Source organism: Ectopseudomonas oleovorans (genome assembly GCF_003052605.1).
Lineage (GTDB): Bacteria > Pseudomonadota > Gammaproteobacteria > Pseudomonadales > Pseudomonadaceae > Aquipseudomonas > Aquipseudomonas oleovorans_A.
In genome coordinates this window covers 1-42,809 of record NZ_QASO01000111.1, presented here as the reverse complement: position 1 = coordinate 42,809, position 42,809 = coordinate 1, and the positions used below count along the sequence as shown (strand labels likewise).

Below are 42,809 nucleotides of genomic sequence, written 5' to 3'. Positions count from 1 at the left end.
GCGTAAAGCAGAAACGCCGTGAACAGCGGTGGTCGAGACCATCAGGAGGTAGGAGTCGGAAACTCCGAGGGCCGGTCTGGGCGCTTAGCTACCGCAGGCGACACATCAACGGAACCAAGCTCGCTGATGCTGTTTGTCAGTAGGCAGGAACCGCCGTATACGGAACCGTACGTACGGTGGTGTGGGAGGACGGCGGGGGTGACCCCGCCTCCTACCCGATTCAGCGCGCAGAAGGTCAAGCTGTAGCGCTTAACTGACTGGCATTAGGCAAGCCCCGGTCTTTTTCATTGTGCCTCTGGCCTGTGCGCGGTGCGCTCCGCTAGCGATAGGCCTGAGCGATGCCCCGGCGCTCTTCCAGGCATTCGGCCGCACCCAGCTCGAACTCCCGGCAGATCAGTGGGCGCACCTCGTAGATGGTGCAGCGCATGCTGTTGCGGTCCAGCGCTGCGCACCAGTTGTCGTCCAGGCGACGCATCACTTCGCTGCCCCACTGGTCGGTATCGATCAAATGCTGCGGCACGTCGTTATCGCCGAACAGCATCACTTCCAGCTGGCAGCAGCAAGCCGCGCAAGTGCTGCAACTGATCTCGGGTTCGGTTGGCAGTTGGGTATGGGGGATGGTCTGGCTCATGGCGCGGCAGTGTACGCCATGCAGTGGATACGCGGGCTTGGGCTGACAGGGTGCAGCGGACAGTGCCGTCAGTTCAGCAGGCCGCAAGCCGCTTTTCGTAGGAGCCCCGCCTCGGGGCGAAGCGTTTTGGGGCCGCGCCGCCTGGTTCGCGGCGGGGCGCCGCTCCTACACATGCGGGCATTTGTGCTTTTCGTAGGAGCCCCGCCCCGGGGCGAAGCTTTTCGAACCCGAGCCGAAGTGGTTTGCGGCGAGGCGCCGCTCCTACGGAGGCTATCGGCTAGGCCGAGCGGCGGCTGCGCAGGCTCTGCTCGTATTGCGCACGATAGAGTTTGGCGAAGCCGTGCAGCACCGGCATCACCATGGCCCAGACCAGCGCCAGAATGGCCAGGGTTGGCCAGGTACCCAGTGGCAGGGTGACGCCGGCGATCTTGGCGCCGCCGTAGTAGGACAGCGGTGCGGCAACCGCGCCGAGCAGGCTGGCTCGCCACCAGGGCTGGGCAGTCCAGGCCAGACAGTGATTGAGCGTGCTGGCCAGTAGCAGCCAGAGCAGGGCCAGCCACAGGGGGATCAGCTGGCGCTCCTCGCCGAAATCGAATACGCCGAGGTTGAGCAGAAAACTGTCCAGCGCACTGCCGGCGAGAAACACGCTGAGCAGCAGCTTGCCTTCGGCCGCCCAACTGCTGACCCACAGCAGGTGCACGCCAATGATCACTGCCACCACCAGCAGCCAGGAGCTGTCGCCAGCAAAGACGCAGACCAGCCAGCCGAGCTGGAACAGGAGGGCATTGGCGATCAGCTTAGGCATCGAAGTTTCCTAACAGAGGCGCAGGGCGAGCGGCCGGTTTGGCCAGCAGCAGTTGCGCGGTGCCAATGGTGCGTTCGAGGAAGCCGCCTTCGCAATAGCAGAGGTAGAACTCCCACAGGCGATAGAAGTAATCGTCGTAGCCCAACTGCTCCAGGCGCTGCCGCGCGTGACGCAGGTTGTCGTGCCACAGACGCAGGGTACGCGCGTAGTGCAGGCCGAAATCTTCCATGTGATGCAGGTTGAAGTCGGTATGCCGGGTGACCACGTCGAGCATCTTCTGCACCGAGGGCAGGGCGCCGCCGGGGAAGATGTAGCGCTGGATGAAGTCCACCGACTTGCAGGCCTGCTCGTAGCGTTGATCACGGATGGTGATGGCCTGTAGCAGCATCAGCCCGTCGGGCTTGAGCAGGCGCGCGCACTGCTCGAAGTAGGTGGGCAGGAAGCGATGGCCGACGGCTTCGATCATCTCGATGGAGACCAGCTTGTCGTACTGGCCATCGAGGTCGCGGTAGTCCTCCAGCAGCAGGGTGACGCGATCCTCCAGGCCCAGCTCGCGAATGCGTCGCTCGGTATGGGCGTGCTGCTCGCGCGACAAGGTGGTGGTGGTCACCCGGCAGCCGTAATGAGTAGCGGCATAGATGGCCATGCTGCCCCAGCCGGTACCGATCTCCAGCAAGTGGTCCGTAGGCTGCAGTGCAAGTTTCTGGCAGATGCGTTCGAGCTTGTTGAGCTGCGCCTGCTCCAGGCTGTCGTCCTCGTTCGCGAACATGGCTGCCGAATACATCATGGTCGGGTCGAGGAATTGTTCGAACAGGTCATTGCCCAGGTCGTAGTGTGCGGCGATATTGCGGCGCGAGCCCTTGCGGGTGTTGCGATTGAGCCAGTGCAGGCCCTGGATAAGCGGCCGGCCGAGGCGCGCCAGGCCACCCTCCATGGCGTCCAGCACGTCGAGGTTGGCGACGAAAATGCGGATCACCGCCGTCAGGTCCGGCGTGCTCCAGTAGCCATGTATGTAGGCTTCGCCCGAGCCGATCGAGCCATTGCCCGCCACCAGACCCCAGACCGCAGGGTCATGCACGGTGATTTCGGCGCGCAGATGAGCCTGGGGGTTACCGAAGTGCAGGCTGTCACCCGCCTCATGAATTACCAGCAGACCGTGGTGCAGGTTCTGCAGCTGGCGCATCACGGCGCGCCGCAACAGACCGGCGCCAATGCCGTTGCCACTGCGTACCAGGCTTCTTGTTGCGGTCAGGCTAGAGCTCTTCATGGGGCATGTCCTTCGCTTGCGGGCGGGCTACACGGAAGCTGCCTTCCGCGGGCTTGTGGTCGAAAATCGGGATGCGCTTGAACAGCAGGCGCATCGCCTGCCAGTAGATGGCGGCCAGGGTTTTGCCGGTCATCCAGGGGAAACTCAGCAGATAGCGGTGCAGGCTGGCGCGGTCGAGAGCTTCGCGGTGCAGGCTGAGGCTGGCATCGAACATCTTGGTATCGGCTTGCCAGTCGGCCATGTGCACGCCAAGGCGTTCGCCGACGGCGCTGAAACTCATGCGGTATTGCAGCTCGCGCGGCAGGAAAGGCGAGACGTGAAAGGCCTTGTCCACGCTGACTTGATGGCGGCCTTCACCCTCTGCCGGCAGCACGTAGTGATAACGCTCACGCCACGGCGTATTGCTGACTTCACAGAGAATCGCCATCAGTCGCTGGTCGGCGTCATGGCAGTAAAAGATGCTCACTGGATTGAACGCCAGGCCCCAGCTGCGCGGCTGCGTCAGCACGCAGATGCGACCTTGCGGGCGTGTGCCCAGTGCCTGCTCCACGCGATCGCGCACCGCCTCATGCAGGGGCACGCCCTGGCGGGTGGACTCGGGCAGGTAGTCGCTCTCGCGAAAGGCGAATGGCGCCCAGCGGCCGGAACCGGCCAGCTTTGACAGGGCGAACAGCTGCGCCTGCTCACTCAGGTCGAGGTACAGCAGACCCATGCGATAGCGAAAGGCATGGGCGCGCGGGGCGAAGCGGCGATGCTGCACCCAGCCGCTGTACAGGGCGCTGTGCATCAGAGCGTCTCTCCGAAGGCACGCGCTACGCGCAGTGCGCTGACCACGCCATCTTCATGAAAACCGTTGGCCCAGTAGGCGCCGCAATAGTAGGTGTGCTGCGCGCCGAGCAGCTCTTCCCAGCGCGCTTGCGCCGCCGTGCCGGCCAGGCTGTACTGCGGGTGGGCGTACTGGAAGCGTGCGAGGATCTTGCTCGGGTCGATGGCGGCGGTCTGGTTGAGGCTGACGCAGAAGGTGGTATCGCTGTCGATGCCCTGCAGGATGTTCATGTCATAGGTCACGGCAGCCATCTGTTCACGCGGCCCGCCCAAACGATAGTTCCAACTGGCCCAGGCCAGCTTGCGCTTGGGCAGCAGGCGCGTATCGGTATGCAGCACCACATCGTTGTTGGCGTAGGGCAGGGCGCCAAGAATGTCCCGCTCCTGCTCGCCGGGCTGCTCGAGCAGGGCCAGGGCCTGGTCGCTATGGCAGGCGAAGATCACCTTGTCGAAGCGCTCGCTGCCGGCCGCGCTGTGCAGGGTGACGCCATCCTGATCACGGACGACGCGGCTGACCGGGCAGTTGAGGCGAATGCGCTCGGCGAAGCTGGCGGTCAGCGGCGCCACGTAGCTGCGCGAGCCGCCTTCGATCACCTGCCAGGTCGGCCGGTCGCTGACCGAGAGCAGGCCGTGGTTCTTGCAGAAGCGCACGAAGAACTGCAGCGGGAAACCAAGCATGTCGGCCAGCGACATCGACCAGATGGCCGAGCCCATCGGCACGATGTAATGCTCGATGAAGCGGCGGCCATAGCCGTTGCTGTCGAGGTACTGGCCGAGCGTGGTGTCGGCGCTGATGCGGTTGTTGGCCAGGTCGTCCAGCGACTGGCGATTGAAACGCAGGATGTCGCGCAGCATGCCCCAGAACGCTGGCGACAGCAGGTTGCTGCGCTGGGCGAACAGGGTGTTGAGGTCGTGGCCGTTGTACTCCACGCCGGTGGCCGGGTCGCTCACCGAGAAGCTCATTTCGGTGGGCTTGAAGCCAACGCCGACCTGCCCCAGCAGGCGGATGAAATTCGGGTAAGTCCAGTCGTTGAAGACGATGAAGCCAGTATCGATGGCGTAGCTGCGCCCCTCCACCTGCACGTCGACGGTGTGGGTGTGGCCGCCGACCCAGTCGCTGGCCTCGAACACCTGAATGTCGTGCTGGCGGTTGAGCAGGTAGGCACAGGTCAGGCCGGCGATGCCGCTGCCGACGATGGCGATTCTCATGCGTTGTCCTCGTTGCGCGCCAAGCGGCGACCTATGGCCAGTTGCAGGCTGCTGGGCAGGCTGCCGAGCAGTTTCAGTATGGCAATGAAGGGAGTGGGGAAGGCGATTTCATGCGGGCGTTTGTCCAGGCGCTCGGCGATGTGCCGGGCGGCGCGTTCGACCGGCCAGCACATGGGCATGGGGAAGTCGTTCTTCTGCGTCAGCGGGGTGTCGACGAAGCCTGGGCTGACCAGGGTGACGTCGATGCCCTCGCTGGCCAGGTCGATGCGTAGTGTCTGCATCAGGTAGCGCATGGCGGCCTTGGAGGCGCCGTAGGCCTCGGCACGCGGCAGCGGCATGAAGGTCACCGAGCTGCCAACGCCGACCAGGTGTGGGCGCTCGCCCTGGCGCAGCAGGGGCAGGGCTGCTTCGATGCAGTAGCTGGCGGAAAACAGGTTGGCGCTGACCACGCGTTCGATCATCGCCGCCTCGAACTGGCGCACGTCGACGTATTCGCAGGTGCCGGCGTTGAGGATCACGCAATCCAGCGCGCCCCACTCTTGAGCGATGCGCTCGCCAATCGCGCGTACCTGCTCGGCGTCGGTCAGATCACCTGGGGCGACCAGAACCTGATCGCCATAGTGAGCAGCGAAGTCCTGCAGTGGGCCACTGCTACGCGCGCTCAGCGCCAGCTGATGGCCGGCCTTGAGCAATTCTTCGGCCAGTGCGGCGCCGATGCCGCTGCTGGCGCCAGTGAGCCAGATACGTTTCATGCCAGCCTCCGTTTCAGCCAGGCGATCACGCTACCGAGCAGCGGCAGGTGTTCGTAGAGCAGTGCGCCGGCATCGAAATAATCACGGTGTTGATAGACGCGCTTGCGCCAGAGCAGGTGCGAGCAGCCTTCGACGGCGATCTCGGCGCCGCCGCGCAGGCGCGGATGGCGATAGCGCATGGTCCAGCGCAGGTAGCCTTCGCCTTCGGCGACCTGATCGAAGCCGTGAAATTCGAAATGCAGCGCTTCCACATTGGCGTACAGCTCGGCGAAATAGCGGCGTACCGCCGTCAGGCCGTGCACCTCATGCAGCGGGTCACGAAACAGCACGTCATCGCTGTACAGCTCGCCGAGCAGATCGAGGTTGTCCTTGTTCAGCGCGGCGAAGCGCTCGGCGAAATCGTGAAGAAATGCACTCATGCCGGAACCTCCCGCGCAGACAGGTTCTTGAACGCCGCTAGCGCGCGTTCGCGCGAGCGCGACAGATCGACGATCGGGCGTGGATAACCGGCGGGCGCGAACAAGCCGCCCAGTGCGGATGGGTCATGAATGTCGCGCTTGTTCAGCCCGGCCAGCTCTGGCACCCACTGGCGAATGAACTGGCCTTCGGGATCGAACTTCTGCGACTGGCTGATTGGGTTGAAAATACGGAAGTACGGCGCTGCATCGGTGCCGGTGGAGGCGCTCCACTGCCAGCCGCCGTTGTTCGCCGCCAGGTCGCCATCGATCAGGTGACGCATGAAGAAGCGCTCGCCCTCGCGCCAGTCGATCAGCAGGTTCTTGGTCAGGAACATGGCGACGATCATGCGCAGGCGGTTGTGCATCCAGCCGGTTTCCAGCAGTTGGCGCATGGCCGCATCGATGATTGGCAGGCCCGTGCGGCCCTCTTGCCAGGCGGCCAGGTCTTCGGGGGCGTGGCGCCATGGCACCGCCTCGGTTTCCAGGCGGAAGGCACGGTGGCGCGATACCCGTGGGTAGCCGACCAGTGTGTGCTTGTAGAACTCACGCCAGAGCAGCTCGTTGATCCAGGTGACGACGCCTGGGTTGCCACTGTCGAACTCGCCCTGATTGGCCGCGAGCGCGGCATGCAGGCATTGGCGCGGCGATACGACGCCGGCGGCCAGGTAGGCTGACAACTGGCTGGTGCCAGGCTTGGCGGGGAAGTCGCGTTCGTCCTTGTAGTAGCTGACCTGCTCCTCGCTAAAGCGCTGCAGGCGCTGCAGGGCCGCCTCCTCTCCGGCGGGCCAGAGCAGGCGCAGGTTGGCGCTGGGTGTGGCGAAACCCTCTACGGTCTCGGGTACCGCCTCACTGCCGATGGCCAGCGGCGTTTGCGCCTTCGGTGGGGCGATCAATGCCGGCAGGGCCGTGTGCAGGCGCTCGTAGCACACCTTGCGGAACTGGCTGTAGACCTGGAAGTAGCCGCCGGAGCGGGTCAGTACGCTGCCAGGTTTGAACAACAGCTGATCGAGATGGCTGTGCCAGGCGATGGCCTGCTGGCCGAGGTAAGCGCAGACCTGCTGATCGCGCAGGCTTTCGTTGACGCCGTACTCATCGTTGACGTGCACGGCACTGATGTCGTGTTCATGACACACCTCGGCGACCTGCAGCGGCGCCTCGCTCCAGTCGTGGCAGTGGCGTACCAGCAGCGGCACATTGAGCGCCGCCAGGGCCTTGCTCAGCTCCGCCAGGTTGCGCAGCCAGAAGTCCACCTTGCTCGCGGCGTCGTCATGGCGCTGCCACTGGCCGGGCGTGACCAGATACAGGGCGATGGTCGCGCCGCTGCTCATGGCGCGGCTCAGGGCGGTGTTGTCCTGGGTGCGCAGGTCGCTGCGAAACCACATCAGTTGCTGCATGGGGTTACCTCTTGGGTGCCGAGCAAGCCCTGTTGCAACAGCCAGGCGTGCGCGGCGAGCGGGTCGCTGGCCGACTCCAGGCTGGTCAGCGAGTCGCGGTGAATGTGAGCGGCGGGGCCGGCGAGCAGCAGCGGCACCCGGCATTGTTCGGCCAGACGGGGTAACTGGCGGCGTACCAGGGCGCCATCCAGCGCTTCTTCGGCATACAACAGCACGGCGCGCGGGGCGATGTGCTCCAGCGCCGTCAGCAGTTCATTGGGCGGCAGCGGCCAATCGAAGACCTCCACCGGACAATCGCTGGCGCTGGCCAGCCAGGCGCACAGCCACAGGCCCGGCTCCATTGGCGCTTCACCGAGGTTGATCAGCAGCAGTGGCGCGCCGCCGACCTGGCGATTGCAGTGATAGGTACGGGTGGCCAGCTTGCTGCGCAGCCAGGAGAGGAAGAACACCTGCTCGGCACGTGCGCCGAACTGGCCCTGCCAGCGCTGGCGCAGTTCACCGAGCAGCGGCCACAGCAGTTGTTCCACCAGGGTGCTGGCCGGGTAGAGCGCCAGTGCCGAGTTGAAGCGATCATCCAGGCGTCGCTCGTTGAACTGAACGATGCAGCCGAGCAGCTCGTTGCGCTGACGTGACCAGTTGTCGCTGTGGGTTGCTTGCGGCACCTGCTCGTGGTCGAGCAGCGCCTTGACCTGGCCGACGGCAACGCCGCGCGCCAGCCAGGCGAGAATGGCGTTGATGCGTGCGAGATTGGCCGGTGAATAGAGACGGTGTCCCTTGGGTGTGCGGTAGGGAACGATCAGGCCGTAGCGGCGTTCCCAGGCGCGCAGGGTCACGGCGTTGATGCCGGTGCTGCGTGCGATCTCGCGGATCGGCAGGTAGCCCTCGTCGAGCGCCTGGCGATAGTCGTGGCCGGTTTCTTCGTCGGCGATGGTTTCGCTGGTCATGGCATCACAGCGCGTTGCGCAGGCTGAGTGGCTCGGGGTGCGGCTGCAAATACGCCTGCCCGGCGATATAGCGATCCGGGTGACGGCGGAAGTGATGCTTGAGCAGCGTCAGCGGCACCACCAGCGGCACGATGCCTTCGCGGTATTGGCCGATCAGTTGCTGCATCTCCTGCTTGTCCTCAGGGCTCAGGGTGCGTTTGAGGTAGCCGCTCAGGTGCTGCAGCACGTTGCTGTGGGTGCCACGGGTGGCGCATTTCTTCAGGGCGCTCATCAGCTCGCTGAAATAGCGTGGCGCCAGTTCGCCGAGATCGTGCTGGCTCAGGTCGCCGAGCATGCGCCCGAGCGTCTTGTAGCGCAGCGGGTCGGTGGCCATCAGCAGGTACTTGTAACGCGAGTGGAAGGCGATCAGGGCGCGACGCGTCAGGCCTTGCTGCAGCAGGCGCTGCCATTCGGCATGGGCGTAGACGCGGGTGATGAAGTTCTCGCGCAGCACCGGGTCGTTGAGGCGACCGTCCTCTTCCACCGGTAGATCCGGATGCCGCGCGCAGAAGGCCGCAGCGAAGATGCCGCGCCCCGGCTCGCTCGGGCGTCCGCCTTCCTGATAGACCTTGACCCGCTCCAGGCCGCAGGAGGGTGATTGCTGCATGAAGATGTAGCCGCTGATGCCCTGCAGGTCAGTGGCCATGCGCTCGCCGTAGGCGGCCAGGGCATCGGTGACGTCTCGCGAGCGGTCGACGGTGCCGACGGCGCGCGGCGCTTGTGGGTCGCCGACCAGGCGAATCGGCTCCCGCGGGATCGACATGCCGATGCCGACCTCGGGACAGACCGGGATGAAATCGAAGTGTTCGGTCAGGCTGCGGCTGCACAGGCGCGACAGCTTGTGGCCGCCGTTGTAGCGGACCTCGGCTCCCAGCAGGCAGGCGCTGATGCCCAGTTTGGCTTTGCTCGCTTGCATAACCTGACCTCATTAGACCTTGTACATAAAGTGATTCGTGTACAACCTGTGTCTATCATAGGTGCGCAGTTATACAAGTCAAATGATTTGTATAGGTTTGGTATTGGTTTCGCGTGCGGGCAAGCGGCGTCAGCGCGAGGGGGCCGCCGCCAGGTATCGCGGGAGGGTCAGCGCCAGCCTTGCAGCCAGCGCTCGCAGTCTTGCAGCTGGCGCCAGTCGAGTTGCTGGCTGCGTTGCGTAAGTACCGCCTGCAGCTCGACGCCGAGAATGTTGTCCTGCTCGTCGCGAATCAGCTCGGTCACCAGGAAATGACGCTCGCGGTTCTGCGGCTGCGCGGCTGTCCATTTCGACAGCAGCAGTTTGCGCGGGTTGAGACGACGCTTGTCGGGCGTGCTCATTGCAGGTGCTCGAGCAGGCGGCGTGCAGCATCCTGGCCGCTGAGCCAGGCACCTTCGACCCGCCCCGACAGGCACCAGTCGCCACAGGCATACAGGCCCAGATCGGCATCGGCCAGTGCCCCCCACTGATGCGCCTGTGCCGGGCGTGCATACAGCCAGCGATGGGCGAGGGTGAAGCTCGGCGGCGGCACGGCGCAACCGATCAGCTCGGCGAAGGCGCCGTGCAGTTGTTCGATCACCGCTTCCTTGGGCAGATCGAGATTCTGCCGGCTCCAGACGCTGCTGGCGTGCAGCACCCAGGTGTCGAGGTGGGTGTCGCGGCCAGGTTTGCTCGGGTTGCGCGCCAGCCAGTCGAGCGGGCTGTCCTGCACGAAGCAGCCCTCGACGCGAGTGTCCAGGGGGCTGTCGAAACCCAGTGCGACCGCCCAGGTCGGGTCCATGATCACGCTCGCTGCGGTGCCAGCCAGTTTCGGCGCGGCTGCCAACAGGGCACTGGCTTGGGGGGCGGGCGTAGCAACGATCACATGGCTGTAAGGGCCGTGGCTGTTGCCTTCGGCATCGAGCAGGCTCCAGTAGCGGTCGCCACGGAACACTTCGGTGATACGGCAACTGAATTTGACCGGCAGGGCGCCGAGCATGGCACGGGTGATGGCACTCATACGCGGGCTGCCGACCCAGCGTAGTTGCTCGTCAGGTGAGGCGCTGAGCTGGCCGTCCTGGGCGTTGTACAGGCTCGGTTGCCACTCGGCGACCCAGCCACGCGCCTGCCATTGCTGCACCACCTCGACGAAGCGGCGGTCGCGTGCGGTGAAGTATTGTGCGCCGAGATCCAGGCTGCCAGCGTCACTGCGCTTGCTCGCCATGCGCCCGCCGCTACCACGGCTCTTGTCGAACAGTTCGATATCCTGGCCGGCGGCGTGCAGGGCCTGGGCGGCGGATAGCCCTGCGATGCCGGTGCCAATGATGGCGATGGGTGCGTTCATGGTTACCTCGTCAGCGCTGAATGCTATACAGGCTAAGGTTTGGACAAAAGCTATACAAGGGTGTTTTCATGTACAGCTGTCGCCGAAGGCGGCGCTCCCTTGCTTTAGGTTTAGGACAAACACGGCAATCAATAAAGGCACGTGTGCGCGTCATGAACCAGACTAAAGGTGAAGTTTCTTCCATTGCCATGCGAGGACGATGCCATGCATATCCTGCTGACCGGCGGCACCGGTCTGATCGGACGAGCGCTCTGCGCGCACTGGAGCGAACAGGGCCACCGCCTGACTGTCTGGAGTCGTGAGCCAAGCAAGGTCGCGCGCCTCTGTGGGGCCGATGTTCGAGGCATTGCCCGGCTTGAAGAGCTGGGTGAAGAACCACTGGACGCGGTGATCAATCTGGCCGGCGCGCCCATTGCTGACCGCCCCTGGAGCAGCAAGCGCAAGGCTCTGTTATGGTCCAGCCGTATCGGGGTGACCGAGCAGTTGCTGGCCTGGCTGCAGGGGCGTACACAGCGTCCAGCGGTGTTGTTGTCGGGCTCGGCGGTGGGGTGGTACGGCAACGGCGGTGAACGTGAGCTGAGTGAAGATACGCCGCCGGTCACTGATGATTTCGCCGCCCAGTTGTGTGGCGCCTGGGAAGAAACAGCACAACGCGCCGAGGAGTTTGGGGTTCGTGTGGTGCTGGTGCGCACCGGCCTGGTGCTGAGCCCTGACGGCGGCATGCTCAAGCGTCTGTTGCTGCCGTTCAAGCTTGGTGTTGGCGGCCGGATTGGTGATGGCCGGCAGTGGATGCCCTGGATTCATATCGCCGATCAAATCGGCCTGATCGATTTTCTCTTGCAGCACGGCGATGCTCGCGGTCCTTATAATGCCTGCGCGCCGCTACCGGTGCGTAATGCCGAGTTCACCAAGGCGTTGGGACAAGCGCTGAGTCGCCCGACCATTTTCCCGGCGCCGGCCTTCGTTCTGCGCGCTGCACTCGGCGAGATGTCCGAGCTGCTGCTGGGCGGTCAGCGCGCCGTGCCGACACGTCTGCTGGAGGCAGGTTTCAGTTTTCGTTTCACCCATCTGGATGTGGCACTAGCCGATCTGCTGGGCCATCAATAGCTAGGATTTCGCATGACCGATCACGCATTGTTGCTGGTTAACCTGGGTTCGCCCGCGTCCACCGAAGTAGCCGATGTTCGCCGTTACCTCAATCAGTTCCTGATGGATCCCTATGTCATCGACTTGCCCTGGCCGCTGCGTCGTTTGCTGGTGTCGCTGATTCTGATCAAGCGTCCTGCGGCATCGGCGCACGCCTACGCCTCGATCTGGTGGGAAGACGGTTCGCCGCTGGTGGTGATCAGTCGCCGTCTGCAGGAAGCGATGAAGGCTCATTGGACCCAGGGGCCGGTGGAGTTGGCCATGCGTTATGGTGAGCCTTCCATCGAGTCGACCCTGCAGCGTCTGGCTGCGCAGGGTATCCGTGACGTGACCCTGGCGCCGCTGTATCCGCAGTTCGCCGACAGCACCACCACCACGGTGATCGAAGAGGTCAAGCGGGTGGTGCGCGAGCGCGGCCTGAACATGCGTCTGTCCACTCTGCCGCCGTTCTACGATCAGCCGGAATACCTCGACGCCCTGGTGGCCAGCGCCAAGCCTTATCTGCAGCAGGAATTCGATCACCTGTTGCTGAGCTTCCACGGCCTGCCGGAACGTCACCTGCACAAGCTCGATCCCAGCGGTCACTGCCTGAAAGGTGACGACTGCTGCCGCAGCGCTTCGCCCGCGGTACTCGCCAACTGTTACCGCGCGCAATGCCTGCGCAGCGCCGAGTTGTTCGCCGAGCGCATGGGCCTGCGCCCGGAGCAGTGGTCGGTGAGCTTTCAGTCGCGTCTTGGGCGTGCCAAATGGATCGAGCCCTATACCGAGAGCCGTCTCGACGAGCTGGCCGCGCAGGGCGTGAAGAAGTTGCTGGTGATGTGTCCGGCCTTCGTCGCCGACTGCATCGAGACCCTGGAGGAAATCGGCGACCGCGGCCGCGAGCAGTTCGTCGAGGCCGGTGGCGAGAGCCTGCAACTGGTGCCCTGCCTGAACGATCATCCCGACTGGGCGGCGGCGTTGAAGGTGCTGTGCGAGCGGGCGCCACTGATGATCTGAGCGCTTGTTCAGGTAAAACAGCGCTGCGGCCAATGCCGGTCAGAGACAGAACTGTAGGAGCCGGCTTGCTGGCGATCCGCTCAAAAAGCATCGCCGGCAAGCCGGCTCCTACAGATTCGCTTAACTGACGGGCAATACGCTCTGAGCGACTATTGAGTTTCGCTACCGAGCCATTCGCCTCGGCGGGTATGAAGCATTCGCCGACCTGATAACACCTTCGAGCAATACTCACCGCCGTTTATATCGTCCTAAGCTGGCGCTTCTTTCAACCGTCGCGCGTCGCGTTCTGCGGTGCCGAGGAGAGCGTCCGTGCATAACAACAATAACGGCTATCCCTCCAGTGCCCGAGCCTGGGCCACTGTTGCCATCCTGATGGTGGCGTATGTCCTGTCCTTCGTCGATCGGCAGATCCTCAATCTGCTGGTCGAGCCCATCCGTCGCGATCTGGCGATCAACGATACGCAGATGAGCCTGCTGATGGGCCTGTCGTTCGCCCTGTTCTACACCGTATGCGGCATTCCGCTGGGGCGGGTGGCCGATACTCGCAGTCGGCGCGGGTTGATCGCCGTCGGCATTCTGTTCTGGAGCGCCGCTACCGCCGCCTGCGGCATGGCCAAGCTGTACTGGCAGTTTCTGCTGTGCCGCATCGGCGTGGGTGTGGGCGAGGCGGCGCTGTCGCCGGCAGCCTATTCGCTGATTGCCGACAGCTTTCCCGCCGAGCGCCGGGCCACGGCCATCAGCGTCTATTCCATGGGCGTCTACCTCGGCTCGGGCCTGGCCTTTCTGGTCGGTGGCCTGGTCATTCAGTTCGCCTCGGCGCAGGGCGACGTTACGTTGCCGGTGCTGGGTGAGGTGCGTCCCTGGCAGCTCATCTTCCTCATTCTCGGCGGTGCCGGCGTGCTCTTCACGTTGTTGATGTTCGCGGTCGAGGAGCCTGCTCGGCGTGGCGTCGGTGCTGGGGTGGCGGTGCCGCTCAGTGAAGTGGGGCGCTACATTCGTGCCAATCGACGTACCGTGCTGCTGCACAACTTCGGCTTCGCCGGTTTGGCCTTCGCCGGTTACGGTAGCGCCGCCTGGATACCGACCTTCTTCATCCGTACCCACGGTTGGGATGCCGGCCAGGTCGGCATTGTCTACGGCAGTATCGTTGCGGTATTCGGTTGCCTGGGGATCGTCTTCGGTGGGCGACTGGCTGACTGGATGGCCAAGCGCGGGCGCAGCGATGCCAACATGCGTGTCGGCCTTTACGCGGCTCTGGGTGCCTTGCCGATGGTGGTGCTGTTCCCGCTGATGGACAGCGCCTTCTGGGCCAGCATGCTGCTGGCGCCTGCGGTGTTCTGCCTGAGCATGCCGTTCGGCGTGGCGCCGGCAGCGATCCAGGAAATCATGCCCAACTCGATGCGCGGCCAGGCGTCGGCCATCTATCTGTTCGTCATCACCCTGATCGGCCTGGGCGTTGGTCCGACCGCTGTGGCACTGGTGACCGATTTCGTCTTCGCCGACGACAACGCGCTGCGCTACTCGCTGCTGATCGTCACCACCCTGGCGGTGTTGATGTCGATCATCCTGCTGGCCAAGAGTCTCAAGCCCTACCGCGAAAGCGTGACGCGCCTGGAGCAATGGGCCGCCAATCCAGCCTGAGTAGGCGCATTTTTCTGCCGTGCCGCGCATTGATCGGCACGGTTTATGCGCCAGGGCACAGGCAGCGTGGAATTTTTGCGCTTTACTGAGGCTCTGAGTGTTGCGCGTGCCATTGGGGCGCGTGCCAGCCAGGGAACCTCTGCATGGGAGCGAGGCCAGCGTCTGCTGCACAGGGCAGGCCAATCAACAACTCGGTATGTTTGCAGCGGTTAGTGCTGCCGGTGCTGGCTGTGCTGTTGCTGCTCAGCGGCTGCAGCGGTCGCCTGGATAACGACTCGATCGTGCATACCCGCAGCCCGCTCAAGCCCGCCGAGGTGCTGCAGACCGACGTCGACCGTATGGCGACCCTGGCCATGCGCAACAACCTCAACAGCCTGTATCGGCTGATGAACAAGTTGTACCAACGTAACCCGCGCGAGTGGCGCAAGAACTCCCTGCCTGATGCCGCCGCTGCCGAGCGCGCCATCCAGTACGCCATCGAACACAATCAGGACTGGCCGACCTTGGGCGGCCGGCGTGATGTTGCGGCGCTGGATTACTCGCTGAGCCCGGCCTTTCAGGGCGACCGCGTGGCGGCCTTCACCTATGCCATCGGCAGCATGTTGGTGACGGCTCACGGCGGCCGTACCGAGTTCTATCTGACCGACAGCTTCAATGCGCAATTCATCCACAACGCTGCACGCAATCTGGAAAAGGCCGGCTGGATGCTGTCGCAGCGCCGTGATGCCACGGGCCGCCCGCTGCTGTTATCCAACGAGTTCTCCGAACAGGGCAACAACCTCAGCTACGCAGTGGAGTTCGGCAAGATGGCGGCGCGTCTCGATCTGCTCACCCATGTGCTGGAAGAGCGCTACCGGCGCATGGGCGCCAACTATGCGCAGAGCCTGTTCTTGCTGAATTTCCTGCCGGTGCAGTGAGCCGGCCGCCGCCCGTTGCGAGCGCCGGCGGAGCGTCACACCTTGCGTACGAACTCGGACTTGAGCTTCATCGCGCCGATGCCATCGATCTTGCAGTCGATGTCGTGATCGCCGTCGACCAGGCGAATGTTCTTCACCTTGGTGCCGACCTTGACCACCAGTGATGAGCCTTTGACCTTGAGGTCCTTGATCACGGTGATGGTGTCGCCGTCCTGTAGCAGGTTGCCAACCGAATCCTTGATCACCCGCGCGTCATCAGCGCCGTCGGCATTCTCGCCGGCTTTCCACTCATGGGCGCACTCGGGGCAGACCAGTTGATCGCTGTCTTCGTAGGTGTATTCGGAGTTGCATTTGGGGCAGGGCGGCAGAGCGGTCAAGAGGTGTCCTCGGTGCAGGTGAGAAACCGCAGATTATATAGGGTTTTGTCCGCAGGCGCCGCTCTAGGGCGCGGAGCGGCCTGGCGGACTTGTGTTTTAAATATTGGACTTATTTCCCGGCGGTAGTTTGCCCGGATTGCCCTTAGAGCGCCTTTTAATGGGTGTTCACTTGTTGTGCGATAAATGGCTTACCAGAAAATCTTGAGCAGATTTGTTTGACATATTTTACGGCTCGGGCAGACTGGTTGCAGATTCCGTTGCCGAACCGGGTAGCGGGCAGCGCCGCTGTAGCCCCCTCTCTGGATGGAGTTGACCCGGTTCGAGCCGCCGTCGGAAGGCGGCACTCAGGCTCAGGATGAGTCTCGGTGCACGGGGTTAGCCAAACAGGCCGGAGGTGCTACAGCAGAGTGTTCTGCTTGGCATCGGCTTGCACAGCAACGATAGGCCCGGCCTGTCCCAAGGTGACGTATGTCCGACAACAAGATCCGCAGTACTCCCAGCAAGAACAATCTCCGCAAGCCCGTCGTGTTGATGTCCATGGGCGCTCAAGAGCGCAAGGGCCACGACTATCAGGTAATGACGCACAAATACATCCAGCCTCTGGTCGAGTTCTCCGGTTGCGTGCCGGTGCTGGTTCCCACCTGCTGCGGCATCGAGGATCTCGAGCAGTATCTGGACATGGCCGATGGTGTTTACCTGACCGGTGCCGGCAGCAACATCGACCCGGCGCTCTATGGACAGGAGAACGAAACGCCGAACAAGGGCCAGGACCGCGACCGCGACCTATTCGATCTGCCGCTGGTTCGTGCCGCCATCGCTCGCGGTCTGCCGATCTTCGGCATCTGCCGTGGCATGCAGGAAATCAACGTGGCGCTGGGCGGCGACATCTACCAGAAGGTCTACGCCGAGCCTGGCTTCAACGACCATCGCGAAAACCCCGATGATCCGGTCGAGGTGCAGTACGCCGCCAGCCATAGCGTGCGTCCGGTGGCTGGCAGCTGGTTCGCCGAGCTGATGGGCAAGGACGAGATTCAGGTCAACTCCCTGCACGGCCAGGCCATTCGCAACCTGGGCAAGGGACTGGAAGTGCTGGCTACCGCCGAGGATGGCCTGATCGAGGCGATCCACGCGCCGAGCCTGTCGCCTTTCCTGTTCGCGGTGCAGTGGCACCCGGAATGGCAGGCGGCGAAGAACCCGGATTCGGTAAAGATCTTCCAGGCCTTCGGTGAGGCCTGTCACCGCCGAGTGGCTTCGCGCAACAGCCGCCAGGCGGCCTGATCGCCCTGTAACCGCCGGCTCCTGCTTCAGTAGGGGCTTGGCGGTTGCGGCCAGTTCAGGATACCGCTGTCGCTGAAGCGGCGGGTGCCGAACAGGCCGTCGGCGAGCTTGCCACGCAGCATGTAGGGCACCTCCTGACCAGGTTGATAACCGGCCACGCCCCAGGCCTGACGCATCACCGAAAACGCTGAAATACTCACCGGCACGCTCAATACCGTCTCGCCGAAACGCGGCACGCTGCCGCTCTGGTCGCTGACACCACTGGCCAGCGGCTGGCCGTTCACGTCCAGATCCAGTGCCATGCCGTTGAAAGTCACCGCGCTGTCATTGGGGTTCTGCACCCGTAGCTTGACCGCGAAACGCACCTCCAGGCCCTGACCGGGCAGGGGTTCCAGGCCGACCAGGTCGACCCGTAGCGGATCACGATTGCCCAGGCTGGCGCAGGCGCTCAGGCCTGCTGCAAGCAGGGCAGCGAGGCAAAGACGAAGCAGAGGGTGCATGGTGATCTTCCCTGGACGTTATGGGTTCAGGATAGAAGACCACTGCACGCGCCATTAGCTCCCGGCACGTTGCCGGCTGCCTAGTACCAGCGCGATACCGCCGAGCACGGCCATGGCGCTAAGTATCAGACGCAGCGACAGCGCTTCGTTCAGCAACAGGCTGCCACCGAGCGCGGCAAGAATCGGCACGCTCAACTGCACCGTGGCGGCCTGACTGGCGCGCAGGCCGGGCAGGGCGCTGTACCAGATGGCGTAACCGACACCCGAGGTCAGGGCGCCGGACAACACCGCGTAGAACAGGCCAGGCCCATCCCAGTTCAGTTGCGACAGCAGCACCAGCGCCAGCAGCACGGCCAGCGGTGCCGCACGCAGGAAGTTGCCGGCGGTCACGGCCAGCGGATCACCCTCGCCGCGCCCGAGCAGCGAGTACGCGCCCCAGGCAACTCCGGCCAGCAGCATCAGCAAGGCCGCCAGCAGCGGGGGCGCACTGGCGCCGGGTAGCAGCAGCGCCAGCAGGCCGGCCGTGGCCAGCGCCGTACCGAGACTGGCGCCCAGCCCCAGACGCTCGCCACGCAGCAATCCCCACAGCAGCATGCTCAACTGCACGGCGCCGAACAGCAGCAGGGCGCCGACGCCGGTATCCAGTTGCAGGTAAGCAAAGGAGAAGGCCGCCGCATAGGTGAACAGCGCCAGCGCGCCAGGCCAATTGCCGGCGATGGGTTGCCCGGTCTGCCTCAGCTTGAGCAGCAGCCACAGCGTCAGGGCGCCGGAGAGCAGGCGGATAGCCGTGAAACTGGCCGCGTCGATTTCCGTTTCACGCAGCGCCAGGCGGCACAGTAGCGAGTTGCCGGCGAAGGCCAGCATGGCGAGGCAGGTAAGCAGCAGGATACGCGGTGGCATCGTCCATCCTTGGGTGAAGGTCTGGTGATGCTGGGCAGCTAATCACGTCAGGCTGCCCGATGGCATTGGCAGAAGGTCGCAAGTTGCTGCGACCTTGGCCAGTAAGCGCGCAGGCGCGTCTCAGAAGTGTGCCTTGACCAACAGGCTGGCGGTGTTCTGGTCGGTCGAACCGACGAAGTTGTCGCTGACGAAACCGCCGTCCTTGATGCCGTACTTGTTCTTCCAGTAGTCGTACTCGATACCCACGTACAGCTGCTTCTCGCCCCACTTCAGCGCCTTGCCCAGGTCGTACTTGATCTGTGGGTTGAAGTGCAGGTTGGCGTGGTAGTCGCCACGGCGATTGCTGTCGTTGTCCACCACCCAGTCCATGAAACCGTCGATGAGAATGTCCGATTCGCCTACCGGGATGGTGTAGCTCCACACCGGGGTGATCTGCCAGACGTTGCTGCCGGCGCGGCTGCCGTCGGTGGTGCGCAGGTAGGTATTGAGCTGGAAGTAATCGAAGCCGGGGATGTCCAGGTCGACCGCCGGGCCGATCAGGTAGGACTCGACGTCGTCTTCACCGAACTCGTAGGTGGTGGAGATCAGCACGTCCTTGATCGGGCCGAAGGACAGGTCGGCACCGGTGATCTTGCCCAGCGAGAAGCGCGGGCTGAACTCGCCATAGAAGGTGTGGCCGTCACCGGCGCCGTTGGTGGCATCGGTGTTGTACTTGATCACGTCGACGAACAGGAACAGGTCACCGAAGCTCCAGCCGCTGGCGTGCTCGAAGGTGATGGTCTGCTGGATTTCCGGGTCGATCTTGAAATCCTGGCCGTAGAGGTAGGTCAGGCTGTTGTTCTGCCACTGCATCAGGTCACCGGCAATGGCCTGGCCGCCTGCCAGCAAACCGCCGGCCAGTGCCAGCGAAGAGAGAGTGCGATTCATGGAAGCTCCTGGTGGTTAAGACGTGTCGTTATGTTTTTTTGCCTGCCATTCATGGCGGTCGCCCTTGCGGAGCCGACGTCAAAAATCGCTCCCGGCGTTTTTAAACCTGTCCGTTTGGTCAGGCTGGTGCTGCTAGAGCAAAAACGGCGCCAATTCTCTTGATTGTGCATATCCCTTGCAAATCAAAAGGATGCGCGGAATTTTCAGGTTCGCTCCAGTGCCTTCGATGCACCTTTTTCTGACCAAAAGGACAAAAACAGCCATAACTTGGTGCGCAACCGTCTGGCGGCGGCAGCTGCCAATTTCTCAGCAGCTGGGCGTGGCGGCATCATCAACCTTGGTTCGCTGGTGGCGCTGGCGCCGGAAATGTTCAACGCCGTCTACAGCGCGACCAAGGCCTATGTGCTGAGCCTGACCCTGGCTGGCGAACTGCGTGGTTCGGGCGTGCAGCTGCAGGCGGTGCTGCCGGGCGTGACCCGCACCGAGATCTGGGAGCGCAGCGGCACCGACGCCTCGGCGCTGCCGCCGTCGATGATCATGGAAGTGGGCGAGATGGTCGATGCGGCGCTGGCCGGTTTCGATCAGGGCGAACTGGTGACCATACCCTCGCTGCCGGATGCAGCCGACTGGGATGCTTTCGTCGCTGCCCGCGCCGCACTGGGGCCGAACCTGTCGCATAGCCAGGCGGCGGTGCGCTACAAGTGAGTCCGAAGCAGTCTCGTTATTGGCTATGTGCACGTGAGTGACGTTGTAGGAGCGGCTTCAGCCGCGAATTTCGCGGATAAATCCGCTCCTACGGGTGCACAGTTAACTCAGGCATAGCCTTGTCGTTACGCGTCCTGCGCCTGCTCGATCAGCAGGCGACAGGTCGTTTTCAGCAGGCGGTCGGACAGCTCCGGGTCCTTGACGCTACGCGACAGCAGCAGGGCGCCGACCATGCTCGAGAGCAGCAGTACGCTCTGCTCGGCGGCATCGTCACCGCCGAGGTTGTCCTCGATCATGGCCAGACGGTCGCGCACCAGGGCGTCGGTGGTTTCGCTGGCCTCGCCACGTTGGCCCAGCTCGGCGGACATGGTCGGCAGCGGGCAGCCACTGCCGGGGTTGGCGCGATGCGCGCTGGACAGGTAGCTGGCGATAAAGCGTGGCAGCGGTGCCTCGGCATCCTTGGCCAGCGCCTCGGTGCTGCGGGAAAGTTCCTCCACCGCATGGCGCAGGGCGTTTTCCACCAGATCGTCCTTGGACTTGAAGTGGGCATAGAAACCGCCATGGGTCAGGCCGAGCGCTTTCATCAGTGGCTGGAGGCCGGTGGCGCCGACGCCATCGCGGCGAAAGCGCAGGGCCGCCTCCTCGATGATGCGTTGGTGGGTCTTGGCCTTGTGGTCTTCCGAATAGCGCATGGGCTTTCTCGTCTATCAGATGCTGGCTGTCATCTTACACCTGCATCGCCGTTCTGGCGCGGCGCGCTCATGTCGAGAATAAGACAAGTGGTGGAGGCGACGGCGTAGAGGCGCTCGTCGACATCGTACAGTCGGCCTTCGGCCAGCGCGGTGGAACGGCCGACATGGATGATGCGGCCTTCGGCGCGTACCGGACCGGCTTCACTGCGCAGCGCGCGGATGTAGCTTACCCGCAGGTCCGCGGTGGTGTAGCCCAGGTCCGTCTTGAGCAGGGTATGCACGGCGCAACCCATGCAGGAGTCACGGAGTGTGGCGATGTAGCCGCCATGCAAGCTGCCCAGCGGGTTGTAGTGGCGCTGATCTGGCGTGCCCTGGAAGACGAACAGGCCGCTGGCCCATTGCACCGGGGTGAAGTCGAGCACTGCGTTGATCGGCAGGGAGGGCAGGTTGCCGCGGCCGATGCCGTCGAAGAAATCCATCGGCGACATGGTGGCCACCTCCGCCAGGCTGAGGATGCCCGGAGCGGCGAGTTGGTTGCGAATGGCCTGCTCCTCGGCAATCCAGGTGGCGAGGCGGGCATCTCTGGATAAGGCGGTCATGCAGGCTCCAGATAAATATGATGCTCGGTATTCAATGTTTCATATTGTGGTCGAAATATAAGTAGCCGTCAGTCGCTGTTCGTCGGCGCTTTTGGCCTTGGCCAGTTGCGGCTCGGGCGCCGTCCGGTGCTGCTTGCCGGGTTGAGCCTCTATCTGCTGGTGACCCTGGGCATGCTGCTGGCGCCGAACATCGACGTGCTGATCGGCATGCGTATGCTGCTCACCGCCAACAGTCGGGCGAAGATCAACCACGAGACCGAAGGTTTCGTGAAGATCCTCGCCGACGCCAATACCGACCAGATTCTCGGCGTGCACATGATCGGCCCAAGTGTAGGTCAACTGATCGGCGAGTATTGCGTGGTGGCCATGGAGTTCTCCGCCTCGGTCGAGGACATCGCGCTGACCTGCCATCCGCACCTGACCCGCTCGGAGGCAGGGCGTCAGACGGCGATGGGGGTGCATGGCTGGACCATGCAGGCCTGAGAACTAGTAGGGCGCGCGGGGTCGTGCTGGTCGAGCGTCAGGCGGTTACTTAAATTGAACGATCGCATCTGAAAAAACCGTTATGCCCGCCTTCGCGGGAGTGACGATAAATAGCCGTTTCAGCGCGCAGCCCAATGCAATCCGGGAAATGAGCGAGAGCCCCGGATTTCATCTCATTGGGCTACGTCATAGGATGTGGTCGAGATTTACCGGCTCGCCCGGTTGGGCGTTGAGTTTGCTGCGGATGTCGGCGAATACCTTGTCGTATTCGTCGTGGCCGCGCATCACCGGGCTGGCGTTGGGGGGCAGGCCATGGCGGGCGGCGATGCGGGTGGCGACGCTGGCGAAGTTGAAGGCGACGTCGCGATGCAGTTCGAATTCCTCCTCGAAGTGCTTGCCGTCCACCTCGCCGACCAGGCGCATGTGCAGCATCGGCCCCTGCTGCGGATCCTTGCGGACTTCGTAGTAGAAGTCCACCGAGAAGGGCGGCAGCAGGCGCATGTGCTCGGGGCGGTCGTTATTATCGCGGTGCAGGTGACCGGCGGTGAACATGATCGTGCCCTCTCAGCGATAGACGATGCCCTTGCAGTCCAGGCTGATGCGCGTGCCTGAACGACCCTGGACGATGGCTTCGATATTTTCCAGCGAACCGATCACTGCGCTGCGGCCGGTATTGCGGGCGAACTCGCAGGCGGCCTGCACTTTCGGACCCATGGAGCCGGCGGCGAAGCCGAGCGTTTCGATGGCGTCGGGATGAGCTTCGGCGATGGGTTTCTGCGTGGGTTTGCCCCAGTCGACATAGGCAGCGTCGACATCGGTGGCGATCACCAGCAGGTCGGCATTGAGCTGTTCGGCCAGCAGCGCCGAGCACAGGTCCTTGTCGATCACCGCTTCGACGCCGCGCAGTTGGTTGCCGTCGTACATGGTCGGGATGCCACCGCCACCGGCGCAGATCACCACGCTGCCCTTTTCCAGCAGCCATTTGATCGGGCGAATTTCGAAGATGCGCTGCGGGCGCGGGCTGGCCACCACGCGGCGGAACTTGTCGCCGTCCGGGGCGATACTCCAGCCTTTTTCGGCGGCCAGGCGTTCGGCCTCCTCTTTGCTGTAGAGCGGGCCGATGGGTTTGCTCGGTTTCTTGAATGCCGGGTCGGCGCTGTCCACTTCCACCTGGGTGAGCAGGGTGGCGAAGGGTACTTCGAACGGCAGCAGGTTGCCCAGCTCCTGTTCGATCATGTAACCGATCATGCCTTCGGTCTCTGCGCCGAGTACGTCCAGTGGGTAAGGGTTAGCCGCATCATAGGCGTTACCCTGCAGGGCCAGCAGGCCGACTTGCGGGCCGTTGCCGTGAGCGATCACCAGCTCTTTACCGGGTGCCACCTTGGCGATCTGCTGGCAGGCGATACGTACGTTCTCTCGTTGATTTTCCGCAGTCATGGCTTCGCCGCGACGAAGCAGGGCGTTGCCGCCCAAGGCGATGACGAGTCGCATGGTGTTCTCCTTGTTCGAGGCGCCTGGGCGCCTGACTTCGCGTAGGAGCTGGCTTGCCGGCGACGCTGTTGCCAGTGGATCGCCGGCAAGCCGGCTCCTACAGGGCAATACTCAGATGTCTGCCAGGGTCGCCACCAGAATTGCCTTGATGGTGTGCATGCGGTTTTCCGCCTGCTCGAAGGCGATATTCCACGGCGACTCGAACACGTCTTCGGTGACCTCGATGCCGTTCTTCAGGTGCGGATACTGCTCGGCGATCTGCTTGCCGACCTTGGTCTCGCTGTTGTGGAAGGCCGGCAGGCAGTGCATGAACTTCACCCGTGGGTTGCCGGCGGCCTTCATGATCTCGGCATTGACCTGATAGGGCAGTAGCTCCTGGATGCGTTCGCCCCAGGCTTCCACCGGCTCGCCCATGGACACCCAGACGTCGGTATGGACGAAGTCGACGCCCTTGACCGCCTCCTTCGGGTCTTCGGTGAGCAGGATGCGTGCGCCGCTTTCCTCGGCGAATTTTCGGCAGGCGGCGACGTGTTTCTCGCTGGGCCACAGCGCTTTGGGCGCGGCGATGCGCACGTCCATGCCGAGCTTGGCGCCGATCAGTAGCAGCGAGTTGCCCATGTTGTTGCGCGCGTCACCCAGGTAGGCGTAGGCAATGTCGTGCAGCGGCTTGTCACTGTGTTCACGCATGGTCAGCACGTCGGCGAGCATCTGCGTCGGGTGGTATTCGTCGGTCAGGCCGTTGAACACCGGCACGCCAGCGTACTGGGCCAGCTCTTCGACGATTTCCTGCTTGAAGCCGCGGTACTCGATGGCGTCGTACATGCGCCCGAGCACGCGGGCGGTGTCCTTCATCGACTCCTTGTGGCCGATCTGCGAGGAGTTGGGGTCGATGTAGGTGACGTTGGCGCCCTGGTCGTAGGCCGCTACCTCGAAGGCGCAACGAGTACGGGTCGAGGTCTTCTCGAAGATCAGCGCGATGTTCTTGCGGGTCAGGTGTTGTTGCTCGGTGCCGGTGTACTTGGCGCGTTTGAGGTCGCGCGACAGATCGAGCAGGTAGCGCAGCTCACGGGTGCTGTGGTGCATCAGGCTGAGCAGGTGGCGGTTGTGCATATTGAATGCCATGGTTCGTTCTCCGTTGAGAATGCTGTGCGAGGGACGCCCCTCACCCCCGGCCCCTCTCCCGGGGGAGAGGGGGGCTTGGTGATCAGTAGTCGATGGGGTCGCGGATGATCGGGCAGGTCATGCAGTGGCCGCCGCCACGGCCGCGCCCCAGTTCGCTGGCGCTGATGGTGATGACCTCGACGCCGGCCTTGCGCAGCAGGGTGTTGGTGTAGGTGTTACGGTCGTAACCGATCACCACACCCGGCTCCAGGCAGACCACGTTGTTGCCGTCGTCCCACTGCTCGCGCTCGGCCTCGTAGGCGTCGCCACCGGTTTCCACCACGCGTAGCTTCTTCAGCTTGAGGGATTCGGCGACCACCTCGACGAAGGGTTTGTCCTCGCGGCGTACGTCGATGCCGCCTGGGCGGCTCTCGTCCGGGCGCAGGGTGAAGGGCACGATGGAGTTGGCCACTTCCGGGAAGATGGTCACCAGGTCGCGGTCGCAGAAGCTGAATACGGTGTCCAGGTGCATGGCTGCACGGGAGCGGCCTAGGCCGGCAACGATGACCTTGTCTGCCGCGCCCTTGGCGAACAGCGCACGGGCCACCTGGCCGATGGCCTGGTGCGAGCTGCGTTCGCCCATGCCGATCAGCACGGTGCCGTTGCCAATGGGCATCACGTCGCCGCCTTCCAGGGTGGCCGAGCCATGGTCCTGATCCGGGTCGCCGTACCAGATGTCGAAGCGTTCCTCGGCGAAGTCCGGGTGGAATTTGTAGATCGCGGTGGTGAGCAGGGTTTCCTGGCGGCGTGCTGGCCAGTACATGGGATTGAGGGTGACGCCACCGTAGATCCAGCAGGTGGTGTCGCGGGTGAACTGGGTGTTGGGAAGCGGCGGGAAGATGAAGCTGGCTTCGCCGAGGTAGGCGTTGAACATCTTCGCCGCCTCGGAGTCCTTGTGCCTGGCCAGGTCGGCGCCGGACACGCCGCCGATGAGGAACTCGGCGATGCGCCGTGGCTCCAGGGATTCGACGAAATCACGCACCTCTGTCAGCAGGCCAAGGCCGACGCTGTTGGCGGTGATTTTGCGGTCGAGAATCCACTTCAGGGCTTGCCGGTCGCGCACGGTCTCTTCGAGCAGGTTGTGCATCTCCACCACTTCGACGCCGCGTTCACGCATCTTGGTCATGAAGTCGAAGTGGTCGCGTTTGGCCTGGGATACCCAGATCACATCGTCGAACAGCAGTTCATCGCAGTTGGCTGGGGTCAGGCGCAGGTGGGCCAGGCCTGGCGAACAGACCATCACCTTGTGCAGTTTGCCGGCTTCGGAATGAACGCCGAGGGGCTTCTTGGACATGTCGAACTCCTTCTCTTACAGACTCAGGAAACCGTCATACAGCCCGTAGGCGGCGATGGCGGCACCGATCAGCACGGCGACGAAAATCAGTTTTTCGAGGCCGGTGAAAATGGGTTGACCCAGCTCGCGCTTGGCCTTGGCGAAGAGAATCGCGCCAGGGGCGTAGAGCAGCGCGGAGAGCAGCAGGTACTGCACGCCAGCGGCATACACCAGCCAGACCGCGTACAGGGTGGAGATGGCCGCGATCAGCAAGTCCTTGTTGCGCTCGCCGCCGGCGTTCTCGTAGGTCTCGCCACGTACCGCCAGCAATACCGCGTAGGCGCTGGACCAGAAGTAGGGCACGAGGATCATCGAGGTGGCCAGGTACAGCAGGCTGAGGTAGGTGGAAGCGTTGAACAGGGTGATGATCAGGAACAGCTGGATCAGCCCGTTGGACAGCCACAGCGCATTGGCCGGGACGTGGTTGGCGTTCTCCTTGCGCAGGAACTCGGGCATGGTGTGGTCGCGGGCGCTGGCGAAGAGAATCTCCGCGCACAGCAGCGTCCACGACAGCAAGGCGCCTGCCAGCGAGACGATCAGGCCGATGGAGATCAGTTGCGCGCCCCAGGGGCCGACCACCTGCTCCAGCACGCCGGCCATGGACGGGTTTTTCAGCCCGGCCAGTTCGGCCTGGGTCATGATGCCCTGGGACAGGACGTTGACCAGCACCAGCAGCAGAAGCACGCCGACGAAACCGATCACCGTGGCCTTGCCGACATCGCTGCGCTTCTCGGCACGGGCGGAGAAGATGCTCGCGCCTTCGATGCCGATGAACACCCAGACGGTGACCAGCATCATGTTGCGCACCTGATCCATCACGCTGCCCAGTTCGCTGTTGCCACGGCCCCAGAAGTCCGCGGTGAACACGTCCATCTTGAAGGCGATGGCGGCGATGCAGATGAACAGCGCCAGCGGCAGCATCTTGGCGATGGTGGTCACGGTGTTGATAAAGGCCGCTTCCTTGATCCCGCGTAGCACCAGAAAGTGCAGCAGCCAGAGCAGCACCGAGGCGCCGATCACCGCCGGCAGGGTGTTGCCTTCGCCGAACACCGGGAAGAAGTAACCCAAAGTGGAAAACAGCAGCACCATGTAGCTGACGTTGCCGATCCAGGCGCTGATCCAGTAGCCCCAGGCTGAGGAAAAACCCATGTAGTCGCCGAAACCGGCCTTGGCGTAGGCGTACACCCCGCCGTCGAGTTCGGGCTTGCGGTTAGCCAGGGACTGGAACACGAAGGCCAGGGTCAGCATGCCGACCCCGGTGATCAGCCAGCCGATCAGGGTGGCGCCGGCGCTGGCGCTGGCGGCGATGTTCTGGGGTAGCGAGAAGATACCGCCGCCGACCATGGAGCCGACGACCAGCGCGATCAGCGCGCCAAGGCGGAGTTTTTGCGTCGAATCAGACATCTTAATTACCTCCGTGTCACGAGTGGACATAGGCATTGAGCGCGTTTGGCCGGATAGCCGTGGTGACCTGGATCAATGGGCGGCTATCCGTTGCGCCAACGCACATCCTTGCTGGCTAACTGGGGCTGAGCACCCGATGAACGACAGGACATCTGTTTGGACTGGCGTTGGTGTCACTGCACACCCTACGAAAAGCCGTCCGTCCGACAGTTGATCTGTGGCGTAACACCAGGGCAGCGCCAAGTCGTTGAAACGCTAGTCAGGTTTTCTGACAACGCAATGATGGCGAAATGAAGCTTTTTCGTTTGTGCGGGTGGCGGAGGATGAGCGGGGCTGATGGCCCCGCCCGAAGCGCCTGCCGGGTAGGCTGGCGCAGACCCTAAGGTCAGGAGGAGAGAACATGGCGCCGGGCGGGTAGCCCCTGCAGGCAGTTGCGCCGTGTGGGTACAGCATGCCGCGGAAAGCTTTCAGTCAGCTTTCCACGCCGTTATCGGCTGCGATCAGCCGATGGTCATCAGGCTGGCGTTACCGCCAGCCGCCGCAGTGTTAACGCTCAGGGCGTGTTCCACCAGCAGACGTTCCAGGGCGATGTCGGTCTCGCCCTTGTTCAGGCCGTGTACACCGACGATGGCGCCCTTGCGCTGCGCCGCCTGCTCGCTGACTGCGCGCAACTGGTCGGAGTCGCCGTGGTGCAGGATGGCATCCAGCTCCACGTCGACGCTGTTCCAGTCGGCCACCAGCTGGATGTGCTTCTGCACCTCCTTCGGCAGTTCGGCATGCAGTGCGCGCTGGCTGTCCAGCCAGATCGCCTTGCTGCCCACGGCGAGGGTGGCGGCCAACTGGGCCAGCAGGTCGCTGCGCTCGTCGGCCAGGTTCAGCACCTGCTCGCGCGGCAGCAGGGTGTAGCTGTTGCGCTCGCCGGTCGGGCCGGTCAGCGTGTGGCTGCTGTAGCTCTGCGACAGCGCACGGTAGCGCTCGAACAGCGCGGCGATAGCCGGCTCCTGCTTGGCTGCCCATTCGGCGAAGGCGCTGCGCACTTTGTCCAGTTCGGCCGGAACCGGCAGGGCCTGCACCTCGGCCTGTTGCAGGTACTGGGCGACGGCTTCCTGCGGGCGAGTCGAGAGCAGACGATAGAGGTAGAGCGGGCCACCAGCTTTCGGGCCGGTACCGGACAGGCCTTCACCGCCGAACGGCTGCACGCCGACCACGGCGCCGACCATGTTGCGGTTCACATACAGGTTGCCGACCTTGGCCGTGCCGACCACCTGGGCGATGGTCTCGTCGATGCGCGTGTGCACGCCGAGGGTCAGGCCGTAGCCGCTGTCGTTGATCTGCTGCAGCAGCTTGCCCAGGTCCGCGCGCTGGTAGCGCACCACGTGCAGCACCGGGCCGAAGATCTCGCGCTTGAGCTCGTCGAAGCTGTCCAGCTCGATCAGGGTCGGCACGACGAAGGTGCCGCGCTTGATGTCGTCAGCGTTGACGCGCGCCAGTTGGGTGACCTTGCGGCCTTTCTCGCGCAGCTTGGCGATGTGCGTGTCGATACCGGCCTTGGCTTCGGCGTCGATCACCGGGCCGATGTCGGTGTTCAGGCGTTCCGGGTTGCCGAGGGTGTACTCGGCCATGGCGCCCTTGAGCATGGTCAGCACGCGGTCGGCCACGTCGTCCTGCACGCACAGTACGCGCAGGGCCGAGCAACGCTGGCCGGCGCTGTCGAAGGCGGAGGCGATCACGTCCATCACCACCTGCTCGGTCAGCGCCGAGGAGTCGACGATCATGGCGTTGAGGCCACCCGTTTCGGCGATCAGCGGAATGGTGCGGCCCTGGGCATCCAGGCGCCCGGCTATGTTGCGCGCAAGGATGCCGGCCACCTCGGTGGAACCGGTGAACATCACCCCGCGCACGCGCTCGTCACCGACCAGCCGCGCACCGACGGTTTCGCCACGGCCCGGCAGCAACTGTACGGCACCAGCCGGTACACCGGCCTCGAGCAGGATGCGCACGGCCTGGGCGGCGATCAGCGGCGTCTGTTCGGCCGGCTTGGCCAGCACGGTGTTGCCGGCGGCCAGGGCGGCGGCCACCTGACCGGTGAAGATCGCCAGGGGGAAGTTCCACGGGCTGATGCACACCACAGGACCCAGCGGGCGGTAGCTGTCGTTGCTGAAGCTGCGTGCCTGAGCGGCGTAGTAACGGAGGAAATCCACCGCCTCGCGCACCTCACTGATGGCGTTGGCGAAGGTCTTGCCGGATTCGCGCACCAGCAGGCCCATCAGCTGCTGCATCTCGCCTTCCATCTGGTCGGCGGCGCGCTCCAGCACGGCGGCGCGCTCGGCCGGCAGGGTGGGCTGCCAGATCTGCCCGCTGGACAGGGCGCAGAGTAGCGCGCTCTTGATGTCGGCCTCGCTGGCCTCGTGCACATGGCCGACCAGGTCGCGGTGGTCGGCCGGGTTGCGCACCGGCTCGGCCGGGCCCGGGGTGGGCGTGTCGCAGCCGAGGATCGGGCCGGCGACATAGACGTTATTGGTCGACGACAGCAGCGCCGAGGACAGCGAGCCCAGGCGGTGTTCGTTGGCCAGGTCGATGCCTTCGGAGTTCAGTCGGGCCTCGCCGTAGAGGTCGCGCGGCAGCGGAATGCGCGGGTGCGGCAGGCCGAGGGTGCCTTCCTGGGCGGCCATCTGCTCGACCTGCTGTACCGGGTCGAGCACCAGGTCTGTCAGCGAGATGCTGTGGTCGGCGATGCGGTTGACGAAGCTGGTGTTGGCGCCGTTTTCCAGCAGGCGGCGTACCAAGTAGGCCAGCAGGGTTTCATGGCTGCCCACCGGTGCGTAGATGCGGCACGGGCGGTTCAGCTTGCCGTCGGCGATCTTGCCCACCACCTGCTCGTACAACGGCTCGCCCATGCCGTGCAGGCACTGGAACTCGTACTGGCCCGGGTAGTAGTTCTGCCCGGCCAACTGGTAGATGGCCGACAGCGAGTGGGCGTTGTGGGTGGCGAACTGCGGGTAGATCGCTTCCGGTGCTGCCAGCAGCTTGCGTGCGCAGGCCAGGTAGGACACGTCGGTGTACGGCTTGCGGGTGTACACCGGGTAGCCTTCCAGGCCGCCCACCTGGGCCAGCTTGATCTCGCTGTCCCAGTAGGCGCCCTTGACCAGGCGGATCATCAGGCGATGGCGGCTGCGCTTGGCCAGGTCGATGACGTAGTCGATCACGTACGGGCAGCGCTTCTGGTAGGCCTGGATGACGAAACCGATGCCGTTCCAGCCGGCCAGCGATGGCTCGAAGCACAGGCGCTCGAGCAGGTCCAGCGACAGCTCCAGGCGGTCGGCTTCCTCGGCGTCGATGTTGAGGCCGATGTCGTACTGCTTGGCCAACTGAGTCAGGCCCAGCAGAGTCGGGTACAGCTCGTCCATCACCCGGTCGTACTGGGCGCGGCTGTAGCGGGGGTGCAGGGCGGACAGCTTGATCGAGATGCCCGGGCCTTCGTAGATGCCGCGACCGTGCGAGGCCTTGCCGATAGCGTGGATGGCCTGCTCGTAGGAGGCCAGGTAACGCTTGGCGTCTTCCGCGGTCAGCGCGGCTTCACCGAGCATGTCGTAGGAGTAGCGGAAGCCCTTGGCTTCCAGGGTGGCGGCGTTGGCCAGGGCTTCGGCGATGGTTTCGCCGGTGACGAACTGCTCGCCCATCAGGCGCATGGCCATGTCCACGCCCTTGCGGATGACCGGTTCGCCGCTCTTGCCGATGATGCGGTTGAGCGCCGAGGTCATGCCGGCTTCGGTGTGGGTCGACACCAGTTTGCCGGTGATCAGCAGACCCCAGCTCGCCGCGTTGACGAACATCGATGGGCTCTGGCCGAGGTGCTGGCTCCAGTTGCCGTTGGCGATCTTGTCGCGAATCAGCGCGTCGCGAGTGGCCTTGTCCGGGATGCGCAGCAGGGCTTCGGCCAGGCACATCAGGGCCACGCCTTCCTGCGACGACAGCGAGAACTCCTGCAGCAGGCCCTGCACCAGGCCCTGACGGCCACTGGCGTTCTTCTGGTTGCGCAGCTTTTCGGCGATGCCGAGAGCCAGTTTCTGCGAGGCCTCGGCCTGCTCCTTGTTCAGGCGCGCCTGCTCCAGCAGCATCGGCACCATTTCGTTTTCCGGGCGGCGATAGGCGCTGGTGATGGCGGCGCGCAATACCGACTGCGGGAGGATGCTCTCGGCGAAATCGAGGAACACCTGCAGACCCTGCTCGGTCAGCGACTCCAGCGCTTCTTCACCGGCGGCAGCGGCCAGGCCGGCATGCTCGGCGGGCGTCAGGCCACTCTCGACTTGCTCCAGGTAATTGAAGATCGCCTGCTTGATCATCCAGTGCGGCGTACGGTCGATCTGCGCAGCGGCCTTTTTCAGGCGTTCGCGGGTGGCATCGTCGAGTTTTACGCCAAGAGTGGTGGTAGCCATGGAGAATCCTGCTTGTCAGTTATGCACGTTAGAAATTGCCTGGAGCAATTTCGTCGCCTGCGACGGCCTTAAGGGTTGCCGCCTGTTGAGGGGGGGCAGCAAAAGCTGCAGGAGATTAAACCTGCTCAGGTGCTTGGTGCAACCAGGTGCAACCAATTGTTTCGATCGTCCGACGGACGTTCGGTTTGCTTTCACTGCTGCGCTGTAACGCTTGTCTTTCAAGGGGTGCGGGCCATGAAGCGCATTCGGTGGCCTGGCCTGGAGCAAGATGAAACACCTCGATCAGGTCAGCTTGCCGATGCGCTGCATCATCGTGGTGCAACCTCGGTTATACCCATGGGCGCGAGTGCATCAATGCGCTCATCCGCATCGCTGACGCTATCGCGACTGGGTAACACCTGCTGAGCATAGACTGCCTGGCGTGGGCGATATGGCTCCCGTGAGCCGAAAGGGTGCAGGGCGCGGATGGTGGCAATGAGCACTGTGGAGTCGGAGCGTGGAGGCAGGAAGCGTGCGCGTCGGGAGACGCGAGGGATGACGCTAAAGCGCGCCCAGAATCAACTGCGCCGCCACCGTGAACATCATCGCCGCCACGCCCAGATCGATCAGGCGCCAGGTCAATGGCTTTGCCAACCAGGGCGCCAGCCAGGCCGCGCCGAGCGCCAGAGTGCTGAACCAGAGAAAGGAGGCGCTGGCCGCGCCTGCGGCATAGGCGCCGGGTTCAGGTTGCTGGGCACCGAGCGAGCCGATCAGTAGCACGGTATCCAGATAGACGTGCGGGTTGAGCAGGGTGACCGCCAGCGCTGCGAGCATCACTGTGCGCAATGAGCGCGGTTCGCTACCGGCCGCCTGCAGCGATTGCGGGTGCGCGGCGCGCAGTAGCGCCTGGCTGCCATACCAGATCAGGAAGGCGGCGCCACCCCAGCGGGCGATGGCCAGCAAGGTCGGGCTCTGTGCCAGCAGGGTGGCCAGGCCGAACACGCCAGCGGCCACCAGCAGGGCATCGCAGACGATGCACAGGGCTGCCACTGGCAAATGATGTTCGCGGCGCAGGCTCTGTGCCAGGACGAAGGCGTTCTGCGCACCGATGGCCATGATCAGACCGATGGCCACCAGCAGGCCGTTGCTGTAACTCTGCCACATCCGTCGTATTCCTTGGGTTTGGCGCCGTTGGCGCTGAGTGCTGGCGAGTCTGCTCCGGCTGGATGTATAAGAGAAACCAATATTGCTGATCGCTCATTAGGAAAATCGATTGTTCGACTACAAACTTCTCGCCGCATTGGCAGCCGTGGTGGAGCAGGCCGGCTTCGAGCGCGCGGCGCAGGTGCTGGGGCTGTCGCAGTCGGCGGTGTCGCAGCGCATCAAGTTGCTCGAGGCGCGGGTTGGCCAGCCGGTGCTGGTGCGCACTACGCCGCCGGCACCTACCGAGATCGGCCGGCGTCTGCTCAACCATGTGCAACAGGTGCGTTTGCTCGAGCGTGATCTGCAGGGCCAGGTGCCGGGGCTGGATGAGCAGACCCTGCCCGAGCGTCTGCGCATCGCCATCAACGCTGACAGCCTGGCGACCTGGTGGGCGGCGGCAACCGCTGACTTCTGCGCCACCCGGCAGGTCTTGATGGAGCTGGTGGTGGAGGATCAGGAGGTCGGCCTCAAGCGCATGCGCGCGGGCGAGGTGGCCGCTTGCGTGTGTGCCGCCGAGCGCACTGTGGCAGGGGCGCGCAGCCTGGCGCTGGGGTCGATGCGTTATCGCGCGCTGGCCAGCCCGGCTTTTATCGCCCGGCATTTTCCCGCCGGAGTCACGCCAGCGGCGCTGGCACGTGCGCCGGCCATCGTCTACGGCCCGGATGATCAGTTGCAGCATCGCTACCTGGCTGCTCTCGGCATCACCGGGGCTTTTGCCTATCACCTGTGCCCATCGTCGGAAGGCTTCGTGCGTCTGACCGAAGGTGGTCTCGGCTGGGGCCTGGTGCCTGAGTTGCAGGTACGCGGGGAGCTGGCCAGCGGCAGGCTGGTGGATCTGCTTCCCGAGCGCTACATCGATGTGCCGCTGTACTGGCATCACTGGCGCAATGGCGGTGAGTTGCTGGCCGGGCTGACCGAGCATCTGCGTCGCGCCGCTGGCAGTGCGTTGGTGCAGGCCGGGCGTGATTCGTGAGGCAGCGTCCGCCCGGGTGGCCAAGGCTTGCCGGGTCGCTGTTCTGGCCAGCGCCGACAACGCAGGGCCGGGGTGGCGCTGCTAAAGTGCGGCCATTACAAGAATCGAATGCAGGGGATGGTGGATGAAGATTCTGGTCACCGGCGCGAGCGGTTTCATTGGCGGACGTTTTGCCCGCTTCGCCCTCGAACAGGGCCTGGCGGTGCGGGTCAACGGGCGACGTGCCGAGGGTGTGCAGCACCTGGTCAGGCGCGGTGCCGAATTTGTCCAGGGCGATCTCGGCGATGCCGAACTGACCCAGGCGCTATGCCGGGATGTCGAGGCGGTGGTGCACTGCGCGGGCGCGGTGGGCGTGTGGGGCGACTATGCGCATTTTCATCAGGCCAACGTCACGGTCACCGAGAATGTCGTCGATGCCTGCCTCAAGCAGAAGGTGCGGCGCCTGGTGCATCTGTCCTCACCGTCGATCTATTTCGATGGCAAGTCCCATGTCGATATTCGCGAGGAGCAGGTGCCCAAGCGCTTCTCCGATCACTACGGCAAGACCAAGTACCTGGCCGAGCAGCAGGTGTTCGCCGCGCAGGAGTTCGGCCTGGAGGTGATCGCCGTGCGTCCGCGCTTCGTCACCGGCGCGGGTGATACCAGCATCTTCCCGCGCTTGATCGGCATGCAGCGCAAGGGTCGCCTGGCGATCATCGGCAATGGTCTGAACAAGGTCGACTTCACCAACGTGCACAATCTCAACGACGCCTTGCTCAGCTCGCTGCAGGTGGGCGGGGCGGCGCTCGGCCAGGTGTACAACATCAGTAATGGCGCGCCGGTGCCGCTGTGGGACGTGGTCAATTACGTGCTGCGCCGCCTTGAGTTGCCGCCGGTGACGCGGCATGTGCCGTTCCCGCTGGCCTACGCCGCGGCGACGCTCAACGAAGGCGTGTGTCGGGTGCTGCCGGGGCGGCCCGAACCGAGTCTGTTTCGCCTTGGTGTGGCGGTGATGGCCAGGGATTTCTCCCTGAACATCGACCGTGCCCGCGAGTACCTTGGCTACGAACCCCGGGCCAGTCTGTGGGATGCACTGGATGAGTTCTGCACCTGGTGGCAGGCGCAGATGGGACCTCAGGCGTAGATGCGTTGGCCGCGATAGATGCGTACCGAGCCGGTTGGCGCGCCGACTGGTATCTCGACGGCGGCCAGTGGGGTGGTCGATGCGCGCTGCGGTTGATCGGACAGTTCGGCCAGGCGCTGGCCGAGGCGGCGGGTTTCTTCATCGTCGGATTTCAGGCTGCCATCGAGCATGGCGCCGACTGCGTTGGGCTGGCTCAGGCGAATGTCCACGTCCTGCTCTTCGCGTAGACGGCGACGCAGCGCTTTCATGCAGTCCAGTACTTCTTTGTTCAGTTCCATTGCCACTTCTCCCGATTGGTTGAAGGGTCACGGGTTCAGGCCTTCCTCACCATCCGTAACCGCGCCAGCCGTAATCCTTCGGCTGGGACACATCTTCGTGCTTTGCAGAACTCTCAGGCCGCCTGCTGGCTTGTGAGCGACGCGCTATCGGCTCGTTCACGACGGAAGAAAAAGCAAAGTGCGTACCAGTTCATGTTTTGCGGAACTGCTGGGCTGCAGGCGAGTCGATGGCCCTGTCGCGCCCTTCGTCGGTGCGCAGCGCACCTGCTTGGCGCGACGCTGATGGTGTAATGGTGAATCGGTATACTGCGCGGCATTTCCGTTCATTCGTTCCAACCATAGGTCCGACCATGCGTAACGACGCCAACGACGAGCTCGACAATCTGCCCAGCCTGACTCCGGAGCGCCGTGAGGGTTTCGCCGAGCCGCGTGAGGAGCCCGCTGCGCGTAGCAGCCGCGTGGCCAGCAGCAAGGCTGCAGTGGCCAAGGGCGCCAGTACCGGGCCGCTGTGGGCGCTGGTTGGCGCGCTGAGTTTCGCCCTGGCCGGCCTGAGCTGGTGGAGCCTGCAGCAGATCGGCCTGATGGAGCAGCGCCTGGTGGCGACCCAGGAAAGCTTCGCGCGCATCAGCGAGGAGGCGGCCGGACGAATTCAGGATATTTCCGGCAAGGTGGTGGCCACCGAGTCCAGCGTTACTAGCGGCAACGAGGCACTCAAGCTGCAGGTCAAGCAGCTGGAAAATCGCCTGGTCGAGCTGGGCAAGCAGCAACAGCAGAGCGCCACGGCGCAGGCAGCGCTGGACAAGCGCATCGAACAGTTGAGGGCGGAGCTCAAGAGTGGCATCGGCGCCAACGCCGATTTCGACAAGCGTCTGCAGGCGCTCTCCACCGAGCAGGCGGCGCTGAAATCCGCCCTGGCGGACGTCAAGGCGACCCAGGCTGAACTGGCCAAGCTCGATACCCGCATCAAGGCCCTCGGTGGCGATATCGATGCGCTGAAGAAGCAGGGCAATCCGGCGCAATTGATCCGTAGCCTGGAGCAGGATCTGCTGGTGCTGCGCAGCGAGCTGGACAACCGCCCGGCCGCCAGTGCCGGGCCGAATACCGCCGAGTTCGATGCTTTCCGCGCGCAGATGACGCGCAACATCAATACCCTGCAGAGCCAGGTGATGAATCTGCAGCAGCAGATCAATCAGCGCTGAGTGCCACCATCTCGATAAACGAACGCCCCGCAATGCGGGGCGTTCGTTTATTGGTCGCGGCTAAAGCCCCTCCCACGGGATATCGCTTGTGGGAGGTGCATTAGCTGCGATCTCACAGACGCGGATAGTCGATATAGCCGACCGGGCCGGAGCCGTAGAAGGTTTCCGGGTGCGGCTCGTTCAGCGGCGCGTCCTGTTCCAGGCGCTGCGGCAGGTCCGGGTTGGCGATGAAGGGGATGCCGAAGGCCACGGCATCGGCCTTGCCTGCGGCCAGCCAGGCGTTGGCCTGCTCCTTGGTGAAGCGCTCGTTGGCGATGAACACGCCGCCGAATGCCTGCTTGAGCTGCGGCGACAGGCTGTCGTCGCCCTCCTTCTCGCGGGCGCAGATGAAGGCGATGCCGCGCTTGCCCAGTTCGCGGGCGACGTAGCCGAAGGTCTCGGCGCGGTTGGCGTCGCCCATGTCGTGGGCGTCGGCGCGCGGCGCCAGGTGCACGCCGACGCGGCCGGCGCCCCACACCGAGATGGCGGCGTCGGTCACTTCCAGCAGCAGACGCGCGCGGTTCTCGACGCTGCCGCCGTACTGGTCGGTGCGCTGGTTGGTGCTGCTCTGCAGGAACTGGTCGAGCAGGTAGCCGTTGGCGCCGTGGATTTCCACGCCATCGAAACCGGCGGCCATGGCGTTCTCGGCGCCTTGACGATAAGCCTCGACGATATCGGCGATTTCTTCGGTCTCCAGCGCACGTGGGGTGACGTAGTCCTTAAGCGGACGGATCAGGCTGACGTGGCCGGCCGGCTTGATCGCGCTGGGAGCGACCGGCAGTTCGCCGTTCAGGTAGATGGGGTCGGAGATGCGGCCGACGTGCCACAGCTGCAGGACGATCTTGCCGCCATTGGCATGTACCGCCTGGGTGATGTTGCTCCAGCCGCGGATCTGCGCATCCGACCAGATGCCGGGGGTGTTCGGGTAGCCCACGCCCATCGGCGTGACGGCAGTGGCTTCGCTGATGATCAGGCCGGCCGAGGCACGCTGTACGTAGTACTCGGCCATCAGCGCGTTGGGCACGCGGTCTTCGTCGGCGCGGCAGCGGGTCAGCGGTGCCATGATGATGCGGTTGTTCAGGTGCAGATCACCGATCTGGATGGGGTCGAACAGTGTGGGCATGGTGGTTTCTCCGAGGGAAAGGTCAAATCAGAGTTGCTGGCCGAGGCGCTCGACGAAAGCCTGGATCAGCTCGTCGTTGCGCTTGAAGACGTGCCACTGGCCGACCTTGCGGCTGGTCACCAGATCGGCGCGTTGCAGGGTGGTCAGGTGGGCGGAAACGGTGGATTGCGAAAGCCCGGTACGCAGGTAGATCTTGCCGGCGCAGACGCCGATCTCCAGCGGATGCTCCTGCTCGGCGAAGTGGCGCTCGGGCTCCTTCAGCCAGTAGAGGATGTCGCGGCGCACGGGGTGGGCGAGGGCCTTGATGATGGTGTCGATGTCCATGGCAATGTCGGTGTGTATCGTCATGGGACGAATTTTATATCGTCTCTGGGCGATATACAGATTGATTGTGCCAATAGTCCCCATCAACAGCTTCGATTGTCCTGCTCAGGGCGGTAAGCTCGTGTCATGAACTACCTGGCCCATCTTCATCTTGGCGGCGATGCGCCGCCGCAACTGCTCGGCAGCCTGTATGGCGACTTCGTCAAGGGCCCCCTGGCCGGACGCTGGCCGACTGAGATCGAAGCGGCCATCCGCCTGCACCGGCGTATCGACGCCTTTACCGACAGCCACCCGCTACAGGCGCGCGCGCGTGCCCGGTTTCCCGCCGCGCGGCGCCGCACGGCCGGCATGCTGCTGGATCTGTTCTTCGACCATTGCCTGGCCCGCGATTGGGTCGAGTATGCGGCGCAGCCGCTGGATCATTTCACCCGCGAGGTGTACCGGGTGCTGGCCGCCGAACCGGAGTTGCCGGGACGCCTGGCGCTGATGGCGCCGCGCATGGCGGCGCAGGACTGGCTCGGCAGCTACCGCGAGTTCGCGGTGCTGGAGCAGGTGATCGCCGGCATGCAGCGGCGCCTGTCCAGGCCGCAGTTGCTCGACGGCAGCCTGGCCGAGCTGGAGCGGCTGTACCAGCCGCTCAGCGAGGATTTCCGCGCCTTCTACCCCGAGCTGATCGCCTTCGCCCGTCAGGCGTAGGGCGGGGGTACCCCGCCAGCCCGGCTAACGGCGGGTTGCACCCGCCCTACGGGCCTGTGCATGCAGGCCGAAGCGCCGCACCACCCACTTCTCCAGTTCCGCCGCGCAGAACAGTGCCAGGCCGGCCAGCAGCACGCGCAGCCATTCATCAAAGCTCAGCCCGGTGGAGCCGAACACCTGTTGCAGCGGCGGGGCATAGGTGAACAGCATCTGCAGCACGATGCAGGCGGCGATGGTCAGCAGCACGACCCGATTGCCCAACAGGCCGTCGCGGCTGAGTACCGAGCCGAAGATGCTGCGGCTGTTGAGCAGATAGAAAATCTCGCACATCACCACGGCATTGACCGCGATGGTGCGGGCGCTCTCCAGGCTGTTGCCACGCTCAAGCTCCCAGAGGAACAGGCCGATGCCGGCGCCGGCGATCAGTACCGACACCATCACCACGCGCCAGACGAAGAAGCCCGATAGCAGCGGCTCGTTGGGCGCCCGTGGCGCGCGTTTCATCAGCCCGCGTTCGGAGGGCTCGAAGGCTAGCGCCAGGCCCAGGGTGCTGGAGGTGACCATGTTGACCCACAGTACCTGTGCCGGGGTCAGTGGCAGCACCACCTGAAAGAGGATGGCGAAGATCACGATCAGCGATTGGCCGCCGTTGGTGGGCAGGGCGAAGAGGATGAATTTCTTCAGGTTGTCGTAGATCGCCCGGCCTTCGCGCACGGCGCCGGCGATGGTGGCGAAGTTGTCGTCGGCCAGCACCACTTCGGCCGCTTCCTTGGCCGCCTCGGTGCCCTTGAGCCCCATGGCCACGCCGACGTCGGCGCGCTTGAGCGCCGGGGCATCGTTGACCCCGTCGCCAGTCATCGCCACCACCTGGCCACTGTCCTGCATGCATTGCACCAGACGCAGCTTGTGCTCGGGGCTGGCGCGGGCGAACACCTCGATGCCGGGCAGTACCTCGCGCAGGCGGCGCTCGTCGAGCAGTTCCAGTTCCGCCCCGGTCATCGCCGGCATGCCGACGCCGATGCCCAGTTGCGCGCCGATGGCGCGGGCGGTTTCTGCGTGATCGCCGGTGATCATCTTCACCCGGATGCCGGCGCGCTGGCATTCGGCGACGGCGGCGATGGCCTCGGCACGCGGCGGGTCGATGATGCCGACCAGTGCCAGCAGGGTCAGGCCGCTTTCCACGTCGGCGAAATTCAGCGTGCGTTGTTCGGCCGTCGCCGGCTTGCTGGCCAGTGCCAGCAGGCGCAGGCCACGCGCGGCCAGGTCGGTGGCCTGGCGGCGCCAGTAGTCGGTATCCAGCGCCTCACTGCTGCCATCGGCGCTGCGCTGGTTGCTGCACATCTCCAGCACGCGCTCGGGAGCGCCCTTGAGGTAGACCAGGCCATGGCCGGTGTGGTCGTGGTGCAGGGTGGCCATGAAGCGGTGTTCGGATTCGAACGGAATTGCGTCGCTGCGGGGCAATTGTGTGCGCAGCGACTGGATATCGAGACCACTTTTCAGCGCCAGGGTCAGCAGCGCGCCTTCGGTCGGGTCGCCATGTAGTTGCCAGTGGCCGGCGGCGTCCTGTTGCAGGCGGGCGTCGTTGCACAGCTGGGCGGCACGGGCGATCTCCAGCAGTTCGGTGTCGGGCTCAAGCAGCTTGCCGTCCTGGTGAAAGGCGCCTTCCGGGGCGTAACCGACACCGGAGACATCGAGGATGCGGCTGGCGCTGACCACGCGTTGTACGGTCATTTCGTTGCGGGTCAGGGTGCCGGTCTTGTCCGAGCAGATCACCGTCACCGAGCCCAGGGTTTCCACCGCCGGCAGGCGGCGGACGATGGCGTTGTGGCCGGCCATGCGCTGCACGCCGAGGGCGAGGATCACCGTCATGATCGCCGGCAGACCTTCGGGGATGGCCGAGGCGGTCAGTGCCACCACCATCATGAACATCTCGCCGGGGTTCTGGCCGTGCCAGAGGATGCCGAGGATGAAGGTGGCGAACGCCAGGATCAGGATGATCACCGCCAGCCAGCGGCTGAACTGTTCGATCTGTCGCAGCAGTGGCGTGGACAACGCCTGCACCTGCTGCAGCATCGCGCCGATTCGGCCGAGTTCAGTGTTGGCACCGGTCGCTACCACCACGCCGCTGGCCTGGCCGCTGCTGACCAGGGTGCCGGAATAGGCCATGCAGCGACGGTCGCCGAGCGCAGCATCCTTGCTGCAGTGCGCCACGGATTTTTCCACCGGCACCGATTCGCCGGTCAGCGCCGCTTCCTCCACCAGCAGGTTCTTCACGCTGATCAAGCGCAGGTCGGCTGGCACCTTGTCGCCGGAGGCCAGCAGCACCACGTCGCCGGGCACCAGCTGAGCGGCATCGATCTCGTGGCGTTCGCCCGCGCGCAGCACCATGGCGCGTGGCGAGAGCATGCTGCGGATGGCGTCCAGTGCATTTTCCGCCTTGCCCTCCTGGATGAAGCCGATGATCACGTTGATCAGCACGGCGGTGAGGATCACCGAAGTATCGATCCAGTGGCCGAGCAGGGCGGCGATCAGGGCGGCCGCCAGCATCAGATAGAGCAGCACGTTATGGAACTGGTAGAGCAGGCGCAGCAATGGCCCCCGGCGTTGTGGCGGCGGCAGGCGATTGGCACCATGCTGCTGCAGGCGCCGCTGCGCCTCGTCCTGGCTGAGACCGCTGGCGCTGCTGCGCTGCACTTTCAGGGCGTCCTGTGCAGTCAAGGCGTGCCAGGTGTGGTCGGTATATTCTGAGGGGGCATTGCCCATGGGGCGAGTCTCCTGCGGTGTCCGGGCCGTGCTCGCGGGCCAGCGTGCGGCGGGACGGCGAGTGTTGCGGGTTACCCTAAGTGCGCGTTAACGCACAGGAGCTGACCTGCATCAAGGACTGGGGCGTCGGCAGGCGTTTGAATGTAACGCGGTGTTAGGTTCTGTACGAAAAGTGCCTGTGCTTGGTGAAAATGGGGCCGGAATGCTCATCTACAGCTCGTAAACCCGAGTGCGAGCCCAGTCCGGATCTTATCCGTTTTTATGGGGGCGCCATCGGTATCGCCTGATCTTCGCCCGGCGACTTTTCGTACAGACCCTGGAATGCAATGGAGGAAACGAGATGATCAAGATTCTGGTAGCAACCGATCTGTCCGAGCGTTCGGCGCATGCGGTGCAGCGTGCCGTGCAACTGATTCGTCGTCAGGGTGGCGGTGAATGGGGTCTGTTGCATGTGATCGATGATGAGGCCCCTGCCGCCTATGTGCAGCGCCAGGTACAGCAGGCCGAGAGTCTCTTGCAGACCCAGGCCGAACGCCTGGGGGAGCAGGCCGGCAGTGTGCCGCGTGTGATTGTCGGCACGGGCGAAGCGGCCGCGGTGATCGTCGAGAGTGCGCAGGGCATGGGCGCCGATCTGCTGGTGGTGGGGGCGCATCGCAAGTCGACGCTGCGTGACTTCTTTGTCGGCACCACGCTCGAGCGCGTCGTACGCAGCAGTCATCTGCCGGTGCTGCGGGTCAACGGCCCGGTCACCCACGAGTACCGGCATGCCTTGCTGGCGATGGATCTGTCGCGTACCTCGCTGCAGGCATTGAGCCGGGCGCGCGACTTGGGCCTGGTGAGCCTGGATGAACTGCATGTGGCCAGTGCCGTCGAGCCTTTAGCCGCCGGCGCGATCATGGAGCCCGGGATCAGTGCCGAGGTGCTGGAAAACCAGCGCCAACTGCTGCGCCAGCAACTGCAGGAACGCCTGGCGGCGGTCGGCGCGTGCCTGAATGACGAGCGCCTGCTGGTGCAGATCGGCTCACCGGAAGGGGTGATCGGCGAGGCGCTACGCCAGAGTGGCGCGGACCTGCTGGTACTCGGTACCCATGCCCGTGAAGGGGTTTCGCGCTTCTTCCTCGGCAGCGTCGCCAGTCGCCTGCTGGCCTCGCTCGACAGCGACGCGCTGATCGTACCGCCGGCTGACTGAGCGGCTACGACCTGTAGCCCAATGAACTCCGGGGCACCCTTGGCAAAGCCCCCGGATTGCATCCGTATATGGACTCCTCCCGTTTTGCCAGTGAAATAATCTGCCTCTGAACCTAGGTACGACTGCTTCCGTATATTCGACTTCTGATAAGGCGTTAGCCTTGAGCCATGATGAATTTCGCTCCTGTGCGCCTAACCGGGCTAGCGGCCTTGCAAAGCAGAGGGCCGATGGATGCAGCAGGTTACACACAGGTCGGTGCGACCGGTTCGTCATCAGTTCATGTCACTGTGCAATCGAGTGGATCTCTACTACG

At 64.2% G+C, this 42,809-nt stretch carries 39 protein-coding genes and 2 pseudogenes; 12 read left to right on the top strand and 29 right to left on the bottom strand.

Annotated features, from left to right (window positions below; all coding sequences use genetic code 11):
* Positions 1–319: 319 nt before the first annotated feature.
* From DBO86_RS18435 to DBO86_RS18380, 12 genes are all read right to left on the bottom strand, one after another.
* The gene (locus DBO86_RS18435; protein ID WP_003459516.1) at positions 320–631 is read right to left on the bottom strand and encodes a YkgJ family cysteine cluster protein; all 312 of its coding nucleotides are present in this window, start codon (positions 629–631) and stop codon (positions 320–322) included.
* A gap of 277 nt (positions 632–908) precedes the next feature.
* Positions 909–1,436 (bottom strand): DUF2878 domain-containing protein, encoded by a 528-nt coding sequence (locus DBO86_RS18430; protein WP_108234472.1) that lies wholly within the window; start codon positions 1,434–1,436, stop codon positions 909–911.
* The gene (locus DBO86_RS18425) at positions 1,429–2,703 is read right to left on the bottom strand and encodes an SAM-dependent methyltransferase (RefSeq protein WP_074861225.1); all 1,275 of its coding nucleotides are present in this window, start codon (positions 2,701–2,703) and stop codon (positions 1,429–1,431) included. The genes DBO86_RS18430 and DBO86_RS18425 overlap by 8 nt, the downstream gene beginning before the upstream one ends.
* The gene (locus DBO86_RS18420) at positions 2,690–3,490 is read right to left on the bottom strand and encodes a DUF1365 domain-containing protein (RefSeq protein WP_108234471.1); all 801 of its coding nucleotides are present in this window, start codon (positions 3,488–3,490) and stop codon (positions 2,690–2,692) included. The genes DBO86_RS18425 and DBO86_RS18420 overlap by 14 nt, the downstream gene beginning before the upstream one ends.
* Complete coding sequence (locus DBO86_RS18415) at positions 3,490–4,737, bottom strand: NAD(P)/FAD-dependent oxidoreductase (RefSeq protein WP_108234470.1); 1,248 nt, start codon at positions 4,735–4,737, stop codon at positions 3,490–3,492. Before DBO86_RS18415 ends, DBO86_RS18420 begins: the two co-directional genes overlap by 1 nt.
* Positions 4,734–5,489 (bottom strand): SDR family NAD(P)-dependent oxidoreductase, encoded by a 756-nt coding sequence (locus DBO86_RS18410; protein ID WP_108234469.1) that lies wholly within the window; start codon positions 5,487–5,489, stop codon positions 4,734–4,736. The genes DBO86_RS18415 and DBO86_RS18410 overlap by 4 nt, the downstream gene beginning before the upstream one ends.
* Entirely contained in the window at positions 5,486–5,908 is a 423-nt protein-coding gene (locus DBO86_RS18405; protein WP_108234468.1) for a nuclear transport factor 2 family protein, read from the bottom strand. The genes DBO86_RS18410 and DBO86_RS18405 overlap by 4 nt, the downstream gene beginning before the upstream one ends.
* A complete protein-coding gene (phrB, locus tag DBO86_RS18400; RefSeq protein ID WP_108234467.1) occupies positions 5,905–7,341 on the bottom strand; it encodes a deoxyribodipyrimidine photo-lyase in 1,437 nt (478 codons plus the stop codon). The genes DBO86_RS18405 and phrB overlap by 4 nt, the downstream gene beginning before the upstream one ends.
* Positions 7,329–8,285 (bottom strand): MerR family transcriptional regulator, encoded by a 957-nt coding sequence (locus tag DBO86_RS18395; protein ID WP_108234466.1) that lies wholly within the window; start codon positions 8,283–8,285, stop codon positions 7,329–7,331. The genes phrB and DBO86_RS18395 overlap by 13 nt, the downstream gene beginning before the upstream one ends.
* 4 nt (positions 8,286–8,289) lie before the next feature.
* Positions 8,290–9,240: a YbgA family protein gene (locus DBO86_RS18390; protein WP_108234465.1), complete on the bottom strand. Its 951-nt coding sequence runs from the start codon at positions 9,238–9,240 to the stop codon at positions 8,290–8,292.
* A gap of 167 nt (positions 9,241–9,407) precedes the next feature.
* Positions 9,408–9,638 (bottom strand): TIGR02450 family Trp-rich protein, encoded by a 231-nt coding sequence (locus tag DBO86_RS18385; RefSeq protein ID WP_108234464.1) that lies wholly within the window; start codon positions 9,636–9,638, stop codon positions 9,408–9,410.
* The gene (locus DBO86_RS18380) at positions 9,635–10,621 is read right to left on the bottom strand and encodes an NAD(P)/FAD-dependent oxidoreductase (RefSeq protein WP_074861209.1); all 987 of its coding nucleotides are present in this window, start codon (positions 10,619–10,621) and stop codon (positions 9,635–9,637) included. Before DBO86_RS18380 ends, DBO86_RS18385 begins: the two co-directional genes overlap by 4 nt.
* A 204-nt stretch (positions 10,622–10,825) precedes the next feature.
* Here DBO86_RS18380 and DBO86_RS18375 point away from each other — a divergent pair, with 204 nt between their 5' ends.
* The 4 genes from DBO86_RS18375 to DBO86_RS18360 all read left to right on the top strand — a co-directional run bounded on the left by DBO86_RS18375 (position 10,826) and on the right by DBO86_RS18360 (position 15,321).
* Positions 10,826–11,728, top strand: a complete 903-nt coding sequence (locus DBO86_RS18375) for a TIGR01777 family oxidoreductase (protein WP_108234463.1) — start codon at positions 10,826–10,828, stop codon at positions 11,726–11,728.
* Positions 11,729–11,740: 12 nt separating this feature from the next.
* Positions 11,741–12,763, top strand: a complete 1,023-nt coding sequence (gene hemH / locus DBO86_RS18370) for a ferrochelatase (RefSeq protein ID WP_108234462.1) — start codon at positions 11,741–11,743, stop codon at positions 12,761–12,763.
* A 309-nt stretch (positions 12,764–13,072) separates the two neighbouring features.
* Positions 13,073–14,404, top strand: a complete 1,332-nt coding sequence (locus DBO86_RS18365; protein WP_108234461.1) for a spinster family MFS transporter — start codon at positions 13,073–13,075, stop codon at positions 14,402–14,404.
* Positions 14,405–14,547: 143 nt separating this feature from the next.
* Positions 14,548–15,321, top strand: a complete 774-nt coding sequence (locus tag DBO86_RS18360; protein ID WP_244185575.1) for a hypothetical protein — start codon at positions 14,548–14,550, stop codon at positions 15,319–15,321.
* A 35-nt stretch (positions 15,322–15,356) separates the two neighbouring features.
* Here the strand turns inward: DBO86_RS18360 and DBO86_RS18355 are convergent, their stop codons facing one another.
* Complete coding sequence (locus DBO86_RS18355; protein ID WP_108234459.1) at positions 15,357–15,698, bottom strand: zinc ribbon domain-containing protein YjdM; 342 nt, start codon at positions 15,696–15,698, stop codon at positions 15,357–15,359.
* A gap of 468 nt (positions 15,699–16,166) precedes the next feature.
* Between DBO86_RS18355 and DBO86_RS18350 the strand changes: the two genes are divergently transcribed.
* Positions 16,167–16,976, top strand: a complete 810-nt coding sequence (locus DBO86_RS18350; RefSeq protein ID WP_108234458.1) for a gamma-glutamyl-gamma-aminobutyrate hydrolase family protein — start codon at positions 16,167–16,169, stop codon at positions 16,974–16,976.
* 26 nt (positions 16,977–17,002) lie between these two features.
* On the opposite strand, the gene DBO86_RS18345 is transcribed toward DBO86_RS18350, so the two are convergent.
* The 3 genes from DBO86_RS18345 to DBO86_RS18335 form a co-directional block, all read right to left on the bottom strand.
* Positions 17,003–17,476 (bottom strand): LEA/WHy family protein, encoded by a 474-nt coding sequence (locus tag DBO86_RS18345; protein ID WP_108234457.1) that lies wholly within the window; start codon positions 17,474–17,476, stop codon positions 17,003–17,005.
* A 54-nt stretch (positions 17,477–17,530) separates the two neighbouring features.
* Entirely contained in the window at positions 17,531–18,376 is an 846-nt protein-coding gene (locus DBO86_RS18340; RefSeq protein ID WP_108234456.1) for an EamA family transporter, read from the bottom strand.
* 120 nt (positions 18,377–18,496) lie between these two features.
* Positions 18,497–19,303: an outer membrane protein OmpK gene (locus DBO86_RS18335; protein WP_108234455.1), complete on the bottom strand. Its 807-nt coding sequence runs from the start codon at positions 19,301–19,303 to the stop codon at positions 18,497–18,499.
* 285 nt (positions 19,304–19,588) lie between these two features.
* On the opposite strand from DBO86_RS18335, the pseudogene DBO86_RS18330 reads away from it, so the two are divergent.
* Positions 19,589–20,008 (top strand): annotated as a pseudogene (locus DBO86_RS18330) (SDR family NAD(P)-dependent oxidoreductase); the annotation flags it as partial.
* 125 nt (positions 20,009–20,133) lie between these two features.
* On the opposite strand, the gene DBO86_RS18325 reads toward DBO86_RS18330, so the two are convergent.
* Positions 20,134–20,700 carry a TetR/AcrR family transcriptional regulator gene (locus DBO86_RS18325; protein WP_104729153.1) on the bottom strand — a complete coding sequence of 189 codons (567 nt, stop codon included), beginning with the start codon at positions 20,698–20,700 and terminating at the stop codon, positions 20,134–20,136.
* A gap of 29 nt (positions 20,701–20,729) precedes the next feature.
* Positions 20,730–21,299: a PaaI family thioesterase gene (locus DBO86_RS18320; RefSeq protein ID WP_003459547.1), complete on the bottom strand. Its 570-nt coding sequence runs from the start codon at positions 21,297–21,299 to the stop codon at positions 20,730–20,732.
* A gap of 222 nt (positions 21,300–21,521) precedes the next feature.
* On the opposite strand from DBO86_RS18320, the pseudogene DBO86_RS18315 reads away from it, so the two are divergent.
* Positions 21,522–21,782: pseudogene (locus DBO86_RS18315) on the top strand (dihydrolipoyl dehydrogenase); the annotation flags it as partial.
* Between the two features lie 186 nt (positions 21,783–21,968).
* On the opposite strand, the gene DBO86_RS18310 reads toward DBO86_RS18315, so the two are convergent.
* The 7 genes from DBO86_RS18310 to DBO86_RS18280 form a co-directional block, all read right to left on the bottom strand.
* A complete protein-coding gene (locus tag DBO86_RS18310) occupies positions 21,969–22,334 on the bottom strand; it encodes a DUF5064 family protein (RefSeq protein WP_108234454.1) in 366 nt (121 codons plus the stop codon).
* Positions 22,335–22,346: 12 nt separating this feature from the next.
* Complete coding sequence (arcC, locus tag DBO86_RS18305; RefSeq protein WP_003459554.1) at positions 22,347–23,273, bottom strand: carbamate kinase; 927 nt, start codon at positions 23,271–23,273, stop codon at positions 22,347–22,349.
* A gap of 111 nt (positions 23,274–23,384) precedes the next feature.
* A complete protein-coding gene (locus DBO86_RS18300) occupies positions 23,385–24,395 on the bottom strand; it encodes an ornithine carbamoyltransferase (protein ID WP_108234453.1) in 1,011 nt (336 codons plus the stop codon).
* An 82-nt stretch (positions 24,396–24,477) separates the two neighbouring features.
* Complete coding sequence (arcA, locus tag DBO86_RS18295; protein WP_108234452.1) at positions 24,478–25,728, bottom strand: arginine deiminase; 1,251 nt, start codon at positions 25,726–25,728, stop codon at positions 24,478–24,480.
* Between the two features lie 15 nt (positions 25,729–25,743).
* The gene (gene arcD, locus DBO86_RS18290) at positions 25,744–27,171 is read right to left on the bottom strand and encodes an arginine-ornithine antiporter (RefSeq protein WP_104729161.1); all 1,428 of its coding nucleotides are present in this window, start codon (positions 27,169–27,171) and stop codon (positions 25,744–25,746) included.
* A gap of 500 nt (positions 27,172–27,671) precedes the next feature.
* Complete coding sequence (putA, locus tag DBO86_RS18285; protein ID WP_108234451.1) at positions 27,672–31,607, bottom strand: trifunctional transcriptional regulator/proline dehydrogenase/L-glutamate gamma-semialdehyde dehydrogenase; 3,936 nt, start codon at positions 31,605–31,607, stop codon at positions 27,672–27,674.
* A 540-nt stretch (positions 31,608–32,147) separates the two neighbouring features.
* On the bottom strand, positions 32,148–32,750 hold the full coding sequence (locus DBO86_RS18280) for a LysE/ArgO family amino acid transporter (protein WP_074860195.1): 603 nt from the start codon (positions 32,748–32,750) through the stop codon (positions 32,148–32,150).
* Between the two features lie 109 nt (positions 32,751–32,859).
* Here DBO86_RS18280 and DBO86_RS18275 point away from each other — a divergent pair, with 109 nt between their 5' ends.
* Positions 32,860–33,762: a LysR family transcriptional regulator ArgP gene (locus tag DBO86_RS18275; RefSeq protein WP_108234450.1), complete on the top strand. Its 903-nt coding sequence runs from the start codon at positions 32,860–32,862 to the stop codon at positions 33,760–33,762.
* A gap of 124 nt (positions 33,763–33,886) precedes the next feature.
* Positions 33,887–34,885, top strand: a complete 999-nt coding sequence (locus DBO86_RS18270; protein WP_108234449.1) for an NAD-dependent epimerase/dehydratase family protein — start codon at positions 33,887–33,889, stop codon at positions 34,883–34,885.
* Here DBO86_RS18270 and DBO86_RS18265 read toward each other — a convergent pair.
* Entirely contained in the window at positions 34,876–35,163 is a 288-nt protein-coding gene (locus tag DBO86_RS18265; protein WP_003459588.1) for a hypothetical protein, read from the bottom strand. The genes DBO86_RS18270 and DBO86_RS18265 overlap by 10 nt on opposite strands.
* 350 nt (positions 35,164–35,513) lie before the next feature.
* Here DBO86_RS18265 and DBO86_RS18260 point away from each other — a divergent pair, with 350 nt between their 5' ends.
* A complete protein-coding gene (locus DBO86_RS18260; RefSeq protein ID WP_104729169.1) occupies positions 35,514–36,362 on the top strand; it encodes a coiled-coil domain-containing protein in 849 nt (282 codons plus the stop codon).
* A gap of 112 nt (positions 36,363–36,474) precedes the next feature.
* On the opposite strand, the gene DBO86_RS18255 is transcribed toward DBO86_RS18260, so the two are convergent.
* Positions 36,475–37,524, bottom strand: a complete 1,050-nt coding sequence (locus tag DBO86_RS18255) for an alkene reductase (protein WP_108234448.1) — start codon at positions 37,522–37,524, stop codon at positions 36,475–36,477.
* 27 nt (positions 37,525–37,551) lie between these two features.
* Positions 37,552–37,872, bottom strand: coding sequence for an ArsR/SmtB family transcription factor (locus tag DBO86_RS18250; protein WP_108234447.1), 321 nt, complete (start codon positions 37,870–37,872; stop codon positions 37,552–37,554).
* A gap of 102 nt (positions 37,873–37,974) precedes the next feature.
* Between DBO86_RS18250 and DBO86_RS18245 the strand changes: the two genes are divergently transcribed.
* Entirely contained in the window at positions 37,975–38,544 is a 570-nt protein-coding gene (locus tag DBO86_RS18245) for an acyl carrier protein phosphodiesterase (protein WP_003459592.1), read from the top strand.
* Between the two features lie 24 nt (positions 38,545–38,568).
* On the opposite strand, the gene DBO86_RS18240 is transcribed toward DBO86_RS18245, so the two are convergent.
* Positions 38,569–41,307: a cation-transporting P-type ATPase gene (locus tag DBO86_RS18240; protein ID WP_108234446.1), complete on the bottom strand. Its 2,739-nt coding sequence runs from the start codon at positions 41,305–41,307 to the stop codon at positions 38,569–38,571.
* A 340-nt stretch (positions 41,308–41,647) separates the two neighbouring features.
* Between DBO86_RS18240 and DBO86_RS18235 the strand changes: the two genes are divergently transcribed.
* A complete protein-coding gene (locus DBO86_RS18235; RefSeq protein ID WP_003459594.1) occupies positions 41,648–42,496 on the top strand; it encodes a universal stress protein in 849 nt (282 codons plus the stop codon).
* Positions 42,497–42,809: the final 313 nt, after the last annotated feature.

What these genes read in the sequence shown, in the direction of transcription:
- DBO86_RS18435 (WP_003459516.1), bottom strand. Translation starts at nt 631, where the DNA reads ATGAGCCAGACCATCCCCCATACCCAACTGCCAACCGAACCCGAGATC.
- DBO86_RS18430 (WP_108234472.1), bottom strand. Translation starts at nt 1,436, where the DNA reads ATGCCTAAGCTGATCGCCAATGCCCTCCTGTTCCAGCTCGGCTGGCTG.
- DBO86_RS18425 (WP_074861225.1), bottom strand. Translation starts at nt 2,703, where the DNA reads ATGAAGAGCTCTAGCCTGACCGCAACAAGAAGCCTGGTACGCAGTGGC.
- DBO86_RS18420 (WP_108234471.1), bottom strand. Translation starts at nt 3,490, where the DNA reads ATGCACAGCGCCCTGTACAGCGGCTGGGTGCAGCATCGCCGCTTCGCC.
- DBO86_RS18415 (WP_108234470.1), bottom strand. Translation starts at nt 4,737, where the DNA reads ATGAGAATCGCCATCGTCGGCAGCGGCATCGCCGGCCTGACCTGTGCC.
- DBO86_RS18410 (WP_108234469.1), bottom strand. Translation starts at nt 5,489, where the DNA reads ATGAAACGTATCTGGCTCACTGGCGCCAGCAGCGGCATCGGCGCCGCA.
- DBO86_RS18405 (WP_108234468.1), bottom strand. Translation starts at nt 5,908, where the DNA reads ATGAGTGCATTTCTTCACGATTTCGCCGAGCGCTTCGCCGCGCTGAAC.
- phrB (WP_108234467.1), bottom strand. Translation starts at nt 7,341, where the DNA reads ATGCAGCAACTGATGTGGTTTCGCAGCGACCTGCGCACCCAGGACAAC.
- DBO86_RS18395 (WP_108234466.1), bottom strand. Translation starts at nt 8,285, where the DNA reads ATGACCAGCGAAACCATCGCCGACGAAGAAACCGGCCACGACTATCGC.
- DBO86_RS18390 (WP_108234465.1), bottom strand. Translation starts at nt 9,240, where the DNA reads ATGCAAGCGAGCAAAGCCAAACTGGGCATCAGCGCCTGCCTGCTGGGA.
- DBO86_RS18385 (WP_108234464.1), bottom strand. Translation starts at nt 9,638, where the DNA reads ATGAGCACGCCCGACAAGCGTCGTCTCAACCCGCGCAAACTGCTGCTG.
- DBO86_RS18380 (WP_074861209.1), bottom strand. Translation starts at nt 10,621, where the DNA reads ATGAACGCACCCATCGCCATCATTGGCACCGGCATCGCAGGGCTATCC.
- DBO86_RS18375 (WP_108234463.1), top strand. Translation starts at nt 10,826, where the DNA reads ATGCATATCCTGCTGACCGGCGGCACCGGTCTGATCGGACGAGCGCTC.
- hemH (WP_108234462.1), top strand. Translation starts at nt 11,741, where the DNA reads ATGACCGATCACGCATTGTTGCTGGTTAACCTGGGTTCGCCCGCGTCC.
- DBO86_RS18360 (WP_244185575.1), top strand. Translation starts at nt 14,548, where the DNA reads ATGGGAGCGAGGCCAGCGTCTGCTGCACAGGGCAGGCCAATCAACAAC.
- DBO86_RS18350 (WP_108234458.1), top strand. Translation starts at nt 16,167, where the DNA reads ATGTCCGACAACAAGATCCGCAGTACTCCCAGCAAGAACAATCTCCGC.
- DBO86_RS18345 (WP_108234457.1), bottom strand. Translation starts at nt 17,476, where the DNA reads ATGCACCCTCTGCTTCGTCTTTGCCTCGCTGCCCTGCTTGCAGCAGGC.
- DBO86_RS18340 (WP_108234456.1), bottom strand. Translation starts at nt 18,376, where the DNA reads ATGCCACCGCGTATCCTGCTGCTTACCTGCCTCGCCATGCTGGCCTTC.
- DBO86_RS18335 (WP_108234455.1), bottom strand. Translation starts at nt 19,303, where the DNA reads ATGAATCGCACTCTCTCTTCGCTGGCACTGGCCGGCGGTTTGCTGGCA.
- DBO86_RS18325 (WP_104729153.1), bottom strand. Translation starts at nt 20,700, where the DNA reads ATGCGCTATTCGGAAGACCACAAGGCCAAGACCCACCAACGCATCATC.
- DBO86_RS18320 (WP_003459547.1), bottom strand. Translation starts at nt 21,299, where the DNA reads ATGACCGCCTTATCCAGAGATGCCCGCCTCGCCACCTGGATTGCCGAG.
- DBO86_RS18310 (WP_108234454.1), bottom strand. Translation starts at nt 22,334, where the DNA reads ATGTTCACCGCCGGTCACCTGCACCGCGATAATAACGACCGCCCCGAG.
- arcC (WP_003459554.1), bottom strand. Translation starts at nt 23,273, where the DNA reads ATGCGACTCGTCATCGCCTTGGGCGGCAACGCCCTGCTTCGTCGCGGC.
- DBO86_RS18300 (WP_108234453.1), bottom strand. Translation starts at nt 24,395, where the DNA reads ATGGCATTCAATATGCACAACCGCCACCTGCTCAGCCTGATGCACCAC.
- arcA (WP_108234452.1), bottom strand. Translation starts at nt 25,728, where the DNA reads ATGTCCAAGAAGCCCCTCGGCGTTCATTCCGAAGCCGGCAAACTGCAC.
- arcD (WP_104729161.1), bottom strand. Translation starts at nt 27,171, where the DNA reads ATGTCTGATTCGACGCAAAAACTCCGCCTTGGCGCGCTGATCGCGCTG.
- putA (WP_108234451.1), bottom strand. Translation starts at nt 31,607, where the DNA reads ATGGCTACCACCACTCTTGGCGTAAAACTCGACGATGCCACCCGCGAA.
- DBO86_RS18280 (WP_074860195.1), bottom strand. Translation starts at nt 32,750, where the DNA reads ATGTGGCAGAGTTACAGCAACGGCCTGCTGGTGGCCATCGGTCTGATC.
- DBO86_RS18270 (WP_108234449.1), top strand. Translation starts at nt 33,887, where the DNA reads ATGAAGATTCTGGTCACCGGCGCGAGCGGTTTCATTGGCGGACGTTTT.
- DBO86_RS18265 (WP_003459588.1), bottom strand. Translation starts at nt 35,163, where the DNA reads ATGGAACTGAACAAAGAAGTACTGGACTGCATGAAAGCGCTGCGTCGC.
- DBO86_RS18260 (WP_104729169.1), top strand. Translation starts at nt 35,514, where the DNA reads ATGCGTAACGACGCCAACGACGAGCTCGACAATCTGCCCAGCCTGACT.
- DBO86_RS18255 (WP_108234448.1), bottom strand. Translation starts at nt 37,524, where the DNA reads ATGCCCACACTGTTCGACCCCATCCAGATCGGTGATCTGCACCTGAAC.
- DBO86_RS18250 (WP_108234447.1), bottom strand. Translation starts at nt 37,872, where the DNA reads ATGACGATACACACCGACATTGCCATGGACATCGACACCATCATCAAG.
- DBO86_RS18245 (WP_003459592.1), top strand. Translation starts at nt 37,975, where the DNA reads ATGAACTACCTGGCCCATCTTCATCTTGGCGGCGATGCGCCGCCGCAA.
- DBO86_RS18240 (WP_108234446.1), bottom strand. Translation starts at nt 41,307, where the DNA reads ATGGGCAATGCCCCCTCAGAATATACCGACCACACCTGGCACGCCTTG.
- DBO86_RS18235 (WP_003459594.1), top strand. Translation starts at nt 41,648, where the DNA reads ATGATCAAGATTCTGGTAGCAACCGATCTGTCCGAGCGTTCGGCGCAT.